The sequence below is a fragment of the Prevotella corporis DSM 18810 = JCM 8529 genome (assembly GCF_000430525.1).
In the GTDB taxonomy this organism is placed as follows: domain Bacteria; phylum Bacteroidota; class Bacteroidia; order Bacteroidales; family Bacteroidaceae; genus Prevotella; species Prevotella corporis.
This window is the reverse complement of record NZ_KE387156.1, coordinates 115,344-171,093: the sequence shown is the minus strand read 5'-3', so window position 1 is coordinate 171,093 and position 55,750 is coordinate 115,344. Positions and strand designations below refer to the sequence as shown.

Here is a 55,750-nt window from a genome sequence, read left to right as displayed (position 1 = left end):
ATGATACTCTTGGGAATGTCAAGCAATAAAACATTTGTCTCCACATTTGTTTTCTGTCTCTTGGTCATAATCCACTGCTTATCATCAAGTGTTACGATATTGTCTGGTGTGAGATTGGATACGTCAATATATGCCAGACCTGTGAAGCATGAAAAGATGAAAACATCCCTTACTAACTCCAAGCGTTGAATAGCAAATTCCTTGTTGGCTATCTTCATAATCTCCTCATCCGTGAGAAAACCTCGATTGACCGGCTCCAAGTGAAAACGGTGGTTGAGGAAGGGGTCGTGATACAAAACTCCCATCTTTTGTCCTAATATTGTTATGGTCTTGAAAGTTTTCATTGTCTTGGTTGCGGTATTGGGATTTTGCCCAACGACTGTACGAAGGTAGATATCAAATTCTCTAATAACTGTATATGTAAGCTCTGATAGTTTGATATCCGACCTTTTGTAATTCCTTTGGAGAAATTCCCTGAAGTGGCGTTCGCAGACATTATATTTTTGTAATGTTGCACTACTTGCAGAAATACCGACTTGTCGTGCTATATCGGCATTGTGCTTATCAAAGAGTTGCAACAGTGTATCAATGTCTTCTTTCTTACCCAGATATTCTGATTTGATGCGCTCCAGACATATATCGGGGTTGTCTTCTAATTTTCGATAGATACTCTGCAAGCCATTACGAATGTTGTCCAGTTCAAGATTTGTACTAAGAACGTCGGTTGTACGTCCTTTCAGTTTCTCATTCTCCTTGTCCCATAGTGATTGCTCTACCGCAATTCCTGTGGAGCCAAGTGAAAGCCGTTCATTATTGAGATAGATTCTCAACATTACTGGTGTCTTTCCTTCCTTGTTGACATAGTTGCTTCTAAGATAGAAGGCGGTTCTAAAATTTGTCTTCATACTTGTTTTTTTTAATTGTAGCCAGAAATAGAGAAATTGTAGCCAGACGAAAAGGAAATTGTAGCCAAACGTCCATACTTTCAACTTCTGTAGCCCAGCTACAAAGTTCTACATAATTGTTTGAATAGCAGTAAAATACAAGTACTCTAAACGAACTCTCTACGAACTCTTGGCTACAATTTTTGTTTGTCTCAAAAAAATGTAGCCAGATTGTAGCCACAGGAGAGTATTTTGGGAGTATATACGACCTCTAAACGACCTCTGAAAAGTAAGATTTGTATGAAACAAAAGTATCGCAACTTATTGAAGTTACGATACTTACGTGTTTTTGAAGTTTTTCTCAACTCTTTTTACAGAGTACTTCACGCGGAGAGAGAGGGAAGTGGTCATCTATACAAAAACATTAAAGATGTATATCAGATAATATCAAAAATCACTGAGTAACAAAAAGTTGCTGATATTATTTGAAATAATATTTTATATTTTGATAATTATAGTTCAAATCCTCCGTGAAGAAAAGAGGGGCAAAAAGTGGGGCAATATAAAGGGGGGTCAAAAATACCAATAAAAAACAGTTCTTCGCCAACAAAGTATTTTTATTTTACAAATGGGAAATATTGGGGCAAAAAGTGGGGCAAAACTGTATATTTGATTAACTTTGAAATAAAGATTATCAAATATGATTATAAAAAGAACTATAAAATTTTCAATACGTAATTATAGAAACGCTAGTTACAGGATTCGTATGCGTGTATCATATGATGGGAATCGACTAGATTTCCAGACAGGGCTTGTAATTCAAAAAGAGAATTGGGACGATAGGCAACAGCGTATAATGTCCCTAAATAGCAATACAACTGTTACTAACGAGTTTAATGAACATTTGTCCCAGATGAGAGCATGTATGGTTGCTGTTTTTCGTGAATTTGAGTTACGACAGATCATACCATCGCCTAAAGAATTGCGTAATGCCTTTCATGTTAAGACCAATCCACAGCCTCTAACCACGGAAGAATCATTTAAAAAAGATAGTACTATAAATGTGCACCAAGTGGACATTAATAAACCTAAAAAGAAGAAAAACGATTTTTGGAAGTGTTTTGATGAGTTTGTGAAAGTTAATGGCAAACTCAATGATTGGACTCCAGCGACCTATGAAAAATTTGCAGCTTTACGTAACCATTTACAAGACTTTAATAAAAAATTGAACTTTGAAGATTTTAATGAAGACGGTATCGCTGACTTCATAAACTATATGGGAAAGAAAGGTATGAAGAATAGCACGATTAATAAACAGCTTGGATTCTTACGTTGGTATCTTCGTTGGTGTTATGAGAAAGACTATCATACTAATCACACTTTTGAACACTTCAAGCCTAAATTGAAGAGTGCAAGTAAGCGTGTCATATTCTTAACACAAGAGGAATTGGAGAAAGTAGAAAACCTTAAAATCCCAGAGAAATATACATCACTTGAAGCAGTGCGTGATGTATTTCTATTCTGCTGTTATACAGGATTAAGATATTCTGATGTCAATAATCTGACATGGGAAGACATTCACAATAGAAAGATTGAAATTGTTACTGTAAAAACAGCAGATAGAATAATCATAGAGATAAATAGTAAATCACAAGCTATCTTAGACAAGTATTCTGATATTCATTTCCCTGATAAAAAAGTATTGCCTATTATAAGTAATCAGAAGATGAATAAGAGGCTTCATACATTATGCAAATTAGCAGGAATAGATGAACCTATAAAAAGCACCCATTATGAAGGTAACAAGCGAATAGATGAGGTAAAGCCTAAATATGAACTTGTAGGAACTCACTGCGGTCGTCGTACATTTATATGCACAGCTCTTGCAAAAGGAATCCCTCCCAGTGTTGTTATGAAGTGGACTGGACATAGTGATTACAAAGCTATGAAACCTTATATTGATATAGCTGATGAAGTGAAGTCTTCTTATATGAAACAATTTGATGAGTAAAAAGTAAGGGACATGAAATAGATTTTATTATCTTTGTATCGTCGTTTCAAGAAACTTTAATACAATTATTGGTTTATCAGACAGTAGTCTCTCCAATATTCTTTAATACATTTATCAAGGCGACAGAGATTTGGCTTTTTGCCAGGTATTATTAATTTATGTATTAAAGTGAAGAATATGGAATTAACACAAGGTTTGTTAGAGACTCCATTGGCACAGTTGTCAGGGAAGGATTTTGTAGAGCTTATGAACACATATAATAAAAGCTATGAAGGTAATACTTCTAATGAGCTTTTTGACGATGATAGCTGGTTGTCAGGCTATAAATCTCTTGCAAAATTTTTAAAATGTAGTGTACCTACTGTGTGTCGTATTGTAAAGAGTGGCAAGATTGATAGTGCCATGAGAAAGGTTGGTGGAACGTATTGGTTTAACAAGAATATGATACGAGATTTAATGAAGGTATGAGGTATGAAGAAATTCTTTAAATCAATAAATTTAGTAGAATTGCTCCAGATCAGAAAAAAAAGGAATTATCAGTTGCAGACTACTAAATGCAGAATAAATTCTTGGCAGCAGTTTTCAGATACTATGTCACTATTGGCTATCGTTGCTGGTGTCATAACTATCATTACTAAAAGAATAAACAAAAAAAGTGAATTAGAGATATAACTTATGCTTTAGCAACCATATTCACGTCAGACCGCAACAAGGATGAATAAAATTATCAAAAGAAGGTATAACTTGGTATATTGTTTGAGAAAAAAGGGAGTCAGATGCCTGTCCAAGGAGCGAATTATATTCTTTCCTTACAATCAAAATCCAAACGCAATCAGGCAGATAAGTTGCTTGTGTCGAGAATATCACTTTCACGTTCAGTTAGAATTGTAAAAAATAAATAGTTATGCGCAAAGAAAATAAAATTTTAGTAACCGATTGTGGCAGCATTGTAGAAATAGTTGTCATCTTTGATGATGATAAGAATCCATATATATACTCATATATTGATGGAGACCACTTTTATAGATTTGAAGAGAATGAAAAATTCTTTGATAATAAGGAACAAGCCGAAGAGTATGTGAGAGAAAACATAATTCCTTTCGACAAAAATAAAGTCAAAGAGTATCTTACTAAAAGATATGGAGTTAATTCTATCAGTGAAATGGAAGATATTTTACCTGACAGTATTATTAAGGAGTGTTCGCCCCGCTCCCTTCACATATGCGATTTGGGGTGGATTCAATGTGCTCTTCTTAGAAATGCACTAAAAGGTATTTTCTGTATTAATGCAATAACCTTCAGAAAAGAAGAAGTTGCATACATCAAGCATGGGGAAGATGACTGGGTTGAAATTACATTAAAAGATGGTACAAAAGTAAAACCTCGAAATGAGGATGAAAATTTAATCATCTGCTGGTGTTTCGGAGGCAATCCTTCAGGAGCCTATTATACGAATATCAAAAAACCTATGGAAACAGAAGAGGATTAAGCAAAGAATAAAAAAATACCAGAATAAAGTAATATAAACTAAACATATTATTGTATCTTTGCACCATAAAAGATACATTATGACAAAGTTTACTAAAGCAAACTGGATGACCAGAGCACTGCAAGAGAAATTGAGCGTAGTGGGTGAGCAATTCCGCCTTGCCCGATTGCGCCGAGACCTGACGATGGACCAGGTGGCTCAACGTGCGCAATGCACAAGGCTTACTCTCTCACGTTTGGAGAAAGGTGAGCCTACAGTGTCTCTCGGTGTGGTAATGCGAGTGCTCAATGCCCTGCAACTCGAAGATGACATTCTTCATTTGGCTAAAGACGATGAGTTAGGACACATGATACAGGACTTGGGTATCAAGAATAAGAAACGAGCTTCAAAAAGATAACACATGGAAAAATTAGATGTTATAGCCAGTTTCGACTGGATGGACAAGGAGAAGAAGGTAGGCACTCTTGGGCATGAATACCTAAGAGGCTCTGACGTATTTTCTTTTGAGTTTGATAAAAACTGGCTCAAAATCTTTCCTAAAATTCACTTTGGGCAAGACCTCCGCCCATATCCCGGGGTACAATATAGCCGAGATAACCACATCTTCGGTTGTTTTTCTGATGCTCTCCCTGACAGATGGGGGCGACGACTGATAGACTTGCGTACTTCACTAGAGACAGAAGGGAAAGCAAGCCATACCTTATCTGATTGGGACTATCTCAAAGGCGTGGAAGATGAGCTGCGTATGGGTGGTTTTCGCTTTCAGGATCCAAATAGCGGAGCATTTATCAGCTCTACGCCTGGTTACAGCGTTCCGCCTGCCATACACATTGACGAACTTTTACAAGCTGCTAAAGAGATTGAGAAAAGTGAGTATAAGCATTTGGAACCAGAAAAGAAGTGGGTACAGAGGCTTTTCCAACCTGGTTCCTCAATGGGTGGAGCACGCCCAAAGGCTTGTGTGCAGAGTGGCGGTCATCTTTATCTTGCCAAATTCCCTTCCATCAATGACGACATCAACGTATCACGCTGGGAACATTTCGCCCATCTGATGGCTAAGGAATGTGGTATTAACGTTGCCGAAACACAGGTAATTAGGACAGGAGCTGATCAGGATATACTCCTCTCTAAAAGATTTGATAGATCCGAAGAGAACAAGAGAATCCACATGGCTTCTTCTCTCACCGTCCTTGGCTTCACTGATGGCGACGGACAAAGAACTGGAAAAGGCTATTTGGATATTGTGGATTTTATCATTTCAGGGGGTGGCAACCACATAGAAACTAATTTAGAAGAGCTATATAAGCGAGTAGCCTTTAATATCTGCATTGGTAATACCGACGATCATTTTAGAAATCATTCGTTCCTACTTGGTAAGGAAGGCTGGGAATTGTCCCCTGCTTACGACATAAACCCAACAAATGGTATGTTTCAGGCATTGCTTATTGATGCCAATTCGAACGATAGTTCTCTCAATAGTCTCTATAATGCCCATGAGTTTTATATGTTGGATGAAACGACTGCAAGAGGTATTATCAAGGACGTGACAAGAAACATGAAATATTGGGAGAATATGGCAGAGGATATAGGACTTCCCCGACGAGAGATCACACATTTTACGAATCGTTTTGAACAAGGTATGGAATTTCAATATGGGCCAGGACTTCATCGATGAGGTAAAGCCAATAGGTCAGTTACTTCTTGCAAAGCTTAAAGAAAACGATTACAGTATTGTGGAAGGAAATGAGCAACAGACAAAAGAAGACCTTAATACTGGCAGAGTTGGCTTTAAAAGATAGTAGAAATTACAATCATCATCAAGTCATAAACAATTATAATATGCCTTGATGATGTTATAATAATATGACAGTATAATAGAATATTCATAAAAACATAATAATTTAATTCAATCATAAAATAATCGTGTAATCTCTTGCAGGTTTCATATATTATAACTATATTTGCAGTAACTTATATATTAGTTATTAAGTGATATTATTTAATATAACAATCAATATTATAGTTATTATAAATGTATATATTTGAACCTATATCCACAGAGGACATCTTAAGGAGTCTATCAAGAAATTGTCGGCTACGTCGATTAGAGAAGAACCTGTCGCAGAAATCTCTATCTAAGACAAGCGGTGTTCCATTGTCTACAATACAGAGATTTGAGCATATAGGTGAAATTTCGCTTGCCAGCTTCGTGAAGATAGTCCGTATACTTGGTTATGCTGAGGATATGATGGAATTAATAGGAAAACCAAAGTATTCAAGTCTTGATGAAATGGTTAGGATTAACAAAAACAGGAACAGAAAGAGAGGAACAGATGAGAAGATTTGAAACATTAAAAGTCATGTATCATGATCGACTGGTTGGACAACTTACCATGGGAATCAATGATACTTGTCTTTTCCAATACTGCAACGAATGGTTACACACTGGTTTTTCAATATCCCCATTGAAATTACCTTTAAAAGGGGACTTATTTGAAGCCCCTTATCTACCGTTCCATGGTAACTTCGGTGTCTTTGAAGATTGTATGCCTGGAGGATATGGAGAGTATGTACTACAAAAAGAACTGAATAAGGAAGGCATAAACTATCAATCTCTCACCCCTTTACAGAAACTAAGTATTGTCGGCTCATCTGGTATGGGAGCTTTATGCTATATTCCTGATAATAAGATAACGATTCCAAGCAAGTTTAAAGATCTTGATAAAATACAGCAAGCTGCATTGGATATACTATCAGGGAAAACCGATAAGAATGCAGGAAGATTGTATGTGGATAGCGGTAACTCTGGTGGTGTCCGTCCTAAAATACTGCTACAAGAGAACGGGTCTCATTGGATTGTGAAATTCCGGCATATAAATGATCCAATAGAATCAGGTAAGATAGAATACATGTACAGTCATGCAGCAAAGGAAGCTGGTATTATTGTTCCTCGTTTTAAGCTTTTCAATGACCGATACTTCGGAGTGGAACGTTTCGACCTTTCTCCCGATGGTGAGCGTATACACATGGTCACAGCCAGTGGACTTCTTGATGAGGATATAAATCCTCCCAAAATGGATTACAAAACTCTTTTGGCATTGACAGGCTACATTACGCAAGATCATATTGAAGTGGAACAACAGTTTCGTAGAATGGTGTTCAACTATTATGCTGAAAATTTTGACGATCATGCAAGAAATTTCTCTTTCCTTTATGTAGATGGAAAGTGGAAGCTCTCACCAGCTTACGATATGACTCATGATAGTCCTTTAGGACAGCATGCAACAAGCGTTGGGTATAAAGCAAATCCGACAGAAAAGGACTTCATTGAGGCTGGTTCATCTGTACAAATGTCTCATAAACTTTGCTCTGATATAATAGATGAGGTAAAACCAATAGGTCAGTTACTTCTTGCAAAGCTTAAAGAAAACGATTACAGTATTGTGGAAGGAAATGAGCAACAGACAAAAGAAGACCTTAATACTGGCAGAGTTGGCTTTAAAAGATAGTAGAAATTACAATCATCATCAAGTCATAAACAATTATAATATGCCTTGATGATGTTATAATAATATGACAGTATAACAGAATATTCATAAAAACATAATAATTTAATTCAATCATAAAATAATCGTGTAATCTCTTGCAGGTTTCATATATTATACCTATATTTGCAGTATCATATTTCATTGCTGACCCCTATTGTTAAGGTGTAAAGGCAGACTTGTACTGTTGTCAGCGAATTACATGTTATGGGGTCCCGCTCCTCTGAACATTTGTTCAAGTGACCTACCAAACTATGGAGATTGTTGTTTTAGCAGGTTTTCATTAAAACCGCAACAATCATGTTCGTTTACGAACACATAGCAATGTAACGTGTATTTTAAATATGATAAAAATGAAGAAATCTTATTTTATTATTGCAGCGTTGGCAGTATGTACATCTTTGCCAGTAGCTCTAACATCGTGTGGCTCACAATCTGACGATGAGCAAGAAGTTCTCAACAACAGTAATTCTGTTATGAAAATGGAATTGTCCTTATCGGGTGACTATGCAAAGTTTAATCCAGTTCTCGAGTTTCATGCATGGGACTTAAAGGGGAAAGGTATGACTATGCATACATCGACCGGGCATGACGTGAGTATGATTTGGGGGCTCATTTACGAAAACACTCCTTTTTCATATGCATCAGCTCAAATAAAAGGTGCATATTCATCATTCTCAGCAGTACTTGTTCTCACTAATTTAATGGAAGAAAGTGGAGAGATCTCTGTTCATGCAAAGGTTTTCAAGGATGATAAGGTAATCCGGGACGAGACACTTAATATTAGTATTAAGGCAACAGATAATGTCGTTAGTATTGCTTTTATCCCTGAGAATGGCTTCACAAAAGTAAAATAGGAGGAGTTACTATGAAAGTAGACATTTCTAATAAGATCATAGATAATAAGATTATCCTCTTTGCCAATCAGAAAGGTGGAGTTGGTAAGACTACCATATGTGGTTTATTCTCTAATTACCTTGCAGATACACGTAAAGTGTCTCTACTTGTTGTCGATGCAGATCCCCAGCAAACTTTTGCCAATCGTCGTAAAGATGATAGTCGTAGACAGAAAGATATACCTTATAATGTACAGTCTGTTACAATAAAAGATCCTTCCAGCACACGAAATATTATGTTAACATTAAGAGGATTAGAAGGGACAACTATTATTGATACCCCAGGAAGTTTAACACAGGAAGGAATGAAAGAATTACTTGCTAATGCAGATTATATCGTATGTCCTTATCACTATGATTTAAATACGATAGACTCAACACGTGCCTTCATTCTTGCTGTCCTGCGATTGAAGCAAGCTTATCCACAGATTAAAGCACAATTTATCTTTATTTGCAATAAGTATGATGTACGAGTTGGCAAAGGAAGTGAGTTGCAAGCATGGAAGATTGTAGATGCGTTCTTCAAGAGATATGGTATTATTGCTCCTCGCATTGGTAATTATGCCGATTTGGAACGCTATAATACTATTAGTAATAGTGATAAGGCAGACAAACTCACAAAACAGTGCTTTGATTTTATCTTTAAAACCATTTATAAAGAAAACGACAATGACTAAGTATAAAACAGATATTGCAGCATCAGCATCTTCTATGATGGAACTCCCAGGAACACTCGAGGGAATGTTACATGACATTCATGGGCAAGTAGAAGTATCACCAGCAGCAGCTCCTCCTATTGCAACATCAACATCCCATACAGAAGCTACAAAGAAGAAAAGTTCCAAGACGCCTGCTAAGGTGCTTGAACAACCAAAAATAGTTAATGGTGATGCTTTATGGACAGCTTTTTGGAGACAATGTGCCACAGAGAGCCAACAGCCTAAAATTGTAGGAAAAGATGGAAATGTAAGTTTCTGCAAAGTTGACAAGGATATCCTTGCAACTTTCAAGAAGTACGTAGTTGGAGGCTATACTACTCAGACAGTAGTTAATGCTATTCTTCGAAGTTTTATACTTCATTATAAGAAAAATTTTAACGAGTATAGGAAGTCAGAAAAGTCATTGCTATAAATGTACGTTCTATGAATAAGAATTATTTTCAAAAATATGGAACAAAGATAGTGTCAAAAATGACAAAATACATTTTAGTACTACTAATTGCGGGTGTGACATGGGTGGTAGCCATTTCACCATCTATGTACAAAAGAGGAGAGCAACTTTATGAACAAGGAAAGAAATTCTATAATGAGGAGAGAAATCCAAGTTCTGCTACCATGTTTTATCAAAAAAATAGTGACAGCTCTATCATAAACATAATTGAGAAAGAAAAGAAATGAGTAAGACTACAACAATATGGAATGAAGAAAGAGAGCAGTTCTTAAAAGAGAATTATGCTTATAAAACTAATGGCAATTTAGCAAACCGCCTCGGTATTTCTGTTCCCTCGGTGAAAAAAAAGGCTTACGAGTTAGGATTAAAGAAAGTCTGCGCCAAACGCAAGATACATTCTGCTTTAGAAGCAAATGTTCTTAAGATGTCTGAACTAAACTCTTATAGATCCATTGCTGACAAATTGGATATATCACTATCATCTGTAAAAACCATTGTCAACAAAGCAACTACCAATGGGTATAAGAAGCGCAGCAAGGAAGCGACAAAAAAGATAATGTCAGAAGCTCGCATCCGTCTTATCAAGAAGGAACGAGCACGCGCTATTTTTGGTTTAAATCCTAAGACGAAGTTAAAAGTTTTTCCTAACAAACAGAAGTATCGTATGCGTGACCGCTTAAAACGATGCCGATACGATGTAGATAGGAATAGTATCGACGTGTTTATTGATGATGAAACACGTCGTCATGATAGCATTGAACATGAAGCTCAAAAGTTGGGTTTCAATATCATTCTTCCAGTAAAAGAATATTATTCGATAGATTTCGTCTCTGAGAATGGAGAGGCTGAAAAGCAAATAGCAGAAGAGTTTACAAGAAACTACCGTTATAAATAAACAATTTAAAACAAGAGAATTATGTCACAATGTAATGGAAAGGTAATTGCCATCGGTGAAGTAAAAACTGGTGAGAGTCAAAGAGGAAAATGGTCTTCTCAACAATGGGTTGTTGAAGAGCAGGGACAACAATATCCCGAGCATTGGGTACTTGAAACCTTTGGAGAAGATAATATTAGCAAGTTCGATGTGCATGTAGGCGATATGGTAACTGTAAAATACACAGCACGTTCTACAGAAAGGAATGGTAACTATTATCCATCTAATCGTCCATGGGAAGTTGTCAAGGAACAACAATAGAAAAATGAGAAATAAATCTAAGCGGACTGCTGAAAGGTAGTCCGTTTTTCTTTTGTGTTGATAAGTAGTTATTATTGCGTTATAAAGTACGAAAAACATTATTTTATCACTGATTCTTTTCCCTCATTGTTGTATTCTGCATTGAGGAGTGTGTGGTTGTAAATAAAACGATACTTTTGTGAAAGTTTCTACAAAGCCCTTTACTTGAACTTTGAATTTTTGTAGAGAACGAAGAAATCTAAAAGTGTTAAATTTATGTTTGGTACATTTATGACCATTATCATAATTGGCTATATTGGCTATTATGGTTACAATATCGTTTATGATCTCTACTTCGACAAGTCAGGTGAAGTAGTTACCACTGCTGCCGTTGATGAACAAGAAGTAGATATAAAAGACGAATTGGGAGGCTTCACCCAGTTTAATGCTGATGAAGGTATAAGTGAAGAAAAGAAGCCTGTAAGCACATCTTCTTCAAATGTTATTCCAGGCAAACCTTTAAGATCCAATGATGATAAAGGTGAACCTACATTTGCAATGTCAGGAGGTATTAAAGCAGATAACCTTTCTACTCTGATAACCTCGTTAGAAAACAAAGAGGAAGGCTCTAACTTTGATATTGTCGTAAAAGCTATGACACCTTTCTCAGTAGCCAAAATCTTATAACTTTGATACGAAGCCTCTCTTGTTGATAACATACCATAGTTACCTTTATCAATGGAAGCCATCAAAACATCCAAGATTGCTTTTTTTATTTCTTTTTTCATATTCATATTGTTTGAATGATACATTTCCCTTTCGTTCAACTGCTTTTTGCAGCATCACTGTCGGGCTTTCAAATTTTACGTGCAAATGAGGTAGCAAGGTCATTAGGAAGATAAGCAAAGTAATTTAAGGATATTCTCATGGAATACCCAAATCTCTGATTTGCGGAAGGCTGCCGTGAGAATATCCTTAAATAGCGTAGCAGTACTTTGTGTTCTTACGACCTTGCTTACCTTTGCAAAGGAAAATTAAAGCCAGACAAGTGTATGCAAGGAGTGTAAACGACAACAAAGAATACAGGGCTTATCTTAAACTAAAGGGTAGAGAATGGCTGTATAGCCGTAGGCTTTAAAATGAGATACTGTCATAACCGCTCTCCCAGAGTCCCATGAAAACCTCTGTCGAAATGCTTCGTAGAACATGCGACTGTGGTTTTCAAGGGATTAAAACAGCACAGTCTGTTTTAAGGGTTTCAGCGCAGCCTGTGTTCTGTAAAGCAGAATGAATAAGCACGCTCATGTATATGAGATAAGTGCGTTCCTGATGCTTTACTGGACACTGGCGAAGCTGTGGGGACAATGCAGAAATGATGTGGGAAAACAAGAATGAAAAACTTGCGATAGTGTGTTTTGATAGGGCAAAAGGGAGGTTTTGCATATATAATCAAGGGCTTGTAAAATGAAAGAGGGCTATGATAGATCTGTGCTGCGACCATTAGGAGCAGCACACAGCAAAAATCCGTGGTGACAAACCACGGACTTTCTTCTAACGGATAAACTTTGATAAGTCTATCATCATAGAATTATAAACAACTTTCTCATATCCCTCTTTCTTTAAAAAAGCAAGTTCACGTCTTGCATAAGCATTCGCTTGTTGCTTAGTCATACTTGCCTTGCTGCGTATTGGTCGGTTAGGGCGCATAGTATCTACTTGATAAATCTCTTGGTAAATAGGACTATACTTCGTGCGCTTGAATACATCTACTCTTGGATACTTCATTTTCTTCTATACGTTTCAAAGTTATACATATTTTCATCACACTGCGGACAATAAAAGGGATAGTCTAATACTCGTTCATACTGCACTTCATGATTACATTTAGTACAATAGCGGTGCGTTCTCTTCTCAGGATTTGCTTGTTTCATAAACATATAAGTTTGTGGAGGGGTGGTTAATCCCTCCGTTACCTTTTATAGCTCTGCAAGCCTCGATGTTGCCTTTATGATTAGGTCTTTTAGCTGTTCCTTATTCAGTTCGGGCAATAAGTCTATGACCATGAAATTCTCGGTGTCCTCAATATCTATGCCTTTCTTTGCAAGAATGGTCTTAATATCAAGCTGACTAAAGTCATTATAAGACTTACCACTTATCACTTGTGGCTCTTCATTGCTTGTGAAGATGTTGTTTACCTCAATGTTTGATGGTTCGCCAAAACCTATGAAAGCGTCAATACGAAATTTACGTTCCTCTTGCTTATCAATGTCATAATAGACAAAGTATTGTCCCGTAATATCTATATTATCCGAAAGAATGCCGTGTGCATATCTCACAGAACCATCAACTTTACGATAAGCGAAAGCCGTAACTCCGTCTTTCTTCATCTTCTCTTTAAGCTTAATAACAAGTGCAAGACAAATATCATGATGTTCTGCTATCGTCCCTTTACGAAGTTCGCCTACCTCAATGAGATTGTCAATGAGAAACGACCTCCAACCCTTACAATCTACATCATAGTAAGCAAGTGTAAATTTGCTATGGTGATGAATGCTGTTGCCCTTAATGGTGTGTCCTATACCATATAGCGTACCACACGCATGACGTTCTGTGCCGTCTTTCTTACGATACACGAAAGAAACAATACCTTTGCGAAGTTTCTCAACTAAAGTCTCAAATAGATTTTCCATATTGATGAGATTATTATTTGTTTATGTAAAACATCATCAAGCATTAAAAACTTGTCGATGTGATATTTCATTTTCCCTTTCGTTCAACTGCTATTGCAGCATCACTGTCGGGCTTTCAAATTTTACGTGCAAATAAGGTAGTAAGGTCATCAGGAAGATAAGCAAAGTAATTTAAGGATATTCTCATGGAAAACCCAAATCTCTGATTTGTGGAAGGCTGTCGTGAGAATATCCTTAGATAGCATGGCGGTACTTTGTGTTCTTACGACCTTGCTTACCTTTGCAAAGGAAAATTAAAGCCAGATATGTCTACTGTAGAATAGTTGAAAACTAATCAAGATAGATATTTTGAAGATTTATCACTCAAAATATCGTATATAGGGCTTATTTTGTAACTTTGAGGTAAATTAAAGATAATAAAGGACTATGGTAAAGGTAATACATGTGCAACTGATGGAAGGGAGGAAGAACTATTACTTCGGTTCTATACCTGCAATTTATAATGTACTGACAGCAGAAGATATTGGTATCAAGCAACGTTCACTGGAAAGAGTAGGGCTAAGTAAAGGAGGGGTGGTGTTAAACAAGAAGGCTATCATTCGAGCTTCGGAGTTGATTAGGGCAAAAACGAACCATAAGGGAAAGTGATATTGCAAGTGCCGAAAAGTCCGCTAAATGAAACTTTTGATATTATCTGATATAAAAGGTTCGATTCCTACTTTTTGCGACTTCTGTTATTCATTGAAAAACAGGTAATTACAAATGCTGAAAAATATTTACATAAAAAAGCGTTTTTCAGGATTGAACAAATTTTCGGAGAAAAAAGTGGGGCAAAAAGTGGGGCAACTTTGGGGCAAAAAGTGGGGCAACTTTTTAGTATAGATAAATAAAAAGTCCCTAAGTTGTTGTAACTAAGGGACTTAACTTGCTGTGTGATGCGGAGAGAGAGGGATTCGAACCCCCGGTACCTCTCGGTACGACGGTTTTCAAGACCGTTGTAATCGACCACTCTACCATCTCTCCAAAAGGTATTTTTGGTGAGTACCTACTTTCTTTTGGAAAGCGAGTGCAAAGATAGATATTTTTTCTTAAATAAGGAAAGTATTTGTAAAGAATGTTCGGTGTAAAACATCTTTTAACAAACAAGGGGTAAAATTATTATCAGTACCGAATGGTAAGATTTCAGGCCGATGAAGTGGATTAAGTTAAAAAGTCAGGGAATTGGGAATAAATATAAAAATTACCAATTGAAAATAATAGATTTAAACCTATGATTGGGAATAAATATAAAAAGCCTAGGATTGGAAAAATAGAATCAAAGGATTTTCATAGCAATCCATGCGCAGGCCTCTGCGTCAGCTAAAGCATAGTGATGGTTAGTAAGATTATAGCCACATGCCGCCGCAACAGTATAGAGCTGATAATTAGGGAGATGGGGAAAAACATACCTGGCGGCTTTAAGGGTATCGAAGAAAAGATAGTCAGGGTAGTCCATTTGGTATGTTCGGAAAGCGGCACGAAGGCAGCCCTCATCAAACGAACTGTTATGGGCCACGAGTGGCAGACCAGCAACAAGTGGTTCCACCTGTGTCCACACCTCATTGAAAACTGGGGCATCCTCTGTGTCTTGTCGTGTCAGACCATGTACGTTGGTACATATTCGGTTGAAATAATTGGGTTCAGGATGAATGAGCGAATAGAATGTATCGTCAATCTCTCCGTTCCTGACAATTACAACTCCCACCGAACAAACACTGCATCGCTCGAAATTAGCTGTTTCAAAATCTATTGCCGCAAAGTTTCTCATTAGTGAGTATTTCTAAGGGCTCAACATCATTACCATTATCCGATTAGTAATGGTAGAAAGCGAGACGCTCCTACCCTTTTCTCCATAGAATCAGTGGTGAATCAGATGTCATTATTTGCTTGTTGAAAGTCCACTACGCTTGGTGCGTCTATAAGATCGATAATCGTCCAGTTCTATTTCGACATCGGGTTCCACCAATGTTCCTGTGGTAGGAAGATTGAATTTCATATACTTGATATTCAAGCCACGCTCAATCCATTGGTTCTCATAATAAGTATGAATACCCAAAATCTCACGGGTCTCTTCATCTACCATCGCCTCTTGTTTCCCACCATCAACTGAAAGCTCATTGCCATACAAGTCTTCAGTACGATAAAGCACGGGCAGATTGTTTTTCTCTACCATGAAAGTAGTATAGGTAAACAGGAAATTAGAGTCAGTCTTCAGATGAACGATACCATTATTCACTAAAAATTTACGATAACGGTTCAAGAAGAATGTAGATGTGAGTCGTTTATGAACATTTTTCATCTGTGGATCAGAAAACGTCAGCCATATCTCCTGCACTTCGTTTTCGGAAAAAAAACGATCAATCACCTCGATACTCGTTCTCAGGAAGGCCACATTTGGCAGTTTCTCCTCCAAAGCCTGCTTTGCGCCCGTATAGATGCGTGCTCCTTTTATATCAACCCCTATGAAATTGATATTAGGATAAGCCTTTGCCAAGCCCACTGTATATTCTCCTTTCCCACACCCCAGTTCAAGGATAATAGGATTATCGTTATGAAAATACTGCTCTCTCCAATGGGCTTTCATCTCAAAAGGCACTTGGCTGATAACGCTATATGGATATTGAAAGACATTGCTGAACTTCTCCATCTCTGCAAATTTCTGTAATTTACCTTTACTCATGTTTGCAAAGTTAAGACAAATAAATCGAAATTCGGCCCACCGCTACTCGAAAAATGCTTCGTCGATGGTTTACCTTTCACCTTAAGATGTAACTTGGAACAAGAGACAGAATAAGAAAATTCGCAGTTCTTAGCCATCTCCTATGACCGGAAACTGACTAACGAGCTGCGAATTTATTGTTTTGTCGAGATATTTTACTCAATCACAACTGTGGTCCAACCGTGCTTATCATCGATGGTTCCGTACTGTATGCCACGTAGAGTTTCATAAAGTTTGGTTGACCATAGTCCTGGCTTTTCACCGAAGTTATAAGTCTTACCAGTCTCCATATCGTCGAGGCGTGAGATTGGAGAAATAACGGCTGCAGTACCACAAGCTCCCGCTTCCTCGAATGTGTCCAATTCCTCTTCGGGTATCGGGCGACGCTCCACCTTCATACCCAAGTCCTCAGCGATTTGCATCAGGCTCTTGTTGGTGATTGACGGAAGGATAGAGCTCGACAACGGCGTTACATAGGTTTTGTTCTTTATACCGAAGAAATTGGCTGCTCCACACTCGTCAACATATTTCTTTTCCTTTGAGTCGAGATAAAACTCAGAGGCATATCCCTTCTCATGTGCCAACTGGTTGGCGCGTAGCGATGCTGCATAGTTGCCACCCACTTTGAAAGTACCTGTTCCCAAAGGAGCGGCACGGTCGAAATCGCGCATGATAACATAAGGATTGGTTGAGAAACCACCTTTGAAGTACGGTCCTACTGGGGTGACAAAAATCAGGAAAATATATTCCTTAGCGGGGTGAACACCTACCTGTGCTGATGTTCCAATGAGCAATGGGCGTAGATAGAGTGTCGCACCACTCTCGTAGGTTGGGATATACTCCTGATTCAGGCGTACCACTTTCTTTGCCATCTCAACAAAAAGTTCAGTCGGAACTTCAGGCATTACAATACCCCGACTCGTCCGTTGCAAACGTGCAGCGTTCTCCTCGACACGGAACAAACGCACCTTTCCATCTGGACAGCGGTAGGCTTTTAACCCCTCGAAAGCCTCTTGTCCATAGTGTAGGCAAGTTGCAGCCATGTGCAGTTTGAGATATTCGTCGGAACACACTTCGACTTCTCCCCACTTGCCATCACGATAGTAACAGCGCACATTGTAGTCTGTAGGCATGTAACCAAAAGACAAGTTAGCCCAATCCAAATTTTTCATAATATATTTCTTGTTTATTGTTAAATATCGATTATTTGCAAATATACAAATATAAATACTAAATCACAACAAATTCTGATGAAAAAATAAAAATATAGAATTTAAATACAATTCACCGAATCATGACAGCCTACTATTCGGTTTCGAGTAGCTTCCTGATTTCCTCGTCAGTGTGCTTAAGTTTGTTCTTACACAACTTGATGAGCGTCTTCGCTTTCTTGAGTTCCTCTGTCATAGAGTCGATGTCTAAATCACCATTTTCCATTTTATCAACAATTGTCTCCAATTGCTTTACGGCCTCTTCGTATTTTATATTCTTCATAATCTTCTATGTTTTATGTTTATTAATCGTGTCGATTTTGCCCATCCATCATTTGACAACTGACTTAATCTCGCCATTCTCCAACAAAGTAGTCAACTCTTCTCCACCTTTCACCGAAGCGGCATTGCGCAACACATGCCCTTTGTGATAAGTAATGCTATAACCAAGCTTCAACATTCTGCCTGGATTCAGTCCCTCGGCCCGCTGAGCAAGCATTTCCAACCGGTGCTTTTCCTGCAATAGCCTCCATTCGACAGATGGAACGATTTTACCGTTCAGTACTTCCAACCTCAGATTACAGTCTGCAAGAAGCCCCATCATGCCCTTTTCCAAACTCGCAAGGAGCGACTCAAGCATCGCTTCGTGACGGGTTTTCACCATTGAGAACAAAACTGGTATTTGAGAGGAAAGTCTTTGGATTCGCATATCCTCCATCAGAATGCGGTTTTTCACAGTCCGATGGACCACCGTCTGCGCTTCTTCTATGAGCGAAAGCACACTAAGAAGATTGTCAATCAGAAAAGCCGCGACCGCAGTGGGTGTTTTCACCCGCCTGTTCGACACCATATCTAAGACACTCTCATCGCGTTCATGTCCTATTCCAGTGATGATTGGCAACGGAAAGTTGGCTACATTCTCGGCCAGTGCCAAGGTGTCGAACCCACTAAGGTCGGCCGTAGCACCTCCTCCACGGATAATCACGACACAATCGAACTCCTCTTCACGCCCGTTGATAGCATTCAGGGCCTGAATGATGCTCCTCTCTACCTGTTCGCCCTGCATCGTTGCTTCAAACAGTTCGGTTGTGAAAACGAAGCCATGCTCATTGTCGGCCAACTGATTGCAAAAATCGCCATAACCAGCAGCCGACGCTGATGAGATGACGGCTATATGCTGAGCAAACATGGGAATTTTCAGCTCCTTTTGCAAATCGAACACCCCTTCAGCTTTCAACTGCCGTATGATTTCCTGACGCTTTCGTGCCATGTCGCCCATGGTAAATTCGGGATTGATATCATCCACTATCCACGAGAATCCATACTGCGGATGGAACTGGGCATGAACCTGAACCATGAGTTGCAAACCAGCGCGCACCTGGGTTCCCGTCACTCGCATGAAATAGGGAGCAATCAGGCTCCATGTACTTCTCCAGCACTTGGCAGAAGCCCTTGCTATGGGTGTGTTGGTTCCCTCCTCTTTCTGAATCAGCTCCAGATAGAGATGACCCCTACTCTCTCTTGCCTCCGACACTTCTGCCTCAACCCAATAGGATTGCGGCATGGCAGTCTGTATCAGTTCGGCAACAACCGTGTTCAGCTCAAACAGTGAAAGTGTCTTGTTCATTTCTTTTCAATGTTCTGGATAAAGCACAACCTTTCAATCTGCCACCCACCTTTTAGGTGGGGTTGATAAACCAAAGGTGCTGTATGAGATAATCATACAGTTTTACACACCTTATCATATTTGCAAAGGTAATAAAAAGATGTGGAAGCTATGGCTGTTTCAAAGAATAAAATCATCTTTTTTATTAAAAGGGGATGGTAAATAATCTTGACAAAACTGTTATTTTCCTTCTCTTCATAAGCCTTTAAATTCACGGCTATTACAATTCACATTGCAAAGATGACCTTTTATATGACAATAGCTCACCTTTCATATCATAAAGGATAAGCTATTGTAATGCAAGAACTTAGCTTTCAGCACCCACATTCTGAAATTATTTTACAATCCTGACCACTCATTGTTAATCTAAGTATCTCACAACAAATTGGAAGCGATGGCAACTGCGAGATGCATGCTTACCAAACCTCCTCACGATTATAAGTGAGATGAACATGAGAAGCAATTTATCGTCGAACAGGAATAAATGCGAAAATTAAACAAACGTGTCAGTTTTTTTTAGTACATTTGCAACTACAATGGGAAAGAATTGATGGACAACAAAAAAGCGACACTGGAATTAGGGACCGAGCCAGTAGGGAAACTTCTGGCACGGTATGCACTACCCGCCATTATAGCCATGACGGCAGCATCACTCTATAACATTATCGACCGAGTTTTTATCGGTCAGGTGGTAGGGCCGCTTGCCATTTCTGGACTTGCCATCACCTTTCCGTTTATGAACCTTGCCGCTGCCTTTGGTGCTGCGGTAGGCGTGGGAGCCTCAACCACCATCAGCGTGAGATTGGGGCAACGCGATTACGATGCGGCCGAAAACATACTCGGCAACACTATCACGCTCAATCTGATTATCGGCATAGGTTTCGGATTGTTCAGCCTGATGTTCCTCGATCCGATATTGCGCTTTTTTGGTGCAAGCGACGACACCCTCCCTTATGCCCACGACTTTATGACAATCATTTTGGCAGGCAACGTCATCTCACACATGTATTTTGGCATGAATGCCGTTCTCAGAGCAGCCTCCAAACCAAAGAAGGCTATGGCGGCTACGCTCTTCACCGTCGTGATGAACGTTGTCTTGGATGCCGTATTTATCCTGTGGTGGCACTGGGGTATCAAAGGTGCAGCATTGGCAACCATGATTTCGCAGTTGTTGGCTCTCTGCTGGCAGATGAGTATCTTTGCCAATCAGAAGGAATTGCTCCACCTGAAACGTGGAATCTATAAGCTCCGGGCAGAATTGGTGCAGAATATCATCTCCATTGGCATCTCTCCGTTTCTGATGAATGCGTGCGCTTGCATCATTGTGATATTCATGAACAATCAATTGGTGCGCTATGGTGGCGACATGGCAGTGGGAGCTTACGGAATAGCCAATAGCATCGCAATGGTTTTCGTGTTGTTTTCTATGGGACTTAATCAGGGAATGCAGCCCATTGCCGGCTATAATTACGGCTCGCAGCAGTTTGACCGTCTGATGAGTGTCGTCAAACTTGCCATCATCAGTGCTACGGTAATGATGACTTCAGGATGGCTCGTGGCTATGTTTGCACCTTATTATTGTGCACGTATGTTCACCACCGATCCCGAACTCATCCGTCAGGCAATCGATGCCATCCAAGTTATGATGCTCATGTTTCCCATTATTGGCGGTCAGATGGTGATAACCAACTTTTTTCAGTGCATCGGAAAAGTGAAGATCAGCATCTTCCTATCGCTCTCACGTCAGTTGCTGTTCCTACTTCCGTTGCTCGCCGTCCTCCCCCACTTCTATAACATAGAAGGAGTGTGGGCATCACTACCCATGAGCGATTTGGCTGCTGCTATCGTGGCTTCTGCTATCATGGTTGCTTATATGAAGAAAATGAAAAAACAAATGAATAGCTGAACATTCATTGCCTAAAATAAACCGTATGGAAAACAGATTGATCATCAATGTAGGAAGACAACTTGGAAGTGGCGGACGTATCATTGCTCAAAAACTTGCAGAAGAGTTCAACTGCCATTTCTACGACCGTGAGATACTGAATCTTGCAGCAAAAGAAAGCGGATTCTCGGAGAAGTTCTTTGAACAGAACGACGAACAGAAAGGATTCTTGAAAACTCACTTCCACGTTCAACTCCCACTCTTGGGCAGCAACGGTTACTATGCCGGCGGCTTCTCTGAGGAAAAACTCTATCAGTTCCAAAGCGATGCCATACGAGCAGCTGCCGAACAACATCCACGCTGTGTGTTTGTGGGGAGAACGGCTGACTATATTTTGCGCGATAACAAGGACACGATAAACATTTTCATCACCGCAAGCATGGACTTTCGAGTGAAGAACGTTTGCGAACGCAGAGACTGCACAGCGGAGGAAGCGCGTAAAATGATTGAAAACGGTGAGAGCGAACGTGCCAAATACTACAATTATTATACAGGAAAGACGTGGGGCGAGGCACGCAACTATGATCTTTGCGTGGATGCAAGCATACTCGGAATAGAAAGAACGAAAGACTTTATTGCAGAGTTCATCAAGGCTACGATATGAAGAAAATAGGCATTATATCCGACACTCATGCCCATTGGGACGACAAATACGAATATTATTTCGGACAATGCGACGAAATATGGCATGCGGGCGACATCGGTTCGTTAGAAGTTGCCGATCGCTTTGAGGCCATGAAGCCGATGTTCCGTGCCGTCTATGGTAACTGCGACGGCTACGACCTACGCGCTCGATACAGAGAGGTGCTAAGGTTTAAGTGTGAGGAGGTGGACGTACTGCTGAAACATATCGGCGGCTATCCGGGCAATTACGACCGCTCGGTGCAAGGCATGCTTTTCGCCTCGCCGCCCAATCTCTTTGTTGCGGGGCACTCCCACATACTAAAGGTGAAGTTTGACAAGACCCTTAACCTGCTGCATATCAATCCCGGTGCGGCGGGGCTTCAGGGTTGGCACAAGGAGCGGACGCTGATAAGACTGACCATCGAGGGCAATAAAATGACCGATTGTGAAGTTATAACTTTGAATGGACCTACAAAAACAACATAATCCTATGATGAAAAGAAGAAAGTTTCTCACTAACGCTGTGGGATATGCGGTTGTAGTGTTCGTTGTGAGAGGAACATTTCATCTGCTTTTCGACTCAGAAGATCACTACGAGTTGCTTGAAGAGATTATCGCGGCTGTGATAATCGGAACCGTTATGGCGCTGTTCAACCGATATGAAGAGAGAAACGGCTTAAAATAAAATAAACAAACAACAAAGATATGAAAACTTACTTAGTAACCGGTGCAGCCGGTTTTATTGGCGCAAACTACATCAAGTATCTGCTTCACAAGAAGTATGTGAACGAAGACATTAAGGTAATCGTACTCGACGCACTGACCTATGCCGGCAATCTCGGAACCATCAAGGACGACATCGACAACAAACGGTGTGTTTTTGTTAAGGGAGATATCCGCGATCGTGAATTGGCCGACCGCCTTTTCAGGGAGAACGACATCGACTTTCTTGTGAATTTCGCTGCCGAAAGCCATGTCGATCGTTCGATAGAGGATCCACAACTCTTCCTCAATGTAAACATTCTCGGCACGCAGAACCTCATGGATGCTGCCCGCCGTGCTTGGACTACGGGCAAGGACGAACAAGGTTACCCTACGTGGAAGAAAGGCAAACGCTACCATCAGGTATCAACTGACGAGGTGTATGGTTCGCTCGGAGCTGATGGTTACTTCACGGAACTGACTCCGCTCTGCCCACACAGTCCTTACTCGGCAAGCAAAACAAGTGCCGATATGTTCGTCATGGCGTATCGGGACACCTACCACATGCCGGTCAGCATCACCCGTTGTTCCAACAACTACGGTCCTTACCACTTCCCTGAGAAGCTCATACCGCTGATTATCAACAACATTTTGTCGGGCAAGAAGCTACCAGTCTATGGTGAGGGACTTAATGTTCGCGACTGGCTCTATGTGGAAGACCATTGCAAAGCCATTGACATGGTGGTGCGAGAAGGTCGCGAAGGTGAAATCTACAACGTTGGAGGACACAACGAAATGAAGAACATCGACATCGTGAAACTCACCATCCAGACAATTCACGACATGATGGAAAAGGACAAAGAGCTGCGCAAGGTGCTGAAAAAGCAGGAAAAGGACGCCAATGGCGACATCGACATCAGCTGGATCAACAACGATCTCATCACCCATGTTGCAGACCGACTCGGACACGATGCCCGCTATGCCATTGATCCTACCAAGATTAAAAATGAATTGGGCTGGTATCCTGAGACGATGTTCGCCGATGGCATTGTAAAAACCATTAAGTGGAACCTCGAAAACCAACAATGGATAGCAGAGGTAACAAGTGGCGACTACCAGAAGTATTACGACATGATGTACGGGAACAGATAAAAGGATCTGAGAGTGTTGCGGAGTTGGGGAAATTACAGACGCTGACTTCTCCAACTCCGCAAACCACTTACAGTCCGAAAAAACATCGGTCAAATCTCATTGACCTTCCAATGTTTATTTAACTCCTAAGCCAAGATGCAAGACGACCCCACCATCGGCAAGATTATCGACCTGCCAAAAATACTCGACCAACGTGGAAACCTCACCGTAGCCGAACAGATGAAGGACATTCCCTTCAACGTTTCGCGCGTCTATTGGGTGTACGACATTCCTGGAGGTGAAAGTCGGGGCGGACATGCTCACAAACATTGCCGCGAGTTCATCATAGCCGTCAGCGGTTCGTTCTCCGTTACGCTGACCGACGGCAAACTACGGCACTCCTTTCTGCTCAACCATCCCTATCAAGGGCTGTTGGTGAATACCGACATTTGGCGCAAGCTCGAAGACTTCTCGTCAGGTGCGGTGTGTCTCGTGCTTGCCGAAGACCCGTTCGACGAAGAAGATTACATCCGCGACTATGACGACTATCTGAACTATATGGCGACAGAGAACAAATGAAACGAAGCTTTCACACAAAAGTAGATGCATGGCTCATAGTGGTAATAGCATTGCCGGTATTATTCATCGGATATGAATTGATTATCGACTTCAGCTGGTTCTTGCTTCTGCCTTTCGCATTTATTATTGCCATATATGCCGTGACCCTTCCCTGTTATTACACCATCGAGAACCAACATCTGAAGATAAGGGCAGGAATTATCATCAAAAAGGACATTGACATTCAACAGATTAGCAGAATAGCCGAATCGAATGACCCGATCAGCTCGCCCGCAATGTCGTTAAAAAGATTACGCATCGACTTCGGACAAGGCGACTACATACTGATTTCCCCACAGAACCGCAAAGCCTTTATAGAACTTTTGTGCAGTGTAAATCCCAATATCGAATGTTTGAAATAAGAAGATACAGGCCGGAACAAGCCAACGAATGGAACGCATTCATGAAGCAGTCGAAACAAGGAACATTCCTTTTCGACCGCAACTACATGGACTATCATGCCGACCGCTTCACAGACCATTCGCTCATTCTTTACCGCAAACAACAGATCTACGCACTGCTTCCAGCCAATCAGGTTGACGACGTGTTGTTTTCGCATCAGGGACTGACCTACGGCGGACTGCTAACGACTCAAAGAGCAACCACCGCCGACATCTGCGAGGCATTCAAACAACTCAACTCCTATCTGTCGGAAAACGGCATTAAACGCTGTTTCTACAAGGCAATCCCACACATCTACCATCGGTTACCAGCCGAAGAAGACCTGTATGCGCTCACAAACGTCTGCCATGCGGCAATAACCAGACGCGAAGTCTCATCCACCATACTATTAGACCACCGCCTGAAGTTCACAGAGAGTAGAAAAAGTGGAATAAGAAAGGCGCAAAAAAACAACATCTCGGTAAGGGAGAGCAACGCGCTTGCCGAGTTCTGGACAATCCTCGACAATAATCTTCATCGCAAATACAACGTTGCACCCGTGCATACCCTCGCCGAACTGGAACTGCTGAAGACCCGTTTCCCAAAAGAGATAAGGCTTTTCATGGCTTTCAACTCCGCAAACAGCCCCATTGGGGGAACCATTATCTACGAAACCCCGTGTGTTATCCACACCCAATACATATCGGCATCGCCCGAAGGCAAGGCCAACGGCGCCCTCGACCTACTCTTCGACCATCTATTAAATGAAGTGTATGCAGACAGAAAGTGTTTTTTCGACTTCGGCAAGAGTACGGAAAACGAAGGGCACGACCTCAACGAGCCACTCATCTTTCAAAAAGAAGGCTTCGGCGGACGCGGACTGTGCTACGATGCCTATGAATGGGAGACATGACAGAAAAAGAGCCTGCACGCTACCATAAAATAAAAATTGAGAAGGCACGAAGAAGAGCTTGCCGCTTAAATTGTTTCAAACAGCCAGTCGTTCACTTACAACATCATGATCGAATACCTATCACTCAAGAAAATAACGGAAATGCATGCCGATGAGATTTCCTCAGCCATGCAGCAGGTTATCAATTCAGGATGGTTTCTGCAAGGAGAATCCATCAGACAGTTTGAGAGAAACTACTCAAACTACATCGGAACACGATACTGCGTAACGTGCGGCAACGGGCTGGATGCGCTCAGCCTCATCATTCGAGCCTACAAGGAACTGGGTAAGCTGAAAGACGGCGACGAAATCATAGTGCCAGCCAACACCTACATCGCCACCATCCTCGCCATTACCGAGAACAACCTCACCCCCGTACTTGTGGAACCCGACATCAGGACGCTGGAAATTGACGACAGACTCATCGAAACCGCCATCACGCCACGCACAGGCGCCATCATGCTCGTCCACCTCTACGGCCGGTGCGCCTACACCGAGCACATCGGAGCTATCTGCCAGCAGCACAACCTGAAACTTATCGAAGACAATGCCCAAGCTCACGGGTGCAAATTCGGCAACCACCGCACGGGAAGTCTGGGCGATGTCGCAGCCCACAGCTTCTATCCGGGGAAAAATCTCGGTGCATTGGGCGATGCCGGCGCCGTGACAACCAACGACAGCACCTTGGCAAAAGTCATTCACTCTCTGGCCAACTACGGCTCTGCGCGCAAATACGAGTTCAGCTACAAGGGCAGAAACAGCCGAATGGACGAAATTCAGGCCGCCGTACTCAACGTGAAACTCTCCTATCTCGATGCCGACAATTCAAGAAGAAAGGAGATTGCGCATATCTATCAGGCAAAGACGGCAAACCACCGCATCACCATTCCCCATACCCCCGACCGCGACAATGTGTATCATATCTTCCCCGTTCTCTGTCAAGAGCGCGAAAAGCTGCAACAATACCTGAACGCAAATGGAGTGCAAACCATGATTCACTACCCCATCCCTCCCCACAAGCAACAAGCCTACAAAGAATGGAACGACCGTTCGCTGCCCGTCACTGAACAAATACACGAGCAAGAACTGTCAATTCCGTGCAATCAGGCACTTGAGAATGAAGAAATTGAGAAGATTATATGTCTGCTCAATCAATTCCGCTGACCGATGATTGTAAATTAAATTCACAATCCCATCGCAACAGCGGAGCTTTCATCATGCGATAGGCCAACTATCGAAGTGCAAAAGGTCAACTATTGCCACACAAAAGACGACCTATCGCAGTTCAGAATCTATCAAGCTGAATACCAACAGTTTACAAAAGTCATTCGATACGAATAAATTGTAAGAAAAAATTACTACAAACTATTCAACAAATGAATAGTCATAATTCCATCGTAAGTAAAAACATGAATGGAATACTCCTGATTGAGATTTTACATTTAACACACCTACATTAAAAAAGGTGAGGGCAATAAACAGGAAAGAACAACGTTAATTTGTTGATAACCATAAACAATTGTACGCTATGACTGAATTAAATGCAAAGACGATAATGCAGTTTCTTTCTGTGAGTACAAGAGATAAGCCCAAAGATGGCAACGAGAAGATGCAGTTCTACTACCACCCTGACCACTTGGGCAGCAGTAGTTACATCACCAACCTTGATGGCGAAGTGGCGCAGCACATCGAGTATGTGCCGTTCGGTGAGGTGTTCATAGAAGAGCGCAACAACACATGGAATACGCCTTACCTCTTCAACGCAAAGGAGCTGGACGAGGAAACGGGTATGTACTACTATGGCGCAAGGTACTATGAACCGAGGTTGAGTTTATGGATGAGTGTGGACCCTTTAGAGTGCAAACACCCTGAAATCTCCACATATTGTCAAGCAAATAATAACCCTATTAAATATATAGATCCAGATGGTCTTGATAATTTTATCATAAATGAAGTCAGCGGAGAGATTATTCGACAAAAGACAGATGGAAAAACTCACAGTTTTTATCTCTCTGATGGGAAATCAAATGTCCTTGTTGGTGCTTTTGAGTATAATAAAAAAGACTTAATCGGACTAAGTGGAAGAATATCTTTTACAAACACAAAAGGAGAATCTGCTGCATTTGCAGTAAAGTCTGGATCTGAGAATAAAAGTTTTATTTCTTCTAATGCTTTGGCGGCATTGATTGGAGCGGTTGGAACAGTCGCATTTTCAGATATAACTATAAATCAATTTAGTTATAGTGATGGTCGCTCACCAGCACCAAGTGTATCGCATAAAAATGGAAAAAATGGTGACTTACGTTATTTGCGGACTGACAAGTCAGGGAGTCAGACCGATGTTGGGTCTAATAATTTTGATGAACAAAGAGAACAAGCATTAACAAATGCGCTCCATAAGTTTGGCTGGAAGGATATGATTTCAGAAAAATACAATAATAAATTATGGCCTCATACAAGTTCTGCAAAAAGTAGGGGAATAGGAAGTAATCATTCCAATCATTTGCACTTACAAGGATTCAAACCCAATATAAAAACAGTAGAGTATATAAATGCTCTTCCTGAAGTAGTTGTTATTGGAAAACGAAAATGAAAAAAACACTTCTTATATTGATTATTTTATCACTCCCCTTGATATCTAAGGGGAGTGATAACCTTGTTGCTGTTCTTTACTTAAAAAACGGCAGTTACGTATCATCTGATAGCGTATATACATTTCTTAATTTAGATGGAACTCTGTTTGATGAATTAAGATCAAGGAATGGCAATGAACCAACGTGTCTGAAAATAGATAGGGATAATGCGGTCTCATATTATCCGGATTTAATGATTTACGTCTTCTTTTGTAAATTATCACCAACCAGAAAGATCCTTGTTAGGGTTGGTCATGATTGGAAAATATTAAAAACAAATAGTCCTTTTACAGTCTTACCTACGAAGAGGTATCTTTTATCCTTAGATATTCAGTTAAGAGTTGGTGATATTTTATACGATAAAAGAGATAAGGTGAAAGTAAAAAGATGTATAACACGTCATATTATTGACGCAAGAGGAGATTACGTCGCAGTTGAAATAAAGAAAAGGAAGTTGTGGTTTCGATGGAAGAGACATTATCAAGTAACCCCTGATAGATTATTGTATAACTAATATTATGAATCAGCAAAGTACAGGTGAAAAAAGATGGTATGGTAACGACAGCTGCCAAGGGTAGTGCTCCGAAAGACGAGACCGTGATGATTGTCAGCGGACGCAACGTCTATGACGCTTTCGGTCGTGTGGCTAAGGCTTATTACCCTGTAACCGAAGCAGTGGGAAACAAGACAACTTTCAACAAGGCTTTTGACAACGTGTCGCCAACCGTAACGGTTTATGACGTGCTTGACCGTGCTATGAAAGTAACGCTTCCAGACAATGCTGAGACCAAGACGGAATACTCTACGGACGCAGGTAGCAATGCACTCGTAACGACTGTTACTGATGCGTTGGGTAATCGTCAGGCTACCTATACCGATGGTAGTGGCAAGACCGTGAAGACCGAGCAACTCAGCGGACCTGACGGTACGATTACCACCTCCTTCGAATATGACGGAATCGACCGATTGGTTAAGGTAACAGATACAGAAGGCAACGTAACGACATCCGTCTATGATATGGGCGATCGTCGTACAGAGGTAAACCACCCTGCCAGCGGTATCACCACCTTTACCTACGATGCCTTGGGTAATGTGATAACCAAGCAGACAGCCAACCTCAAAAAAGAGGGCAAGACCATCAATTACGAGTACGATTATGGTCGTCTGACGGCGATTAATTATCCTGACCATCCGGAAAACAACGTGAAGTACCATTATGGTGGCATCAACTCTTCCTACAACCGCATCGGCAGACTGATGCTCCGTGAGGACGGCAGTGGCGCTATCGAGTATTACTACGGTAAGATGGGTGAGGTCTTGAAGACCGTGCGCACGCTGATTGTACCTAATCAGGCAGTGGCAACCTACGTAACACAGTGGAAGTACGACAGCCATAATCGCCTATTGGAAATGATTTATCCCGATGAGGAGAAAGTAACCTACGGCTACAACCTCGGTGGGCAGGTAGACCACGTCCGTGGTTACAAGTCCTATGGCTACGACTATGTGAACAAGATAGGTTATGACAAGTTTGAGCAGCGCACCTACCTGAAGTATTGCAACGGTGCTGAGACCTTCTACAGCTATGACCCGCAGCGACGCAGGTTGCAGAATCTCGTAGTAAATGCTAAGGCAGGTACTATTATGGACAATGCCTATAGTTATGACGCTGTGAGCAACGTGCTCGGTATTAAGAACAATGCTCCACTCCCACAGAGTGGAAAGGCAGGCGGACAGATGAGCCACAATTATACTTATGACCCATTGTATCGTTTGGCAAGCGCAACGGGAACTTATAAGGGAACGGATAATAAATCCGCTTCTTATACGTTATCTATGGGCTACGACAACATGCATCGTATCACGAGTAAGAAGCAACATCTCTTGCAGACAGGTGTACAGTTCGAGGGCACGCTCAACGCAGGCTACGAACTCGTCTATACCTATGGTAGTGCAGAGGGTAAGAAGTTCCAGCTCGACAATGTGCGTGATATCAACTACCGCACGGAAGAGACACCGACGGACAGCACGAACATCAACAACGGACACAAATACACTTATGATGCCAACGGAAACCTTGTCTACATCAACACCTCTCGTGTAAAGAAAGACGGCAAGGAAGATGAAAAGGCAACCGAGCAGAAATATAAGTGGGACGAGGAGAACCGCTTGCTGGCAGTCGATGAGAACGGTTTTGTGAGCAACTATTGGTATGATGCTGATGGTGAGCGCACAGTGAAGACATCAGGCGAAAACGAAGCTATTTATGTGAACTCCGAGTTCTCGGGAGGCAACACCGGTACGGCACGCTTCTCACTCTATGTCAGCCCATACCTCGTGGCAGGACAAGGTGGCAAGTACACCAAGCACATCTACATCGGTAGTCAAAGAATTGTTTCTAAATTAGGCGACTTGGCTTCTTATGGCGCAGACCCAAGACGAATACCGTATGCAGGCAATGAAGCTGATGGTCTTACCATCAACTACAAGGATAAGTACAACCAGCAGTTACAATCCATTAAAGACAATTACAAAACGTTTGACTTGCCATATAATGGTAAGGACAACGATGACTACGTAAACGGTCAAGGCTTCTGCTGCAATGATGGTACGCCGGAGGCAGCACAGGCAAGAGCGATGGCACGCACAAGAACTGCAAACGATAATTTCCACGATAAGGACAATTATGAAAAGTTACAGTTCTACTACCACCCTGACCATTTGGGTAGCAGTAGTTATATCACCAACCTTGATGGTGAGGTGGCACAGCACATCGAGTATGTGCCGTTCGGTGAAGTGTTCATCGAGGAGCGCAACAACACGTGGAACACGCCTTATCTCTTCAATGCCAAAGAGTTTGACGAGGAGACAGGTATGTACTACTATGGTGCAAGGTATTATGAGTCAAGGGTTAGTTTGTGGATGAGTACAGATCCAATGGAAAAAAATATGCCATATTCAAGCACTTATACTTATTGTCATAATAATCCAATTAATAGAATTGATGAGAATGGATTAGCTGATTATTTTAGCACGAGTGGAAAATTTATACGTTCAGACGGAAATGATAAAGATCCTTATATCTATATTCAAACTAGAAAAGGAAACGTCATATTATCTGACTATAACTTTGGTAATTACAAAAGTGGAGGACTTAGAAAAATGATGAGAATAGTGTACCATTATGCAAAGAAGACAGGAGCAACCCAACATGCCACAGCAATAGGAGTAGATGCGTCAACTCCAAAAGGTACAGACGCAAATACTTTAGCATATACTCTCAATGATAAGATTATTCGTGTGTTGGTTAAAAAAGGATATTTCAATAAAAAATTATCACAAATATATAATATGAGTAGTACGCTATCTCACGAAAATTTCCACACACAAATACGTGGAAAATCTCGTGAGGAAGAAATTCAAGTTATAATGAGACAAATGCAAGCACCAGAGTTCAAGAAGACAACAGCTTCATTTAAGGAAGGAACGGCTGGATATCTTCAAAAGGAATTACAAAAATTATACAAAGAAAATAATCGCATATTTAATAAGTATATAGAAAAAGCATCCGAACTTTTAAAAGCAAATGGGGTAAATAGTGTTCCAACTTATTTAAATGGTGGAAATGAAATACAATTTTAAACATAAAGTGCAGTCCACTGGCAAGAAGCTAGTGGACTGTAAAATATATTACTTTTATTTTATAGGTTCTATTGTTGTTTTTTTGGGGATAATATCATGTGAATCTCATAAAAAAAGTGGTGCTGAAATTATTTGTGGAGACTCTTATTGCTTTTGGAAAACAAAGGAACATGAAGATGACAATCATTTTATTTATTATTATTTTAACAAAGATGGGCAATGGTTTATTTACGAGCATATTGATAGAAATAAAATACAAAAATATTATCTACGCGATCAATTATGGAGCGAGAAGTGGTCGCTATATAATGATAGTCTATTAATTTTAGGAGGTGATAAATATAATATAAAAAGCATCAGTGATTCAGTAATTGTTATAAGCAGCTATGATAGTATCTATAAATTATACAAAATAGACAAAAAAAGCAAAACTTTCAGAATGTTGCAGAATACTTTGAATAACGATATTTAAAGTATTGGTAATGCCCTAGATTGGGAGTTGTCATTATAATATATGGTAATTATAAATCTTCTCTCAAAAAGAAAATGTTCCTTGGTTATAAATAGATAAAACTATGAATATAAAAAAACAAATAACTGTATGCAAAACGGATACAGAGATTTAAATTTATCCTGAATCAAAAAAATTAATTTGGATTATGGATTGCACATCTAGCATGTTTTGTAGTCTCTGTAAATGATGTTCGTAGTGCCTATGAAAAGGATGGAATAGAAGCCGTACAGAAATTATTCACAAAGGATCCTAATGGAGATATGGATCATAGATCTTTAGCAAAACAAGATAAAAAACATGTGGGTGTCTCTAATTATAATCAAGTAAAAAGAGAATTAATAAAGAGATATCCTTCCACAAAGAAAGAATTTGATAAAGAGCAAAGAAGATATGAAAGGGAATTTGGTAAATAGCAAGTGGTTTCTATCGATTATAGTGGCATCTTTATTGATGCCACTATCTTCATGTAGTGAGAGGAGGGAAAGTTTATCCTCTAATACACGTCAATCTTTCGATATAACATATTCAAAAAAGGAAATAGTAATAGAATCATCAACAAAGACAGAGAAGGACCATTTTTTTAAAAAAGATGGTGAATACTTTAGCTCGTCTGATTCCATATTATTTTTTTCGGTAGTTAGAGATACTATATTAAATGCAACAAGTGGTGGAATAGACTATAAAACAATAATAAAGAAAGAAGGGAATGGGCAATTTACGACTTCTAATTATTTAGTAAGTAATACCGGATGTCTCTTTTTCTTGATTTCATATAGTTATGATTCTGATTATCATATTTCAAAAATAGTAAAATGTGCTAATGTGGTATATCAGTAATATTTTGACAATTATAAATTTGAAACGAAAGATAGTTTCGTTGGTTAGCCTATATATAATCGATTTGAACTTACCCATACAAGGGTATGTCCCAACACCCTTATAAGGGTAACAGGCAATACCCTTATAAGGGTGTTCATCATTACCCTTATATGGGTATTAAAAGCCGTAAGCAATAAACAGGAAAGAACAACGTTATATAGTTGATAACCATAAACAATTAAAGAGTATGATAGAATTTGAAGTAAAATCAAAGACGCAGCCTATCGGCAAGCGCAAGGGACAGACCGTGTATTATGCACAGCCAGTATCGCAACAGCATCTGACAAACAAGATGGTAGTAGACCGTATCGTCCGTGAGACCTCGCTTTCGGCAGGTGATGTGAGTAATGCCCTCATCAGCCTTGGTGCAATCGTGCGCGATGCCCTCGAATTGGGACAGAGCGTGGATTTGGCAGACCTCGGTTCGTTCCGCATCGTAGTGCCAGCCAAGATGATGGACACAGAGGTAGAAGTTACGGCCGACAGCCTGAAGGCACCGAAAATAGTCTTTACGCCAAAAGCAGCCATGCGTAACGCAGCAAAATCTGTAGAACTCCGAGTGGTCAAAAAGAAGAAAGGCGATAACGAAAAGCCCAAAGAGAAAGAAAACCTGCATCCTTAACAGCACACCGCTTGCCTAATTGATGTACGCTCAAAACTATAATCCACTTAATCTTTCCTCCATACACAAGGCTATGTGTGTGGAGGAAATAGGTGAGACTTATGACCCATTATTCCAGCTTGACAATGTGCGTGATATCAACTACCGAACGGAAGAAACTCCTACGGACAGTACGAATATCAACAACGGACACAAGTACACTTACGATGCCAATGGAAACCTTGTCTATATCAATACCTCTCGTGTAAAGAAAGACGGCAAGGAGGATGAAAAGGCAACCGAGCAGAAGTTCCGTTGGGACGAGGAGAACCGCTTGTTGGCAGCCGATGAGAACGGCTTTGTAAGCAACTATTGGTATGATGCCGATGGTGAGCGCACAGTGAAGACCAGTGGCGAGAACGAAGCTATCTATGTGAACTCTGAGTTCTCGGGTGGTAACACCGGTACAGCACGCTTCTCACTCTATGTCAGCCCTTACCTCGTAGCAGGACAAGGTGGCAAGTACACCAAGCACATCTACATCGGCTCACAAAGAATCGTCAGCAAACTTGGCGACTTGGCTTCTTATGGTGCAGATCCAAGACGAATACCGTATGCAGGAAATGAGGCAGATGGCTTGACTATCAATTACAAGGATAAGTACAATCTGCAGTTACAATCCATTAAAGACAATTACAAAACGTTTGACTTGCCTTATTCTGGAAAGGACAATGACGACTATGTGAATGGTCAGGGCTTCTGCTGCAACGACGGTACACCGGAGGCAGCACAGGCTCGTACAATGGCACGCACAAGAGCTGTAAACGGCAACTTTAAGCCCAACGACGACTATGAGAAGATGCAGTTCTACTACCATCCCGACCATTTGGGCAGCAGTAGTTACATCACCAACTTGGACGGTGAAGTCTCTCAGCATATCGAGTATGTACCGTTTGGCGAAGTGTTCATAGAAGAACGCAACAACACTTGGAACACGCCTTACCTCTTCAATGCCAAGGAGTTTGATGAGGAGACGGGTATGTACTACTATGGTGCAAGGTACTATGAGCCGAGGTTGAGTTTGTGGATGAGTACAGATCCGTTGCAGGAAAAATTTGTAGATGCTAGTCCGTATGTATATTGTTTGCAAAACCCTATCATAATCTTGGATTATAATGGAGCTGATACTGTTTTTGTAAATCCAGGGGGGACAGAAGCCAAAAGAATTTCAAGCAAAAATAATGTTACATTTGTACACAATTTAAAAGCCAAGAATATTCAAACAAAAAATCTAAGCGGAAAATCTCACATTGGATGGATTGAAGCAGATATGCCTGGAGTTATAAATTACAATGAAGGCAATATTGATTTGTCTTCGTCAAAATATCAAAAATATGATTACCTTATAGCTGCAGAAGTTTCTTATTTCAACCAAAACAAAAATATGGGAATTACCCCGAAGCATACTAATGGACTTTATATAAATAATCCTAGTTCAATACCAAACTTAGATCCAGATATTGTAAAAGCTATTATTATGCAAGAAACTCGCATAGGAACAGCCCCTGGACGTGGCTTAAATAATGCCAAAAGTGATATTATGCAAGCAAATGTTTGGTATTCTGCGAGTTCAAACGATTGGAACGATTCGAAATCACAATTTGGTCTTCGGAAAATGGGAGGGGCAACACCGCAATTATCCGTTCATGCAGGTATAGGGATTTTATATCAAAAGGGACTACGTTCAGACGGGAAAAATGTCTATTTTAAAGGATGGCAAATTGCTATACAGAGATATAATGGTGGCGGAGTAAAAAATTATCTACAAAAGGTGAATACATACATAAGTCATATGAAATAAATGTTAACAATCAGAACCATAGCTTTTATGGTTCTGATTATAAAAGAAGATATATGTACAGATTTTTTTTACTATTTTGTTTTATAAGCGGCATCAACAGCTATTATAATGCAAAAGGCTTATCTCACAATATAAGTCAAGACTTTGTAAGAGACACAATCTATACAACCTTTGAAAAATATGATAGGACCGTTGTGAGATATGAAAATAAAATTGTTAATCATATAAAACGAAAGGTTGTTATAATAGCAAAAGACAGAAATAATATCTGTAAGTCAGAAATTCTTTTTGTGGGGAGTATTCTTAATTCAGATAATGACACTATATCCTTTTTAAAAAAAGAAGATATATTTGGGCTAAAAGAAAGTCCCCATTCATCTGGAAATATTATTGTGTATAAAAATAGAATAAGACAAGGGTATTACTCAAATTTTTCCAAAGGTTTTTTTGTAAAAGTTGAAGATAATATTTTACATATAAAGGATGTAATGGAAGAAGATTTGAATGGGCAGCCTGTTCTTGGAATCCTCAATTTAATAATCTTTAAGGAGGAGATACCTCACAGCGTTTTTATATATATAAATCAAGATGATGGAGACGAACATGTTTTTCATAAATATAATGATAAATAAGTTTCCTACAATTTAAAGTGGTAATTGTATTAATAGATATAATCGCGCATCTCCCCCACGAGGCGAAGACAATATCTATAGCAAACATCCCAGTGGCTAACGATAAATAAAAGAACATAGAACAAGTTAATTATTATCCATACAAGAGCGTTCATCATTACCCTTATATGGGTATTAAAAGTACGAAGCAATAAGCAGGAAAGAATAATGTTAAATAAGGCGTATAGCTCATTTTGTAGGCTGTTTTTTGTATTAGGTGTTCAATAGCTCAAATTGCAGGCTGGCTTTATTCAGAATATTCAAAGAGTTTATATACCTTTGCCATGCAGTCTGAAGGTACTGTCCTATAAAAGTGTGTAAGCTTCTTTTTTCTTATCTTTGTATTTGAAAACTATAAAAAAGGGAAAAAAGACTCGCGGGGGACAGAGGGTATCGCGGACAGGAAACGTGCGGAGAGACGAACATCATGATACCCGGCGTTCCCAAGGCAAGCGACTCGCCACACAAGAAAAAGAAAAAACAAAGGTTCTTCCGCAAGAGAGCAGGAATAGAGCCTGTCATAGGGCACTGCAAGGCAGATCACCGATTGGGGAGAAACTTCTACAAAGGTCTCTTAGGTGATGCCATCAACGTGATGCTCGCTGCGGCTGCATTCAACTTCAAAAGAGCCATGCGGCTTCTTTTGTACCTTATTCGAACCATGATAAAATGGAGTATTCAAGGAGTGGATTCCAACTTTAACGAAACAAAGGTGTTATCCAATACCATCTGTTGGTTGTAAGTTGAGTTCTTGAGGGACGACTTTATAGTATAAAACAATGTCCTTCGTCTCCGAGTTTTGCTGACCTAATAGTTGGTCATCGTAAGGTTAAACAGACCTTTTTCTTTCAAATTGATCAGATAATCGACTGGAATCCCATTCGTGGACTTATTGAAATTGCTTACACCAAAGGCAACCGTCCCACTGGTCGTCCAAGCTATGACAGCCTTGTGTTGTTCAAGGCCGAGCTTCTTCGTACATAGTATGGCTTGAGTGACGGCGAGGTCGAAGAGCAGGTAAATGACCGTCTGTCCTTCAGTCGCTTTGTTGATTTAGGATTGGATGACTGCGCTCCAGATAGTACAACTGTATGCCGTTTCCGTAACATTTTGGTTGAAGCCGACCTTTACGACAATGTGCTGCAAGAGAAAAATCGCCAGTTAGAGTTGGCTGGTGTTTTGATTAAGCGTGGTGCCGTCGTTGATGCAAGTATCACGGATAGCCCTCGTCTGCCTAGCGGCCGTAAGGAATACGAAGTAGTTGAGGATCGCAATGAGGAATCAGGCAGGGATGTAGCAGAAAGCGCAATGGTTAAAGAGATCGTCAAGCCCAATGTTGATGGTGAAGCACGTTGGGTAAAGAAGATGAGGAAGCTACACTTCGGTTACAAGCAACATTCGGTTACAGATGAGAACGGTTTGGTGATAGCCGAGGAAAACACACTGGCTAACGAAAGTGACATCAAACATTTGGAAAAGCCATTAGAAAAAGCTAAACTTCCACAAGGTACACCTGTTTATGCCGACAAGGGTTATGATTCTACAGCAAACAAGGATGTACTTAAACGTATGAAGCTCAAGAGTCGTATCATGCACAAAGGAGTAAGGGGACGTAAGCTAACGGAAAGAGAGCAGCGTGTTAATGTAGCCATCAGCAAGACACGGTACAAGGTGGAACGTACCTTTGGATCTATTCATAGATGGTTTCATGGTGGCATAGCCAGATATGTAGGTTTAGATAAGACTCACGCACAACACATCATGGAGGCTATTGCCTACAATTTATATCGAACTCCAGGGATAATTGTGTCTAATTCTCTCAAATAAGGGGAGAATATGAGATGAAATAGAGCATATACAGCCTAAAAATCAAAAATATTGACTGCTGGTGAGCCAATAGTGCTCAAAAACAAGAATGAAAGAGAATGGGGTAAGGTTTTGCAGAGGTCTCATAATGGGCACACAGACAAAATTCCAAACAAGAGGAACATGACTTAGCCAACAAGCTCACCTACATCAACTGTTTTCGCTAAAAGTAGTTATGTCCGCAAAAAGGAGCAACAAGAAAATACTTATTTTTGGGTATGTACATTTTTTTTCTGAATCGAGAAATTGGAATACCTTTGCAACTCGAAAGAATATTCCACTATAATAACAATTATCAAAATAGTAAAATGTCGAAAAAAGAACAACGAACGCAAAAGATTCTATCGGCTCGAGACACTCTTTTCAAGGGATGCTTGCTAATGCTAACGATGCTGTTTCTAAGCATCTCTGCAACAAAGGCATACAACTGCACGAACACAAGCATAGATAAAGCCGAGGAAGGTAGCGTGACTCTTCAAGTTACAGATGCCTTAACGGGCGAACCCATAATAGGAGCCGTTGTGAAAGATAGCAACGGTAAGACATACGTCACCAACGAGTCGGGTATCTGCGCTATAAAGTTAAGCAACAGCGGCAAGAAGGTGAAAATCACTGTCTCATTCGTAGGTTACAAGAGTTACATTTCTTATGTGTCAGCACAAACACGCACACTGAACATCAAGTTAAAGGAAGACGTACAGCAATTAACTGGTGTAACGGTGACAGCAAAAAAGAGACACACCAACATCATGCAGCAAGCTAAGGCCCTGGATCAAAGTATACTCGAAAAAGGTGGTGCCACCTCGTTGGCAAAAATGTTGGAGTCTATTCCTGGTGTGAGTTCTATCAGTGCCGGTAGTACGGTGGCTAAACCTGTTATTCAAGGTATGCACAGTAGCCGTATTCTATTGATGAACAACGGTGTAAAATTAGAGAGTCAGAGTTGGGGTAACGACCATGCACCAGAAATTGACTATACAGGTGCCAGCATGGTAGAGGTTGTAAAGGGTGCTGAATGTATCCGTTACGGTTTTGGCGCCATGGGTGGTGTGGTATTGCTCAACGATGCGCCCCTACCCTATGGACATAACAAGCCAATCGTGAAAGGAGTTACCAACATCGGCTATGACACCAACGCGCGAGGAATAAGCGGTTCGGGAAGCATCGAAGCAGGTTGGAAGAATTTCGGTATGCGCCTGCACGGCAACTATACTCGTGGTGGTGATTACCATACGCCCGAATACATCATGAACAACACGGGCTACAACAACATCAGCATGTCTGCCATGGGTGGTTTTGAGAACAAGCGCATCACGGCAACCGTGCTTACAAGTTTGTTCTACCAACGCTCTGGTATCTATTTTGGCAGTCAAATATCCGACTTGGCGCAACTACAAGAACGATTCCGCATTGGTCGTCCAACAGAGTCGTCATTGCAACCATTCAGTTATGAAATTGGCATACCCTTCCAGCAATCACAACACTTCACGCTGAAAGGTGAGATGAAATATCGCATCAATCCAAAGCAATCGCTGGATTTGACTATGTCGTTCCAAGAAAATTTGCGACAGGAGTATGAGAACCGTATGAAAAAGGAGTGGAGCGTCATCCCGATGCAAGACCTCATATTGAAAACATACAAGGCCGACTTATCATATCGTGCCTCATGGAAGCCTTACAAAATGTCCACCTTTGCAGGCTTGGCAAACACATACCAAATAAACTACAACTTCCCAGGCACGAAGAATCCTGCCTTTGTACCAAACTTTGCCGCTCTCACCATGGGTGGTTTCCTGTTGCAAAAGGCGACTTTCTTTGAAAAATTGCAATGCGAATTGGGCTTGCGTTACGACTTTAGAGTAATGAGCGTGAGCGGTTACACGACGTTGAACAAGTACGACTATTACGATGACTTCAAGGTTTACAGCAACTTCACCTCGAGCTTTGCTGCTCACTATCAGTTTAACGACAACTGGGACATGCGTGCGAACATAGGCTGGTCATGGCGTCCACCAGACATCAACGAGCTTTATGCCGTCGGACTTCAAGAAGGTTCTTACTGGGTAGTGGGCAATAGAAACCTAAAGAGTGAGCGCGGATGGAAGTCCATCTTAGGCGCAAGGTATCGCAACACATGGATATCGGTAGAACCAAGCCTGTTCTACCAACACATCAACAGTTATATATACGACCATATCGGCTATGGCACTGACCGTTTTCACAACAGTCCAAGTGGAAAATACGCCAAGTTTATGTACGATCAGGACGATGTAAGGTTGTATGGTGGCGATATAGAAGCTACAGTAAATCCCATTAAAGGACTCAGTATCGTGGCAAAGGGCGAATGGATATTCGCACGCAACATTACACGAAACGACTGGTTGCCTTTCATGCCATCAGACAAGTATGGACTGTCAGCCAACTATGAACATGTCTTCGGTGCAGAGAAAAAGATAAAGGCATCGTTCTCTCTCTCTGGCAACTATGTCACGAAACAGGAACGTTTCGACCCCAACAAGGATTTAGTGGCAGTATCGCCCGACCCTTACTTCTTGCTTGGCACCACAGCAGACGTTGCCTTCAAGCTGTCCAACAACAGGGAAGTAAAGGTAATGTTGGTAGGCGATAACATCCTCAACACATTATATAAAGAATATACAGACCGATTTAGATATTATGCGCACGAACGTGGCATGAACTACTCTTTGCGCACAATCATTAAATTTTAAAAAAATGAAGTTACAATATAAGACAATAATGCGATTAACTATTTTAGCTGTAGGATGCTGCTGCATGCTTGCCGCATGTTCTACCGATAATGTTGATGATTTCTTGAAGAAAATAGTAAAAGCTCCTCCTGCTTCTATTGAGTACAATGGCAAGGGACACTCACAGATATACGCAGTAAGTGCCGTACTTAGAATGGGGTTCAAGGGTGAAAATATAAAGGTTGGAAACTTTGGTGCCGACAACAGTATAGACAACACATACGAACAAGACTCGTACAACATGATAAGCGTGAACACGGATAAACCGACAGACTATCCGCTCATGCAACAAATTGAGATAAGTAAGGACGACAATGGGCAAATGCAAATTACCAGTCAGCGTGACCATTTTGATGTAGTTGCATCAGATGACGTTTATTACGGACTTGAGCTTACGTATTATGGAGCCAACCACCAACAAATTAATGCTGAGTTCATACAGTTCTATTACAAGAAAAACGGCGACCCAGACCTCGACAACTCCACACTGGTACAACACCAACACTTCTTTACTATTGGCAACGAAGTATTGGAACACAGTTACACCATAGATGGTAAAACCGTATCCAAGAACAGTAAGCAGGGTTTTTATCCACACACACTGGATGAAAAATCCACTTATTATCCAGAGCTTACTTTTGAAATGGAGGGCGACAAGTTAAAGAGCTGCGACATCACCACTACCAATGCGCTGCTTGCACCTGAAAGTGGGAACAAATCAGATATCATGCCGTATGACAGCACTCTGATAGACAAGGCGATAAATATATTCCCTACGCTGAAAAGAAATCAAGCCACATGGACTGAAAATGGTTATAAATTCTTTCAAACACTCACCATGCAACATGCGGCAGAATTTGCTAACAAGTTGTTTACTTACCAATACCGAGATACCGACCCGTTTGAGAAACAATTGGGATATGAATATCAAGAAGGTAGCGGTGACGGCGGTGTAGTTGACGATGGCACAAATGCACTGAGACAAAGACAAGGTGATTTCGTAGAATTGCTGCATCAATGCCGGAGAATAGGTACGGGTCCAAACAATTTAGACAGAATGGGATTCAAGGGAGTGCTGCAATTTAACCAAGCCAACACCGAATTTGCTATGCAAATAAGCCTATGCAACATCGTATCACAAATGGATAAATCAAAGAATGCCATTTGGCCCAAATATGGAAATGATAATCCAGATGCCAACTCAAAGACTTGTTTCGAAATTCCAACATTCGGAAATGGAGATGGTAGAGGACTTTATAATTTTAATGAAATAAAATCAGAATGGAGTAATCACGATATTGATATTCCTTTAACATTCCGCGTCATTGCGGACATGAAAGATGGAGACGAGAAGTTCGTGGAAGATTTCAAAAAGTTCTATCCTCACATGGATACGAATGAAATCAAGAATTATTTCTTCAATCCTCAATATTTGCTGTCAAGGAATCGCAAGAGTATATTCGTCATGTAGAATCCAGCTAAATGGAAGTCATTTGCTCATCATCATTCCTCACACATAGCTGACACGTTCTCCTAACTAAGGAAAATTACTAACACGGCTAAGAGGAGTGAGAGTATGTAGCAAAGTGCCAATTATATTGGACTATCTAATCAAGAAATTTACATAAAAAAATAAAATGAAAAAATATAGTTTTTGCTTCGTTCTTATATTGATGCTATGTACATCATGCGATGATTTCATCTTTGGTAACATGAACATCAATTACAACGAAAATCCACTTGAATACAAAGAAGTACCACACAGCGGTGCGGATGCCATGGTTGACAGCTTGAAGAAAAAAGCTCCCTTTGGTGACACCATGAGTAATCCCGACCAAGATGGCGCATTCAACAACTGGGCTCGCTGCTTAGTCATGTTCAAGGAAGGACACTCACACGGTGATGAGAAATTTCATGGCAATTATGTTTACCCAGCAGCACCATGGAGACAAGAAGAATTTGTCATCGTAGAAAACAACTCACAAAAGTTTCCTACTGTAAAGGTAGAGTGGGAAAAAAGTATTCAAACCGTTTTTGAGAAGAAGTTAGGCAAACCTACTCCCCAGCAACCCTACATTCGCCTTATAGGTGGAGATAAAAACCTTTGGGGTATATGCCTGTACTTCTTGGATAAAGATGGAAAGCTGCTTAATGATGAGATATACAAGCACTCTGATGAGTATCAAATATTCTTTACCATTAGCGACGTGGACGATAAGGGGAATCCATACAAGATTGAAGACTGTAGAGGTACATGGGAAGTTGACAAAAATGGGAAAGATGGCAAAGTAGACGAGCATCCAGTCGTATCACCTTATTTCGAAGGAGTAGATAAGGATGAAACTTTAGGTCACGATATTATCATGCGTAGACAAAATGCAACCAAGAATTTGTTTGAATATGCCTACCGTGACACATGGCATCAGAATGCTATGGCTGACGGTATGCGCGAGTTTTACAACATTAGGTTGCTGCCACCCCTTGATGCCACCGATGCTAATTCATGCGTTTCCTATGACAAGGACTGTGTAGGGCTAAAAGGACATATCAACTTTTACTATGAAGCTAACGAGCCATCATCTAATTTTAGACCTGAAATAGATGGACGATATGGGTCTGGAGAGAAAAAAGACACATGGCCTTTCATGGTAAAAGGTTTTTCTGGTGAGTCTGTAGTATATAGCCGTCCTTCATATATATTGCCATACTTCTATCTTTCCGTAAGAGTAATGAAATGTCAAAAGGGAAAGAAGGCATACATTCCTAAGGCTACTATTGCCAACAAGGAACTGGACTATGCTGGATTTTGGGACGGGATGAAGAGTGAAAAAGCCTGTGCGCCATTCTATAATCCTTTCTGGCAATCGAAGAATACGACCCTTGAGGTTCCTGAATGGAAAGAGCTTATACGCTTTAACATACCTATCAAAGTGTATTGCAATAGGTTCGATTCCGACCCAACAAACGTTTCTCCAGCAGAACCATATTATTTCTACTTAGGCAGAGAGATTGGATTAACTGGAAAACAAGCATACGATGCAAGCCAAAATGTAAAGACGCATGGCTTTGGCGCATTTGGAAACTGGTTCCTCTAATTCATACAATTATTATAAACAACAAAAATTATCAGTACAAATAAACAAAAGAAAGATATGAAAAAAATAAATTACACCTTAATATTAGCGTTCATCGCATTATCAACCCTTTTCACAGCATGCCAGAGAGATGGCGACATGCCTGACAGAACAGATGCAAGTTCAACAGTGGATCACCTCATTTTCAAAGAAGTTTTTTACATTGGTTACTGCACTTATAGGGATTTGTCTTCCATGGGCTTCAAAAGCCAATATAGCAGATACGAGGATGCCAACTATCTGGTGATATACAATCCTACCAATCAACCGATATCGCTTGCCAACATGGCACTCGCATATCATGCCGTTGACCCAAGTATCCAATTTTCGTTCCAAAAGGACGGAGCTGGAGATTTTACCAAACGGTATTATGGCATTGGAGGAATGTCGTACTTCCCCAACAATCCTGTAACAAAAAAACCACATATCATAGAGCCGGGCGACAGTGTCATTGTAGTGAAGTATGCGTGTGATCACAAGAAGAAATTCCTTGCCGAGAATGAGATCACAGAAGAAGAGGCAAAGAAAGATTACTATGGCTGGGAGGCTCTGCCCGACTATAGTAAACTTCCAAAGGACAAGACCTTTGAATTGTGCAACCAGCATTCACCGAAAAACGGAATGTGCGACCCTAACGACAAATTTGACAACAAGGATATTCCAAACATGCGTGACCTTGTTTTGTGGGATGAACTTCCATTTAAGGGGCCAAGTCAGAGTATGCGCATGGCTTTGGTGAAGCTCCCTGATGGCGATGCATCCAAACCTCATACCAAAGACGAAAATGGATTTTATCCTGACGAATCGCCACGCTCACGTAACAATTGGTATCGACTATATGATTTGTATGGAACCGAGCAGGACCAAATTAATGACGAGACAGATCCGCTGAAGAAAAGAGAATTAGAAAAGAACAGAAAATACCCAACGGCATACTACCACATGATATATAACACAACTGGTATGGGAGGCATCAATGCTATTGAGCTGAATTACAATTGGGTTGTCGACTTCATTACCATTTGCCCTTCGACAGAGAAGAAAATGGACTTGCTGACAGGTCCAAGCTCTGTAACAGTATATGATGCGACAGGACACCCCGTAATGGAAGGAACAGAAGAAAAGAAAGAAAAAGTATGGTGGTACGACAGAGGAACGGCAAGTGTTTGCAAGCGGATATTTGGAATTAATGACTTTTCTAATCCGTCATTCGATCCTTCGCAATTACAAGGTGCGCTGATTCGTCGTAGCAATGGAAAGGGATTTGTAGCCGAGATGAGTTCTGCACTGAACTACACGAAAGGTGTACCATCATTGTGCAGACGCGACAGCAATGGAAAGCCGTTAGACATGACTGCATATTGGAAAGTCAACTCCATCAATGCACGTACCAAGAAGAAATAATAGTTGAGACATACAAGAATAACGAAACAACAATAATTGATATAAATGAGACAAGCAAATGAAGAATATGATGCTATGCGCCTTGGCAACAATTGCGCTTTTCGCAAACTGCACACGTGACGGACAGCCAGAAGAAAAGAAAAATACCGCTGAAACAGAAAGCGCAGACCTGATTATAAAAGACATTTACTATGCTGGAGACTTCGTGGAGACACCCAACGGCGACAAATCTGAAGAAACGGATGACAAGTTTATTTCCGTCTACAACCCAACCGACCATGACATAAGCCTTGAGAACATGGCTTTGGCACTCTGTCAGTACAACGCTGTTGACAAGATCAACTTTGACAAACCTAATTGCGATTATAGACAGAAAGGGTTTGGCGTTTCCAATATGATTGGTTTCCCTAAAGATAAAAGTGGCATGCCATACATCGTAAAGGCAGGCAAAACCATCGTTATTGCCATGAGAGCCATCAATCATGCGGAAGGATACAAGAAGTACTTGACAGAGAATGGAGAAGATCCAACCAAATACAAAGGTGTCGAAAAGCTTATTGACCTTTCCAAAGCCGACTTTGAATGGGGACAGAATGGTAACGAAAACGTTCCACACATGACGTTCCTCTATTGCAAGGAAAACGACAAAGAACAGGAAAACAGAATGAAAGAAGACAAATCGAAAGTCGGAGTATGGGATGAAGACGACGATGAGTATGTACCTTTCGGATTTGAGCGTAACTTCACCATTGCGCTGATACGTTTGGCAGAACCTATCGAGAAGATAAAAGAGAACATGAACAATGCCAAGGTAAATGAAGCGTTGCTTAAAGAAATTGAAGAGCCGACGGCAAAGTATGGACGCTATGTCATGTGGAACGAGAGTGGACATCACTCACATTCACAAATTTTCATGTTCTTACCTAACCAATGGGTCGTAGATGCTGTAAACGTAAGGTTCAAAGGAGCTGCTACTGAAAAAAGTTTCCCTATATCGGGTACACTGGACAAAGGTTGGAATGGCGTTTACGAAAAGGCTGATGACAAGATAGACGTTGGTGCAGGCAAGATGATTACTCGACGTTTCAATGGAAAAAGATTATCCGATACAAACAACTCATCGGTTGACTTTGAGGTCAAGAAAGTAGTTGTACCTAAGAAATAAGAAGGCATGGGCATTATAAATGCCTGCCTTCTCTTGCTAAACATCATGAAATAGGTTTTACCTAAATATGTTTAATTTAATATTTTTATAGTATGAGAAAAATTTACATGTTAACAATGAGCCTGTTCGTTTGCATGGGTGCATTCGCAGGCAACGTAAACGGCACTATTGGTGATAATTTGAAATGGACGTTTACCAATGATGGCACACTTACCATTAGCGGAACTGGAGAGATGCAACACGCAGATGGTAACTCTGTTTATGCATGGGGAACAGACAACCACACATTAAACCGTTCCTTAATCAAAAAGGTAGTGGTGGAAGAGGGGATAACAAGCCTTGGCGAATACATCTTCTGGGATTGTCAAAGCCTTACGGAAGTAAAATTACCAAACTCACTGACTGCACTAAGGAAAGAATGTTTCAAACATTGTTCTGTCCTTAGGTCCATAACATTACCCGACAACATCTCCATAATTGGCGAGAGTGCCTTTGAAGAGTGCAAGGCTTTAGAGACTGTTACTTTCCCGAAAAATCTAAAGGAAATAAACGCTAAAGCATTCTACAACTGCAATCTTAAGAAGGTAGACCTTTCACAAACACAAGTAGAAACAATTGGCATGGGAGCTTTTGCTCACAATGTTCAATGTGAAGAGGTGTACTTGCCAAAGACGCTCAAAACGTTCTTTGGTACCGATGAGGGCGCTTTTGGTGACTGCAACAATATAAAGAAAGCAGTATGCCTTGCTGTAAATCCGCCCCAAACCCTTGATGGAGGTGAAGACTTTATCAATGGAGGCATCAAAATGGATCCTGTTGATTGGGTAAACATTTTCACTGGCTTTGATGACGATTTTGTATTGGAAGTGCCAGCAGGAAGCGAGGATAAATACAGAAGCGCAAATGGCTGGAAAAATGCAGCCAACAACATTGTTACTGGTATCCGTGGTGTTAAGGCGTCTCAGGGAAAGTTTGGAGTATACGACATCACCGGCAAGAGATACATGAACCATGCAGATGCACAAACAGTCAACACATTGAAACGTGGCGTTTATATCGTCAATGGGAAAAAGGTTTTAGTTAAGTAACGCACATTGTTCCCCACCCATAGAATGTATTAAAGATGTACCTAAAGAAAACGTGCATAGAAACATCACATTCTGTGCACCATAAAACAAAGGTTATTCTATACATACTGGAGGTGGGGCTTTTTATTTTATCAAATTTACCTTAGGCTATACCTCGTGTTACACAAAAACACAAGATAAAAAAAACTATTGCTGTCCGCAAAACCTTTTGAGCCTAAAACAATAGGGCTGGATTCCTCCTGACTTCGTCACTTTTTCAAGACATATTTGTAAGTACATGATAATCAATGATCATCTTTGTTACTTAGGGTGACGTGCAAAAAGGCAAGTAAAATAGCAAGCTCGCCCCCCTTTATACGAAAAATAACCAGATTTTTTACATTCTTGCAAGAAGTAATGGATGATTTATATTTCTGGGTGACACGATGACGAAGTCAGGAAAAAGCAGTGGAAGTACAGAGAAAGGAAAAATGAATTACACTCTTTTAAGGACACTACCAGAATTACTTTTTATACTAATAAATTAAATATGAGGAAAATTTTTACAACTTTAGCGTTGCTATGCGCAACAACTGTGGCTTTTTCCGCCCCTGTGGGCAGACAACAAGCCCGACAAGCTGCATTGACTTTTATCAAGAGTCATGCAAGTACTAACTCACATGTCGTTACACGAGCTTCACAAGCCGTACCCTCACTCAAAGAGGTGGCAAGTACCAATGCTTACTACATTTTCAACGTAGGTAAGGGACAGGGCTTCGTCATCGCCTCTGCTGACGATCGCACGGTTGACGTGTTAGGTTATGCAGAAGAGGGAACATACGACGAGCAGCAATGTCCTGCATCGCTAAAGATGCTCTTGGCACAATATCGACAGGAGGTGAGCATGCTGAACAACATGCCTACCACCACAAAGCCTGCCACCACTCGCGCCAACAGAACGCTACAGCCCATCGAACCGTTGCTGAAAACTACATGGAGTCAGTACGGTCCCTACAACCAACAAACACCCATGCACCAAGACAAGCACTGTGTCACGGGATGCGTTGCCACGGCAGCAGCCCAAATCATGGGCTACTATCAGTACCCAAAGAAGGCTCCCGCCATACCTGCCTACACAGCTCCGTCGGCTCGTCTGCAGGTGCCCGAGCTTGCCGAGAGTACCTTCGAGTGGAACGACATTCTGCCTTCGTACCGCATTCCCACCACCCAGCAACAGCAAGACGCAGTGGCTAAGCTGATGAGGTATGTGGGACAGGCGGTGTACATGGATTATACCGCTGATGATTCGGGTGCCGATTCCTACAACGTGATATTGTTCCTTACCCGATTGTTTGGCTACTCTAAGGACATGCACCGTGTTTTCAGAGACCGCTATACCAGCGAGGAATGGTGCAACCTGATATACAATGAGTTGAAAGCCAAACGACCCGTATATTACTTTGCCGAAGATGTGGTGTACAACTATGGTCACGCCTTTGTCTGCGATGGCTACAAAGAAGGCGACTACTTTCACATCAACTGGGGCTGGGGAGGTCAATTCAACGGCTACTATCGCCTGTCGGTTCTTTCGCCACGCGAATATGGATTTACGCAACTGCCCAGTATCTACACGCGCGAGCAAGGAGCTATCATCGGATTCAGACCAAGCGAAGGTGCTGACGTATTTCCCAAAATTGTGGACGTCAAGGAGATGACGCCCCTACAAGATCAAAGCCGCTCGAACAGTAGCGATGACTTCACGGATTTTGACATCACCATGAAATGCGTGAACAATTACGGCGAAGCCTTTGATGCCGATTGCGGCATAGGCTTTTGGCAGGGAGGTAGATTAATAAACGCCGTAAAGCTGTTCAGCTCTGCGTTCAAGACCGACGGCAAGATACAAAGGAACGAAGCGAACTTCAACATACCGCACACCCTCGCCAACGGAAAGTACACCGTACTACCCGTTTACCGCATTCAAGGAGAAAACGAATGGAAAGCCTGTGGCGGCATTGGAGACATGGCGCAGGAGATAGAGATTACCGACACGGAACTGAAGACCTCCACTGCCAAGCCTATTTTAGTGGTGAAGAAAGTGGACGTAAAAGGTAGCAAGGAGGCAGGACGTCCCTTGTTCGTCACCCTCACCATAGAGAACAAAGGCGACGAGTTGTACGACACCTTCGACATGCTCTTCAAGTATGACTATGTGGCTTCTACCACCACCTTCCTGCCAGCAGGACAGACGACAGACGTGGTGTTTGAGCTTTATCCAAAGGAGGTTGGAGAGTTTGACTACTCCTTCGAATGCAAATCGGGCGTCACTATCAGCTCCAGAGGAAACATTACCATTACTGAACCTAAGTCGAAAAAACTTCCTTCGGTTGAGGTGAAAATCGAACAAAGTGAAGAAAATGCTTTCCAAGCTCCTGCCATGAAGGGAAAACTCATTGTGACCAACAGCGAGAATGCTGACTATTGCGGTGGATTCGACATTGAACTGCGTTGCAAGAAAGGCAATACAAACGAGGCTTACCTTGAAAACAAAATCTCGCTGGCAGACATCATTCCCGCCAATAGCACGAAGGAAATACCGTTCTCGATAGACAACGTTGCCGCTGGGGCGCAATATGCCATTTACGTAGATGGTTATAAGGTCGAGGAACAAGAAGACTTCATCCAGGGTGGGATGAAATACGTACCTAAATGGGAGCGCATTCTCAAGACACCGTTCTACATGGCAAAAGACGCAACTGCAGCAATCGCTGCTCCGCACATCAGCCATGAGCCAATGCTCATATACAACCTGCAAGGTGTAATGGTAGGCAAAGGCGAACAACAGTTCGAGTCACTGCCAAAGGGCATCTACATCATCGGTGGCAAGAAAGTAGTTAAACGATAACCACCATCCTCATCAGCCCATTCATCTTTTCGACAAGGCACAGAAGCATTCTCTTGACCTTTTCGGAGTTGAATGGGCTGTTGCATGTCGTTGCATGGTACTGTCCTATAAAAGTGTGTAAGCTCCTTTTTTCTTATCTTTGTATTTGTAAACTATAAAAAAGGAAAAATGAAACTTACACACTTTTATAGGACAGTACCTTGGGGAGGAACTTCCACAAGGGTCTCTTGGGTGATGCCATCAACGTGATGCTCGCTGCGGCTGCATTCAACTTCAAAAGAGCCACGCGGTTTCTTTTGTACCTTATTCGAACCATCATAAAATGGAGTATTCAAGGAGTGGATTCCAACTTTAACGAAACAAGGGGGTATCCACTACTATCTGTTGGTTGTAAGTTGGGTTCTTGAGGGACGACTATTTATCTATCAAGATGACAGTTAACCCATGCGCCGCCTGTGCCCCCATGACCAATGCCTGTTCTATATCGGCTGTTTTGCTTGGCCCTGATATGAACACCCCATAGCCATAATGGTTCATTTCCAACATTTTATAGGCTTCATGCATGTTGTTGACCAGCTTGCTACGATCGACCAGTATCACCAGTTCCTCGGAAATGAAACAGATGGCACGTTCCTTCATTGTTTGCGGAACCCAGATACAACCGTTTTCTGCCACACCAAAATCGCCTCTGACAATACCCACATCGACACCGTTGAGTTCCGAGGCATCGGCAACCGTATCAGGATTCTTATCTGCCGTGATACCTTCTACATTGGAAGCCAATACCTTCGCATCAGGGAAAGCCAATTGTATAATGGCATTCAAATCATCGTCAGGCTTCGCCTCAATCACTTTTCCACCAACAGTTTTCGACATTTCGATAAACTGTTCAGCCACATTTTTATATACAATGCCCTTCACCGGTTCTTCCGGCATGTCAAACTGCACCGTTGTTCCCAATCGCAGCTTGTTCAACAATTCTTCCTTCTTCATGATTGCTTCTCCTCTGCTAACTCTTTCATTGCTTGCTTATAAATCTCATGGAATGGCTTCTTTGGAAATTTCATCATCTCATGCCCAATTGACCATGCGTTCAGTTTGAAATCGAAAAACTTGCGGGGAATCATATTCATCACTGACGAGGTTCGGAGCAGAGTGTCGTAGAGTGGATAGTTCTCAAATACCATCTTCATGCCACTTGCCATCAGTTTTTTCTCAGTGTTTTCCGTTCCGAATGTTTCCAATTCCTGTCTCCAACTATATATCTGGCTGCCTGGTTCAACCTTGGTGGGACACACGTGGTCGCAACTCAAACACAACGAGCAGGCTGAGACATTACCACTGTGCAGTTGAGGATTTTTCAACATTCCAAGATTGACTCCAATGGGGCCGGGAATGAAATAACTGTAGGAGTAGCCCGTTGAACGGCGATAGACAGGGCAAGTATTCATACAGGCACCACAACGGATGCATTTCAACGTCTTCCAATGCCGTTCGTTGGCTATCATGTCGCTACGCCCGTTGTCAACCAATATCACGTGCATCTCACCGTCGGGGCGGGCCTTACGGAAATGCGAGGTGAAAGTTGTCGTGGGCTGTCCAGTACCACATCGGCACAGCAGACGTTGGAACACGGCCAACGAGTCGTAGTCAGGAATCACCTTTTCTATTCCCATAGCGACGATGTGGAGTTTAGGGAAGGACGTACTCATATCGGCATTGCCTTCGTTGGTGCAGACTACGCAATCACCCGTTGAGGCCACGCCGAAATTGCATCCTGTCATGCCTGCCTCAGCTTTGATAAATTCCTGTCGCAGACTGTGGCGTGCACATTGGGTCAGATAGGTGGGGTCGTGGTTGCCCTTATCTATTGATATACCTTTTTGCTCGAACATTTCGCCTACCGCATCACGCGTAAGGTGAACGGCTGGAACAACAATGTGCGACGGGCGCAGGTGCATCAACTGGAGGATTCGTTCACCAAGGTCGGTTTCCACCACGTCTATGCCTCGCTCGATGAGGTAGTCGTTCATATCACACTCCTCGGTGAGCATCGATTTAGACTTCACCAACTTGTTCACTCTGTGTGATTCCAAAATGCCATAGGCTATCTCGTTGAATTCCTGTGCGTCGCCTGCCCAATGGACAATCACCCCGTTCTTCTCCAAATTGTCGGAGAACTGTGTCAGATAATCAGCCAAATGTGTCAACGTGTGTGCCTTTATCTCGCTGGCATGCTCTCTCAGGTTCTCCCACTCAGGAAGTTGAGATGCCATGATGTCTCTTTTCTTGCGAAGACCCCAGAAAGTCTGGTCGTGTCGCGTTATCTTGTCAGCGTTCTTTAAAAACTCTGCCGCTTTCTTTGAATGACTTGTTGCCATATTCCCTTTGTTTAAATTTAAATACCTGCTGCCAAAATCTCAGCCACATGCTTGAAACGGATACCATATTTATTCTTGTTGGCTATTCCCTGCATGTGCATCAGGCAGGAGCTGTCAGGTCCAGTGACAAACTCTGCGCCCGTAGCCATGTGGCGCTGCAACTTGTCAACACCCATTCGAGTGCTGACCTCCGGTTCCTCAACTGCAAACATACCACCAAAGCCGCAACACTCGTCGGAACGTTCGGGTTCTTTCACGGTGATGCCCTTCTTCAGTTTCAACAAATCTATTATCTTGTTGAATCGCTTTACGTGCTCTTCAGTAGGCGAACTCAAGCCAAGCTCACGGACACCGTGGCATGAATTGTGTACGGAGACCACGTGGTCGAAACTGCCAGGAAGCTCTTTCACTTTCAATACATCGTGCAAGAATTCGACAAGCTCCATTGTCGTTTCAGGTGTCTTGCACTCATGGGTGTGCAGTTGTGGGTGGTTGACACGCACAAAGGAGGCACACGACACACTCGGCGTGACAACATAGTCGAACTCCTTGAATATATCGTCAAACTTTTCAGCCAACTTGCCTGACATACGCTGGAAACCTCCATTAGCCATCGGTTGCCCACAACAAGTCTGGCGCTCAGGATAAACGACATCCAACTTGAGCTTTCGCAAAAGCTTATACGTGGCGACACCTACCTCCGGGTACAAGGCATCCACATAACACGGGATAAATAGCCCTATCTTCATAATGTTTGTATCTTGTTCGTTATTCTGCTACAAAAGTAGAAAATATTTAGGACAATAACGAAATATAGATCAAAAAGGAACTACATTATTAAAGGAATTAATCATTTGTTGTTCTATTGTGTAATAACTTTAAACAGAGCAAAGATTATGGTGTGTCAATGCTTGCCACTGCTGATAAATTTATTATCTTTGTATTCAATTTTCGGAATTATTGTAATAGAATGGGTAACAAGAAAGCATTGACGGCTCACTTATGTATGCTAAGTGCCGCTATTATATGGGGACTGATGTCGCCTATCGGAAAAGATGCCATGATTCATGGTATCAGCGGATTGGAGATGGTGGCATTCAGGGTTTCAGGTGCTGCGATACTGTTTTGGATCAGCTCTTTATTCGTCAAGTACGAAAGAGTTCCGCTGAAAGATGTCTTTTTATTTGCAGCCGCTGCTCTGTTCGGTGTGACGTGCAATCAATGTCTCTTTACGATGGGACTTAGCTACACCTCGCCCGTCAACGCCAGTGTCATCACCACAAGTATGCCAATCTTTGCCATGGTGCTGGCATTCCTTATCCTTAAAGAGCCCATCACCTTCAAAAAGGCTTGCGGAGTTGCGATTGGCTGTGCAGGGGCCGTGATACTAATACTGACAAGCATGAATGCCGTGAACAGCAAAGTGGGCGATGTCCGTGGCGACCTGATGGTTTTAGGAGCACAACTTAGTTTTGCCCTCTACCTATCGCTGTTCAACAAACTCGTGAAGCGTTATTCCGTTTTCACCATCAACAGATGGATGTTCCTCTGGGCATCGGCCTATGTGTTGCCATTTGCAGGGGAGGAGCTGCTCAATCATGACTTTGGATTGATTTCAGCAAAGACATGGATGGAAGTGGGCTACACCGTGTTCTTTGGAACTTTTGTCAGTTATCTTTTGATGATGATAGGCCAGCATGTGCTTCGTCCAACCATAGTCAGCGTTTATAATTACGTGCAACCTATTGTCGCCGTTACGGTTTCGCTATTAACAGGCATTGGCGTGTTCACGCTCAATCAGGGCATTGCCATCATCTTAGTATTCAGTGGTGTGTGGCTGGTTATCAAATCGAAATCGCGTAAAGATTTGGAAAACCAGTCTAAAACCTGAAATTCGTCTGGGAACTATGAACGACTTGTAAAAAAGAAAAAATATTATTATCTTTGCAAGATTGAAAAAAGAAGAACAGGAACAGAACAGATGAAAGTTTGCATTGCAGAGAAACCAAGTGTGGCACGGGATATTGCCCGTATCCTTGGAGCTACAAGCTCTCATGATGGCTATATGGAAGGCAATGGGTATCAGGTGACATGGACATTCGGACACCTGTGCGAACTGAAAGAACCTAACGACTATATTGAGAACTGGAAATATTGGAGTTTGGCGGCACTACCCATGATTCCGACACGTTTCGGAATCAAGCTGATTGAAGACGAAGGCATCATAAAACAATTTGCCATCATAGAGAAATTGTATCAAGGAGCTGACGAAATCATCAACTGTGGCGATGCCGGGCAAGAGGGAGAGCTGATACAAAGGTGGGTGATGCAGAAGGCAAAGGTGAAATGTCCCGTTAAGAGACTTTGGATTTCATCAATGACGGATGAGGCCATCAAGCAAGGATTTGCAAA

General features: G+C 41.4%; 53 protein-coding genes, 1 tRNA gene and 4 pseudogenes (1 of these 58 running past the window's edge). 46 read left to right on the top strand and 12 right to left on the bottom strand.

Features of this window, described 5'->3' with window-relative positions:
- A partial coding sequence (locus H515_RS13515; RefSeq protein ID WP_036891896.1) for a site-specific integrase occupies window positions 1-905 on the bottom strand: 905 nt, incomplete at its 3' end.
- A 679-nt stretch (window positions 906-1,584) separates the two neighbouring features.
- Between H515_RS13515 and H515_RS0111190 the strand changes: the two genes are divergently transcribed.
- The 15 genes from H515_RS0111190 (at window position 1,585) to H515_RS0111115 (ending at window position 11,856) form a co-directional block, all read left to right on the top strand.
- On the top strand, window positions 1,585-2,895 hold the full coding sequence (locus tag H515_RS0111190; protein ID WP_025876602.1) for a site-specific integrase: 1,311 nt from the start codon (window positions 1,585-1,587) through the stop codon (window positions 2,893-2,895).
- Between the two features lie 177 nt (window positions 2,896-3,072).
- Window positions 3,073-3,363 (top strand): DUF3853 family protein, encoded by a 291-nt coding sequence (locus H515_RS0111185; RefSeq protein ID WP_025876604.1) that lies wholly within the window; start codon window positions 3,073-3,075, stop codon window positions 3,361-3,363.
- Between the two features lie 436 nt (window positions 3,364-3,799).
- A complete protein-coding gene (locus H515_RS0111175) occupies window positions 3,800-4,384 on the top strand; it encodes a hypothetical protein (protein WP_025876608.1) in 585 nt (194 codons plus the stop codon).
- Window positions 4,385-4,463: 79 nt separating this feature from the next.
- Entirely contained in the window at window positions 4,464-4,781 is a 318-nt protein-coding gene (locus tag H515_RS0111170) for a helix-turn-helix domain-containing protein (RefSeq protein WP_025876610.1), read from the top strand.
- A 3-nt stretch (window positions 4,782-4,784) separates the two neighbouring features.
- Complete coding sequence (locus tag H515_RS0111165) at window positions 4,785-6,059, top strand: type II toxin-antitoxin system HipA family toxin (RefSeq protein WP_028901960.1); 1,275 nt, start codon at window positions 4,785-4,787, stop codon at window positions 6,057-6,059.
- Window positions 6,037-6,183, top strand: coding sequence for a hypothetical protein (locus tag H515_RS14635; RefSeq protein WP_154653702.1), 147 nt, complete (start codon window positions 6,037-6,039; stop codon window positions 6,181-6,183). Before H515_RS0111165 ends, H515_RS14635 begins: the two co-directional genes overlap by 23 nt.
- A gap of 233 nt (window positions 6,184-6,416) precedes the next feature.
- Window positions 6,417-6,731 (top strand): helix-turn-helix domain-containing protein, encoded by a 315-nt coding sequence (locus H515_RS0111155; RefSeq protein WP_025876612.1) that lies wholly within the window; start codon window positions 6,417-6,419, stop codon window positions 6,729-6,731.
- Window positions 6,718-7,893 carry a type II toxin-antitoxin system HipA family toxin gene (locus tag H515_RS0111150; protein ID WP_025876614.1) on the top strand — a complete coding sequence of 392 codons (1,176 nt, stop codon included), beginning with the start codon at window positions 6,718-6,720 and terminating at the stop codon, window positions 7,891-7,893. The genes H515_RS0111155 and H515_RS0111150 overlap by 14 nt, the downstream gene beginning before the upstream one ends.
- A 389-nt stretch (window positions 7,894-8,282) precedes the next feature.
- The gene (locus tag H515_RS0111145) at window positions 8,283-8,786 is read left to right on the top strand and encodes a hypothetical protein (protein ID WP_238300135.1); all 504 of its coding nucleotides are present in this window, start codon (window positions 8,283-8,285) and stop codon (window positions 8,784-8,786) included.
- A gap of 11 nt (window positions 8,787-8,797) precedes the next feature.
- A complete protein-coding gene (locus H515_RS0111140; protein ID WP_051274770.1) occupies window positions 8,798-9,502 on the top strand; it encodes a ParA family protein in 705 nt (234 codons plus the stop codon).
- Entirely contained in the window at window positions 9,495-9,956 is a 462-nt protein-coding gene (locus tag H515_RS0111135; RefSeq protein ID WP_025876620.1) for a hypothetical protein, read from the top strand. The genes H515_RS0111140 and H515_RS0111135 overlap by 8 nt, the downstream gene beginning before the upstream one ends.
- A gap of 11 nt (window positions 9,957-9,967) precedes the next feature.
- Window positions 9,968-10,222 carry a hypothetical protein gene (locus H515_RS0111130; RefSeq protein WP_025876622.1) on the top strand — a complete coding sequence of 85 codons (255 nt, stop codon included), beginning with the start codon at window positions 9,968-9,970 and terminating at the stop codon, window positions 10,220-10,222.
- Window positions 10,219-10,890: a hypothetical protein gene (locus tag H515_RS0111125; RefSeq protein WP_025876624.1), complete on the top strand. Its 672-nt coding sequence runs from the start codon at window positions 10,219-10,221 to the stop codon at window positions 10,888-10,890. Before H515_RS0111130 ends, H515_RS0111125 begins: the two co-directional genes overlap by 4 nt.
- Window positions 10,891-10,911: 21 nt before the next feature.
- Window positions 10,912-11,190 (top strand): DUF3127 domain-containing protein, encoded by a 279-nt coding sequence (locus tag H515_RS0111120; RefSeq protein WP_025876626.1) that lies wholly within the window; start codon window positions 10,912-10,914, stop codon window positions 11,188-11,190.
- A 255-nt stretch (window positions 11,191-11,445) separates the two neighbouring features.
- Window positions 11,446-11,856 (top strand): hypothetical protein, encoded by a 411-nt coding sequence (locus tag H515_RS0111115; protein WP_025876628.1) that lies wholly within the window; start codon window positions 11,446-11,448, stop codon window positions 11,854-11,856.
- Between the two features lie 864 nt (window positions 11,857-12,720).
- Here H515_RS0111115 and H515_RS0111105 read toward each other — a convergent pair.
- Window positions 12,721-12,954: a hypothetical protein gene (locus H515_RS0111105; protein ID WP_025876630.1), complete on the bottom strand. Its 234-nt coding sequence runs from the start codon at window positions 12,952-12,954 to the stop codon at window positions 12,721-12,723.
- A 191-nt stretch (window positions 12,955-13,145) separates the two neighbouring features.
- Window positions 13,146-13,859 carry an SH3 beta-barrel fold-containing protein gene (locus tag H515_RS0111100; protein WP_025876632.1) on the bottom strand — a complete coding sequence of 238 codons (714 nt, stop codon included), beginning with the start codon at window positions 13,857-13,859 and terminating at the stop codon, window positions 13,146-13,148.
- 426 nt (window positions 13,860-14,285) lie between these two features.
- On the opposite strand from H515_RS0111100, the gene H515_RS0111095 reads away from it, so the two are divergent.
- Complete coding sequence (locus H515_RS0111095) at window positions 14,286-14,507, top strand: hypothetical protein (protein ID WP_025876634.1); 222 nt, start codon at window positions 14,286-14,288, stop codon at window positions 14,505-14,507.
- Window positions 14,508-14,797: 290 nt separating this feature from the next.
- Here H515_RS0111095 and H515_RS0111085 read toward each other — a convergent pair.
- The 6 genes from H515_RS0111085 to xseA form a co-directional block, all read right to left on the bottom strand.
- A tRNA-Ser gene (locus tag H515_RS0111085) sits at window positions 14,798-14,882 on the bottom strand.
- A gap of 292 nt (window positions 14,883-15,174) precedes the next feature.
- The gene (locus H515_RS0111080) at window positions 15,175-15,666 is read right to left on the bottom strand and encodes a 3'-5' exonuclease (RefSeq protein ID WP_028901958.1); all 492 of its coding nucleotides are present in this window, start codon (window positions 15,664-15,666) and stop codon (window positions 15,175-15,177) included.
- 111 nt (window positions 15,667-15,777) lie between these two features.
- Complete coding sequence (gene trmB / locus H515_RS0111075; protein WP_025876636.1) at window positions 15,778-16,578, bottom strand: tRNA (guanosine(46)-N7)-methyltransferase TrmB; 801 nt, start codon at window positions 16,576-16,578, stop codon at window positions 15,778-15,780.
- A 194-nt stretch (window positions 16,579-16,772) separates the two neighbouring features.
- On the bottom strand, window positions 16,773-17,789 hold the full coding sequence (locus tag H515_RS0111070) for a branched-chain amino acid aminotransferase (RefSeq protein WP_025876638.1): 1,017 nt from the start codon (window positions 17,787-17,789) through the stop codon (window positions 16,773-16,775).
- A 133-nt stretch (window positions 17,790-17,922) separates the two neighbouring features.
- Complete coding sequence (gene xseB / locus H515_RS0111065) at window positions 17,923-18,111, bottom strand: exodeoxyribonuclease VII small subunit (RefSeq protein ID WP_025876640.1); 189 nt, start codon at window positions 18,109-18,111, stop codon at window positions 17,923-17,925.
- A gap of 48 nt (window positions 18,112-18,159) precedes the next feature.
- Entirely contained in the window at window positions 18,160-19,455 is a 1,296-nt protein-coding gene (gene xseA / locus H515_RS0111060) for an exodeoxyribonuclease VII large subunit (protein ID WP_028901957.1), read from the bottom strand.
- Window positions 19,456-20,044: 589 nt separating this feature from the next.
- Between xseA and H515_RS0111055 the strand changes: the two genes are divergently transcribed.
- The 28 genes and pseudogenes from H515_RS0111055 to H515_RS15130 all read left to right on the top strand — a co-directional run.
- Complete coding sequence (locus H515_RS0111055; protein ID WP_025876642.1) at window positions 20,045-21,400, top strand: MATE family efflux transporter; 1,356 nt, start codon at window positions 20,045-20,047, stop codon at window positions 21,398-21,400.
- A gap of 25 nt (window positions 21,401-21,425) precedes the next feature.
- Window positions 21,426-22,043: a cytidylate kinase-like family protein gene (locus H515_RS0111050; protein ID WP_025876644.1), complete on the top strand. Its 618-nt coding sequence runs from the start codon at window positions 21,426-21,428 to the stop codon at window positions 22,041-22,043.
- Complete coding sequence (locus H515_RS0111045) at window positions 22,040-22,549, top strand: metallophosphoesterase family protein (protein WP_025876646.1); 510 nt, start codon at window positions 22,040-22,042, stop codon at window positions 22,547-22,549. Before H515_RS0111050 ends, H515_RS0111045 begins: the two co-directional genes overlap by 4 nt.
- A 4-nt stretch (window positions 22,550-22,553) precedes the next feature.
- Entirely contained in the window at window positions 22,554-22,748 is a 195-nt protein-coding gene (locus H515_RS0111040) for a hypothetical protein (protein WP_025876648.1), read from the top strand.
- Window positions 22,749-22,768: 20 nt separating this feature from the next.
- Window positions 22,769-23,917 carry a dTDP-glucose 4,6-dehydratase gene (gene rfbB, locus H515_RS0111035; protein ID WP_025876650.1) on the top strand — a complete coding sequence of 383 codons (1,149 nt, stop codon included), beginning with the start codon at window positions 22,769-22,771 and terminating at the stop codon, window positions 23,915-23,917.
- A 135-nt stretch (window positions 23,918-24,052) separates the two neighbouring features.
- Window positions 24,053-24,475 carry a sugar 3,4-ketoisomerase gene (locus tag H515_RS0111030; RefSeq protein WP_028901956.1) on the top strand — a complete coding sequence of 141 codons (423 nt, stop codon included), beginning with the start codon at window positions 24,053-24,055 and terminating at the stop codon, window positions 24,473-24,475.
- Window positions 24,472-24,876, top strand: coding sequence for a PH domain-containing protein (locus H515_RS13505; protein WP_025876652.1), 405 nt, complete (start codon window positions 24,472-24,474; stop codon window positions 24,874-24,876). Before H515_RS0111030 ends, H515_RS13505 begins: the two co-directional genes overlap by 4 nt.
- A complete protein-coding gene (locus tag H515_RS0111020; protein WP_025876653.1) occupies window positions 24,864-25,808 on the top strand; it encodes a GNAT family N-acetyltransferase in 945 nt (314 codons plus the stop codon). The genes H515_RS13505 and H515_RS0111020 overlap by 13 nt, the downstream gene beginning before the upstream one ends.
- A 105-nt stretch (window positions 25,809-25,913) precedes the next feature.
- Entirely contained in the window at window positions 25,914-27,011 is a 1,098-nt protein-coding gene (locus H515_RS0111015; protein ID WP_028901955.1) for a DegT/DnrJ/EryC1/StrS family aminotransferase, read from the top strand.
- A gap of 421 nt (window positions 27,012-27,432) precedes the next feature.
- Window positions 27,433-27,777: pseudogene (locus H515_RS14630) on the top strand (RHS repeat domain-containing protein); the annotation flags it as partial.
- A 659-nt stretch (window positions 27,778-28,436) separates the two neighbouring features.
- Window positions 28,437-28,994, top strand: a complete 558-nt coding sequence (locus tag H515_RS0111005; protein WP_025876657.1) for a hypothetical protein — start codon at window positions 28,437-28,439, stop codon at window positions 28,992-28,994.
- Window positions 28,995-29,017: 23 nt separating this feature from the next.
- On the top strand, window positions 29,018-32,122 hold the full coding sequence (locus H515_RS14270; RefSeq protein ID WP_081410166.1) for an RHS repeat-associated core domain-containing protein: 3,105 nt from the start codon (window positions 29,018-29,020) through the stop codon (window positions 32,120-32,122).
- On the top strand, window positions 32,106-32,594 hold the full coding sequence (locus tag H515_RS0110995) for a hypothetical protein (RefSeq protein ID WP_036870219.1): 489 nt from the start codon (window positions 32,106-32,108) through the stop codon (window positions 32,592-32,594). Before H515_RS14270 ends, H515_RS0110995 begins: the two co-directional genes overlap by 17 nt.
- Window positions 32,595-32,896: 302 nt before the next feature.
- Complete coding sequence (locus tag H515_RS14770; protein ID WP_021669210.1) at window positions 32,897-33,049, top strand: hypothetical protein; 153 nt, start codon at window positions 32,897-32,899, stop codon at window positions 33,047-33,049.
- A complete protein-coding gene (locus tag H515_RS14625; protein WP_021669211.1) occupies window positions 33,027-33,473 on the top strand; it encodes a hypothetical protein in 447 nt (148 codons plus the stop codon). The genes H515_RS14770 and H515_RS14625 overlap by 23 nt, the downstream gene beginning before the upstream one ends.
- A gap of 229 nt (window positions 33,474-33,702) precedes the next feature.
- The gene (locus tag H515_RS0110990) at window positions 33,703-34,137 is read left to right on the top strand and encodes an HU family DNA-binding protein (RefSeq protein WP_025876663.1); all 435 of its coding nucleotides are present in this window, start codon (window positions 33,703-33,705) and stop codon (window positions 34,135-34,137) included.
- A gap of 22 nt (window positions 34,138-34,159) precedes the next feature.
- The gene (locus H515_RS15135) at window positions 34,160-35,977 is read left to right on the top strand and encodes an RHS repeat domain-containing protein (RefSeq protein ID WP_025876665.1); all 1,818 of its coding nucleotides are present in this window, start codon (window positions 34,160-34,162) and stop codon (window positions 35,975-35,977) included.
- 53 nt (window positions 35,978-36,030) lie between these two features.
- Window positions 36,031-36,609, top strand: coding sequence for a hypothetical protein (locus tag H515_RS13485; protein WP_025876667.1), 579 nt, complete (start codon window positions 36,031-36,033; stop codon window positions 36,607-36,609).
- A gap of 397 nt (window positions 36,610-37,006) precedes the next feature.
- Window positions 37,007-37,390: pseudogene (locus H515_RS0110975) on the top strand (transposase); the annotation flags it as partial.
- A 29-nt stretch (window positions 37,391-37,419) separates the two neighbouring features.
- Window positions 37,420-38,475 (top strand): annotated as a pseudogene (locus H515_RS13480) (IS5 family transposase).
- Window positions 38,476-38,822: 347 nt separating this feature from the next.
- Window positions 38,823-41,243 (top strand): TonB-dependent receptor, encoded by a 2,421-nt coding sequence (locus tag H515_RS0110965; protein WP_025877672.1) that lies wholly within the window; start codon window positions 38,823-38,825, stop codon window positions 41,241-41,243.
- Between the two features lie 64 nt (window positions 41,244-41,307).
- On the top strand, window positions 41,308-42,753 hold the full coding sequence (locus H515_RS0110960; protein ID WP_025877674.1) for a hypothetical protein: 1,446 nt from the start codon (window positions 41,308-41,310) through the stop codon (window positions 42,751-42,753).
- Between the two features lie 166 nt (window positions 42,754-42,919).
- Window positions 42,920-44,377: a hypothetical protein gene (locus H515_RS0110955; RefSeq protein ID WP_028901953.1), complete on the top strand. Its 1,458-nt coding sequence runs from the start codon at window positions 42,920-42,922 to the stop codon at window positions 44,375-44,377.
- 57 nt (window positions 44,378-44,434) lie between these two features.
- Entirely contained in the window at window positions 44,435-45,820 is a 1,386-nt protein-coding gene (locus H515_RS0110950) for a hypothetical protein (protein ID WP_028901952.1), read from the top strand.
- Between the two features lie 58 nt (window positions 45,821-45,878).
- On the top strand, window positions 45,879-46,985 hold the full coding sequence (locus H515_RS0110945; RefSeq protein WP_025877676.1) for a DUF4876 domain-containing protein: 1,107 nt from the start codon (window positions 45,879-45,881) through the stop codon (window positions 46,983-46,985).
- A 92-nt stretch (window positions 46,986-47,077) separates the two neighbouring features.
- Window positions 47,078-48,073 (top strand): leucine-rich repeat domain-containing protein, encoded by a 996-nt coding sequence (locus H515_RS0110940; protein ID WP_025877678.1) that lies wholly within the window; start codon window positions 47,078-47,080, stop codon window positions 48,071-48,073.
- Window positions 48,074-48,602: 529 nt separating this feature from the next.
- The gene (locus tag H515_RS13475) at window positions 48,603-50,957 is read left to right on the top strand and encodes a C10 family peptidase (RefSeq protein ID WP_238300171.1); all 2,355 of its coding nucleotides are present in this window, start codon (window positions 48,603-48,605) and stop codon (window positions 50,955-50,957) included.
- A gap of 191 nt (window positions 50,958-51,148) precedes the next feature.
- A pseudogene (locus tag H515_RS15130) lies at window positions 51,149-51,364 on the top strand (hypothetical protein); the annotation flags it as partial.
- 7 nt (window positions 51,365-51,371) lie between these two features.
- Here H515_RS15130 and H515_RS0110930 read toward each other — a convergent pair.
- Genes H515_RS0110930 through H515_RS0110920 form a run of 3 tightly spaced genes read right to left on the bottom strand, consistent with a single transcriptional unit; the run spans window position 51,372 to window position 54,087 of the window.
- Window positions 51,372-51,950, bottom strand: a complete 579-nt coding sequence (locus H515_RS0110930) for a LutC/YkgG family protein (protein ID WP_025877680.1) — start codon at window positions 51,948-51,950, stop codon at window positions 51,372-51,374.
- Window positions 51,947-53,338 (bottom strand): lactate utilization protein B, encoded by a 1,392-nt coding sequence (locus tag H515_RS0110925; protein ID WP_028901951.1) that lies wholly within the window; start codon window positions 53,336-53,338, stop codon window positions 51,947-51,949. Before H515_RS0110925 ends, H515_RS0110930 begins: the two co-directional genes overlap by 4 nt.
- A gap of 17 nt (window positions 53,339-53,355) precedes the next feature.
- Window positions 53,356-54,087, bottom strand: coding sequence for a (Fe-S)-binding protein (locus H515_RS0110920; RefSeq protein ID WP_025875557.1), 732 nt, complete (start codon window positions 54,085-54,087; stop codon window positions 53,356-53,358).
- Window positions 54,088-54,308: 221 nt separating this feature from the next.
- On the opposite strand from H515_RS0110920, the gene H515_RS0110915 reads away from it, so the two are divergent.
- Both H515_RS0110915 and H515_RS0110910 read left to right on the top strand, forming a co-directional pair.
- The gene (locus H515_RS0110915; protein WP_028901950.1) at window positions 54,309-55,229 is read left to right on the top strand and encodes a DMT family transporter; all 921 of its coding nucleotides are present in this window, start codon (window positions 54,309-54,311) and stop codon (window positions 55,227-55,229) included.
- 90 nt (window positions 55,230-55,319) lie between these two features.
- Window positions 55,320-55,750: the beginning of a DNA topoisomerase 3 gene (locus tag H515_RS0110910; RefSeq protein WP_028901949.1), read on the top strand. The gene runs 1,492 nt beyond the window's last position; the window shows 431 of its 1,923 coding nt (coding positions 1-431); its start codon is at window positions 55,320-55,322; its stop codon lies beyond the right edge, outside the window.

Coding starts and splice junctions, on each gene's coding strand:
- trmB (WP_025876636.1), bottom strand. CDS start 16,578: ATGAGTAAAGGTAAATTACAGAAATTTGCAGAGATGGAGAAGTTCAGC.
- H515_RS0111130 (WP_025876622.1), top strand. CDS start 9,968: ATGAATAAGAATTATTTTCAAAAATATGGAACAAAGATAGTGTCAAAA.
- H515_RS15135 (WP_025876665.1), top strand. CDS start 34,160: ATGTACGCTCAAAACTATAATCCACTTAATCTTTCCTCCATACACAAG.
- H515_RS0111155 (WP_025876612.1), top strand. CDS start 6,417: ATGTATATATTTGAACCTATATCCACAGAGGACATCTTAAGGAGTCTA.
- H515_RS0111135 (WP_025876620.1), top strand. CDS start 9,495: ATGACTAAGTATAAAACAGATATTGCAGCATCAGCATCTTCTATGATG.
- H515_RS0111120 (WP_025876626.1), top strand. CDS start 10,912: ATGTCACAATGTAATGGAAAGGTAATTGCCATCGGTGAAGTAAAAACT.
- H515_RS13505 (WP_025876652.1), top strand. CDS start 24,472: ATGAAACGAAGCTTTCACACAAAAGTAGATGCATGGCTCATAGTGGTA.
- H515_RS0110925 (WP_028901951.1), bottom strand. CDS start 53,338: ATGGCAACAAGTCATTCAAAGAAAGCGGCAGAGTTTTTAAAGAACGCT.
- H515_RS0110960 (WP_025877674.1), top strand. CDS start 41,308: ATGCTTGCCGCATGTTCTACCGATAATGTTGATGATTTCTTGAAGAAA.
- H515_RS0111125 (WP_025876624.1), top strand. CDS start 10,219: ATGAGTAAGACTACAACAATATGGAATGAAGAAAGAGAGCAGTTCTTA.
- H515_RS0111140 (WP_051274770.1), top strand. CDS start 8,798: ATGAAAGTAGACATTTCTAATAAGATCATAGATAATAAGATTATCCTC.
- H515_RS14635 (WP_154653702.1), top strand. CDS start 6,037: ATGGGCCAGGACTTCATCGATGAGGTAAAGCCAATAGGTCAGTTACTT.
- H515_RS0111095 (WP_025876634.1), top strand. CDS start 14,286: ATGGTAAAGGTAATACATGTGCAACTGATGGAAGGGAGGAAGAACTAT.
- H515_RS0110995 (WP_036870219.1), top strand. CDS start 32,106: ATGAAATACAATTTTAAACATAAAGTGCAGTCCACTGGCAAGAAGCTA.
- H515_RS0110965 (WP_025877672.1), top strand. CDS start 38,823: ATGTCGAAAAAAGAACAACGAACGCAAAAGATTCTATCGGCTCGAGAC.
- H515_RS0111115 (WP_025876628.1), top strand. CDS start 11,446: ATGTTTGGTACATTTATGACCATTATCATAATTGGCTATATTGGCTAT.
- H515_RS0111105 (WP_025876630.1), bottom strand. CDS start 12,954: ATGAAGTATCCAAGAGTAGATGTATTCAAGCGCACGAAGTATAGTCCT.
- H515_RS13475 (WP_238300171.1), top strand. CDS start 48,603: ATGAGGAAAATTTTTACAACTTTAGCGTTGCTATGCGCAACAACTGTG.
- H515_RS0110950 (WP_028901952.1), top strand. CDS start 44,435: ATGAAAAAAATAAATTACACCTTAATATTAGCGTTCATCGCATTATCA.
- H515_RS0111175 (WP_025876608.1), top strand. CDS start 3,800: ATGCGCAAAGAAAATAAAATTTTAGTAACCGATTGTGGCAGCATTGTA.
- H515_RS0111055 (WP_025876642.1), top strand. CDS start 20,045: ATGGACAACAAAAAAGCGACACTGGAATTAGGGACCGAGCCAGTAGGG.
- H515_RS0111015 (WP_028901955.1), top strand. CDS start 25,914: ATGATCGAATACCTATCACTCAAGAAAATAACGGAAATGCATGCCGAT.
- H515_RS0111185 (WP_025876604.1), top strand. CDS start 3,073: ATGGAATTAACACAAGGTTTGTTAGAGACTCCATTGGCACAGTTGTCA.
- H515_RS14770 (WP_021669210.1), top strand. CDS start 32,897: ATGGATCATAGATCTTTAGCAAAACAAGATAAAAAACATGTGGGTGTC.
- H515_RS0111100 (WP_025876632.1), bottom strand. CDS start 13,859: ATGGAAAATCTATTTGAGACTTTAGTTGAGAAACTTCGCAAAGGTATT.
- H515_RS0110940 (WP_025877678.1), top strand. CDS start 47,078: ATGAGAAAAATTTACATGTTAACAATGAGCCTGTTCGTTTGCATGGGT.
- H515_RS0110990 (WP_025876663.1), top strand. CDS start 33,703: ATGATAGAATTTGAAGTAAAATCAAAGACGCAGCCTATCGGCAAGCGC.
- H515_RS13485 (WP_025876667.1), top strand. CDS start 36,031: ATGTACAGATTTTTTTTACTATTTTGTTTTATAAGCGGCATCAACAGC.
- H515_RS14625 (WP_021669211.1), top strand. CDS start 33,027: ATGAAAGGGAATTTGGTAAATAGCAAGTGGTTTCTATCGATTATAGTG.
- H515_RS0111040 (WP_025876648.1), top strand. CDS start 22,554: ATGATGAAAAGAAGAAAGTTTCTCACTAACGCTGTGGGATATGCGGTT.
- xseA (WP_028901957.1), bottom strand. CDS start 19,455: ATGAACAAGACACTTTCACTGTTTGAGCTGAACACGGTTGTTGCCGAA.
- H515_RS0111070 (WP_025876638.1), bottom strand. CDS start 17,789: ATGAAAAATTTGGATTGGGCTAACTTGTCTTTTGGTTACATGCCTACA.
- H515_RS0111020 (WP_025876653.1), top strand. CDS start 24,864: ATGTTTGAAATAAGAAGATACAGGCCGGAACAAGCCAACGAATGGAAC.
- H515_RS0110930 (WP_025877680.1), bottom strand. CDS start 51,950: ATGAAGAAGGAAGAATTGTTGAACAAGCTGCGATTGGGAACAACGGTG.
- H515_RS0111190 (WP_025876602.1), top strand. CDS start 1,585: ATGATTATAAAAAGAACTATAAAATTTTCAATACGTAATTATAGAAAC.
- H515_RS0111045 (WP_025876646.1), top strand. CDS start 22,040: ATGAAGAAAATAGGCATTATATCCGACACTCATGCCCATTGGGACGAC.
- H515_RS0111030 (WP_028901956.1), top strand. CDS start 24,053: ATGCAAGACGACCCCACCATCGGCAAGATTATCGACCTGCCAAAAATA.
- H515_RS0111145 (WP_238300135.1), top strand. CDS start 8,283: ATGAAGAAATCTTATTTTATTATTGCAGCGTTGGCAGTATGTACATCT.
- H515_RS0111150 (WP_025876614.1), top strand. CDS start 6,718: ATGAGAAGATTTGAAACATTAAAAGTCATGTATCATGATCGACTGGTT.
- H515_RS0110920 (WP_025875557.1), bottom strand. CDS start 54,087: ATGAAGATAGGGCTATTTATCCCGTGTTATGTGGATGCCTTGTACCCG.
- H515_RS0110945 (WP_025877676.1), top strand. CDS start 45,879: ATGAAGAATATGATGCTATGCGCCTTGGCAACAATTGCGCTTTTCGCA.
- H515_RS0110915 (WP_028901950.1), top strand. CDS start 54,309: ATGGGTAACAAGAAAGCATTGACGGCTCACTTATGTATGCTAAGTGCC.
- xseB (WP_025876640.1), bottom strand. CDS start 18,111: ATGAAGAATATAAAATACGAAGAGGCCGTAAAGCAATTGGAGACAATT.
- H515_RS0111005 (WP_025876657.1), top strand. CDS start 28,437: ATGAAAAAAACACTTCTTATATTGATTATTTTATCACTCCCCTTGATA.
- H515_RS0111050 (WP_025876644.1), top strand. CDS start 21,426: ATGGAAAACAGATTGATCATCAATGTAGGAAGACAACTTGGAAGTGGC.
- H515_RS0111165 (WP_028901960.1), top strand. CDS start 4,785: ATGGAAAAATTAGATGTTATAGCCAGTTTCGACTGGATGGACAAGGAG.
- H515_RS0111080 (WP_028901958.1), bottom strand. CDS start 15,666: ATGAGAAACTTTGCGGCAATAGATTTTGAAACAGCTAATTTCGAGCGA.
- rfbB (WP_025876650.1), top strand. CDS start 22,769: ATGAAAACTTACTTAGTAACCGGTGCAGCCGGTTTTATTGGCGCAAAC.
- H515_RS0110955 (WP_028901953.1), top strand. CDS start 42,920: ATGAAAAAATATAGTTTTTGCTTCGTTCTTATATTGATGCTATGTACA.
- H515_RS0111170 (WP_025876610.1), top strand. CDS start 4,464: ATGACAAAGTTTACTAAAGCAAACTGGATGACCAGAGCACTGCAAGAG.